Origin of the sequence: Neobacillus piezotolerans (assembly GCF_003362805.1) — a bacterium.
Taxonomy (GTDB): Bacteria; Bacillota; Bacilli; order Bacillales; family Cytobacillaceae; genus Bacillus_D; species Bacillus_D piezotolerans.
The window spans coordinates 1-50,960 of sequence record NZ_QNQT01000019.1; the positions used below are offsets into that span (position 1 = coordinate 1).

A 50,960-nucleotide genomic window follows, 5' to 3' on the forward strand; every position below is an offset into this window, starting at 1 on the left:
TGTGAGAGTAGGACGCTGCCGGGCTATACCATATACTTTTATGGTAGTGGAAAACAAAACAATTTTTTATCGTCGCGGGGTGGAGCAGTTCGGTAGCTCGTCGGGCTCCTAACCCGAAGGTCGCAGGTTCAAATCCTGCCCCCGCAATATGGTCCGGTAGTTCAGTTGGTTAGAATGCCTGCCTGTCACGCAGGAGGTCGCGGGTTCGAGTCCCGTCCGGACCGCCATTTAGTTTCATAGTTTACAATGAAAAAACGAAACCAAGTTTCGTCTTTTTTTGTTTTTGGGATGCCACGGTCAGAGAAACTGTGGTATTTTTCGTGTATGGAAAAGAATGTCACTCAAACCCCATTTGTGTGACATTTAAAGGTAAAAACCCGGCGTGAATGTCACTCAAACTTCATTTGCGTGACATTTAAGGGTAAAAACCCGGCGTGGATGTCACCCAAATCCCATTTGCGTGACATATGAGGGGAAAAATCCGGCGTGGATGTCACTCAAACTTCATTTGTGTGCCATTTAAAGGTAAAAACCCTGCGTGAATGTCACTCAAACCCCATTTGCGTGACATATGAGGGTAAAAACCCGGCGTGAATGTCACTCATACTTCATTTGCGTGACATTTAAGGGTAAAAACCCGGTGTGGATGTCACTCAAATCCCATTTGCGTGACATATGAGGGTAAAAATCCGGCGTGGATGTCACTCAAACTTCATTTGTGTGACATTTAAAGGTAAAAACCCTGCGTGAATGTCACTCAACCCCATTTTGCTTAACATAAGTACTCCTCTCTCAGCTGCAAGGCGCCTTTCACTATTTATTCAGCGCAGTATTTTCATTAAAAACAATAAAGTTTTCTCCTGATTATTAGTACTTTTATGATGTATCCCCAAGCTTAAAAACCATCCTCACTGTAAAGCCCATTCCAGATTCCTAAAAACACCCCAAGGCACTTTTGCCCATTCCTCAAAAATCATGTAAACTACATAATGTAGACAAATCCTTAGGAGGCATCCTAAGGGTTTTCTAAGGTATGGGACAGGGCTCCGCTTTCAAGCGTAATCTAGTCCAAAGCAGACACGATAAACGGGACCCGATCCCTGGTTTACAGGCAACCACTGGCTCGAACTTTCAAAACACAGTATATCAAAATCAATCCTTTTAAAAGGTGATCAAATGAAACCACTTGAATATAAATCTTCGTCGGCGGAAGATACACTTAATTTTGCCGAAAGGCTAGGGGCCATGCTAAAGCCAGGAGATGTTTTGACACTGGAAGGCGATCTTGGTGCGGGAAAAACTACATTTACCAAGGGCCTGGCTTTAGGGCTTGGAATAAAGAGGATGGTCAACAGCCCGACATTTACTATTATTAAGGAATACCATGGCAGGCTGCCATTGTATCATATGGATGTTTACAGGCTCGGGGATGAGGGCGAGGACTTGGGTTTTGACGAATATTTCGAAGGCGACGGGGTCACGGTAGTTGAATGGGCGCATTTGATCGCCGAGCAGCTGCCCGTGGCCCGGCTTGAGATTCAGTTGTACCATGAACCGGACGGCGGCAGGAAGATCGTTTTCCAGCCTAAGGGAATAAGGTACGAGCGATTATGTGAGGAGTTTTTAAATGAGAATCTTGGCAATTGATACGTCAAATTATCCGCTTGGTGTAGCTGTTATCGATGGGGATAAAGTGGTCGCGGAATACATTACGAATGTGAAACGGAACCACTCGGTCAGAATTATGCCAGCCATTGAAGCGGCTATGAAAGAGGCTGAGTTAAGCCCTTCCGATTTGAATAAAATAGTTGTAGCTGAAGGCCCAGGTTCCTATACAGGGGTCAGGATTGGCGTGACAGTCGCCAAAACATTGGCGTGGACATTGGGTATTCCTCTATCAGGTGTATCCAGCCTTAAGGTGCTTGCGATGGCTGGCAGGTATTTTCAAGGGTACATCGCTCCCATTTTTGATGCCAGGAGAGGCCAAGTGTATACGGGGCTTTATAAATTTGAAAATGGCCGGCTGGCGGTTGTCGAATCTGACCGGCTTGCCATGATGGATGACTGGGCGGAAAAGCTCGCCGACTTACAAGAGAAAACCTTGTTTGTCGGTAACGATGTTTCCTTGCATTTAGAAACAATCAGTGGAAAAATGGGCGAAAAGGCGGTTATCTCCGCTACAGCCGAAAGAAATCCGCGTCCAGCAGAACTCGCGTTTCTTGGGAAAAACAAACCGGATGCTGATGTCCATTCGTTTGTCCCGAATTATATACGCCTGGCGGAAGCGGAAGCAAAATGGCTTGAAGCAAGGAGTCGGTCACATGAATAACCACGCGGCTGAAAGCAATGGAGTATTTACTTTCAGGTTTATGCGGGAAGAGGATATTGACCAAATCCTGATTGTTGAGCATGAATCGTTTACACTGCCATGGAGCAGGGAAGCATTTTACAATGAATTGAATCATAATCAATACGCTGTTTATATTGTGCTCGAAGATGACGGGAAAATCATTGGCTATGGCGGGGTATGGATTGTGCTGGATGAGGCGCATATCACCAATATAGCTATCTTGCCTCAGTACCGGGGCAGGAAGCTTGGCGAAGCGCTCTTGAAAAAAGTGCTGGAAGTGGCCATGGAGAAGGGCGCGGAGACTGCAACCCTTGAAGTTCGGGTATCCAACACGCCAGCCCGGTCACTGTACAGAAAGATGGGATTCCAGGAAGGCGGTATAAGAAAAAAGTATTATACCGACAACCAGGAAGACGGAATTGTTATGTGGGTGAAATTATGAGTAAAGACCAATTGATCTTGGGAATTGAGACAAGCTGTGATGAGACAGCGGTAGCAATTGTAAGGAATGGCCGGGAAATCGCTGCAAATGTCGTGGCTTCCCAAATCGAAAGCCATAAGCGTTTCGGGGGGGTTGTACCTGAAATTGCATCCCGGCACCATGTGGAAGAAATAACAATCGTTCTTGAAGAAGCTTTAAAGCAGGCGGATGCCGCTTTGGAAGACATTGATGCAATCGCCGTTACGGAAGGACCAGGGCTTGTAGGGGCGCTGCTCATCGGAGTGAATGCGGCAAAGGCTATCGCGTTTGCCCACCAAAAGCCGCTTGTACCTGTCCATCATATTGCCGGGCATATCTATGCGAACAGACTGCTGACAGAGATGAAGTTCCCGCTTTTGGCCTTGGTTGTATCCGGCGGACATACCGAACTGGTTTATATGAAGGAACATGGCCATTTTGAAGTCATCGGGGAAACGCGGGATGACGCGGCGGGTGAGGCTTACGATAAAGTAGCGAGAGTCCTGGATATGCCGTACCCGGGCGGCCCCCATATTGACCGGTTGGCGCATGAAGGCACGGCAGTTATACCACTGCCGCGTGCATGGCTTGAAGAGGGTTCCTATGATTTCAGTTTTAGCGGCTTAAAATCGGCGGTGATCAATACTGTCCATAATGCGGAACAACGCGGTGAAACTATTGCCCCGGAAGACCTGGCGGCAAGCTTTCAGGAGAGTGTCATAGAAGTATTGGTTGAAAAAACTGTCCGCGCGGCGGCTGAGTATCGTGTCGGGCAAGTGCTCCTAGCGGGAGGAGTGGCAGCGAACAAGGGGCTGAGGAAAGCGCTTGAAGATGCGTTTGGGACAAGAGGAGATATCGAGCTTGTCATTCCGCCTTTGTCCCTTTGCACGGACAACGCGGCCATGATTGCCGCCGCTGGAAGTGTAATGTTTGAAAAAGGTGTTCGTGGAAGTCTGGCTTTAAATGCAAACCCAGGGTTGGATATTGAAAAATACAATTAAGAAATGAGGGCCGCGAGGAAATATCGCGGCCCTTTTTGAATTGTGGATAAAAAAATCCCGGATCAATCCTCTTTGTGGATAAGCACGTGTGTTCTTGTTGATGATGTGGATAAAATAAGGTGGTTTTGTGGATAAAGTGGATAAGTCCGTTGATAACTGCTATACCAGCGGTTTTATTGTGAATAAAAATGTGGAAAAGCGCAGGGAAGCCCTGCGCTTTTATTCAGCGAGTTCCGCCCATTGTTCCAAGAGCTGGTCCAATTCCTGGCGGGCACTATCATTTTGGTTGTTAATAACCAATACCCTTTCGTGGTCCTGGTAAACATCGGGATCACAAAGAAGGCTTTCATTTTCTTCAATGAGTGCTTCAAGTTCTTCAATGCGCGATTCAATCTCTTCCAGCCTCCGCTTTCTTTGCCGCTCCAGCTTTTTTGATTCTTTGTCCTGCTGAAAAGTATTTTTGGAAGAGGTTGTTTCAACGGAGGATGCAGATGCGGCTTTTTGTATGGCTTCGAGCTCCGCGATTTCCTGTTTCTTTTCAAGAAAATAGTCATAATCGCCGAGGTATTCCACGCAGCCATCCGTTCCGAGTTCCAAAACCTTTGTGGCTATCCTGTTGATAAAATAACGGTCATGGGAGACGAACAGGATTGTGCCTGGATAATCGATAAGCGCGTTTTCAAGTACTTCCTTGCTGTCAAGGTCAAGGTGGTTTGTCGGTTCGTCAAGGATAAGGAAATTTGCCTTTTGGAGCATTAACTTGGCGAGGGCAAGACGCGCTTTTTCACCGCCGCTCAACGTGGAAACAGGTTTGAGGACATCATCTCCAGAGAAAAGGAAGTTGCCAAGAACTGTCCGAATCTCTTTTTCGCTTTTCAACGGGTAGTCATCCCAAAGTTCATTCAAAACTCGTTTGCTAGACCTGAGATTGGCCTGCTCCTGGTCGTAATAGCCTATCATTACGTTTGTTCCATAGCGGATAGAGCCTGAATGAGCCGGAAGGTTTTTAATAATCGTCTTGAGCAAGGTGGATTTCCCAATCCCGTTTGGGCCAACAAGTGCGATGCTGTCCCCTTTTGTAATTGAAAAAGAGATGTTGGCGGCAACCGAGGTTTCGTATCCGATCGCCAGGGAATCAGCTTGCAAAACATCATTTCCGCTTTGCCGTTCGATATCAAACGAGAAGGTGGCTGATTTTTCATCTCCGGATGGGCGATCCATCAGATCCATTTTCTCAAGTTTTTTCCTCCGGCTTTGTGCTCGCTTCGTCGTTGAGGCCCTTGCAAGGTTTCGCTGGATGAAATCCTGTAGTTTTGCGACTTCTTCCTGCTGTTTTTCGTATTGCTTCAGGTCACGTTCATAGTTTTCAGCCTTCTGCACAAGGTAGGAACTGTAATTGCCGACAAAACGCTGAATTTGGCGGCGCGAAAGTTCATATACCTGGTTGACGACCTTGTCGAGGAAATATCGGTCATGGGAAACGATTAAAATCGCGCCATGGTAACTTTGCAAGTAACCCTCAAGCCAGGAAAGAGTTTCAATATCCAGGTGGTTCGTAGGCTCGTCCAAAATAAGGATATCGGGTTTCCCAAGCAGCAGCTTTCCTAGCGCCAAACGCGTTTTCTGGCCGCCGCTCAAGCTTGATATGCTCGTTGAATAATCAAAGGTATGGAAATTGAGTCCATGAAGCACGGAACGGATGTCCGCTTCGTACTGATAGCCACCCATCTCCTTGTATTGGACCTGGAGTGTATCGTATTCCTTTAGCACTCTGTCATATTTCCCGGAATCGCTTATTACGGCCGGGTCGGCCATTTGCTGTTCAAGCTCCCTGAGTGAATCCTCCAGCTTTCGGACTGGTTCGAAAACCTTCAGCATTTCATCCCAAATTGACAAAGCGGATTCAAGGCCTGTATTTTGCGCTAGGTATCCGATTGTGACATCCTTCGGTTTAATGATATCCCCGCCATCATGGCCGATATGGCCGGCGATAATTTTAAGAAGTGTCGATTTACCCGCTCCATTCCTGCCCACGAGAGCGACCCGGTCCCTGTTTTGAAGTTCAAGCTTTATATTCGATAAAATTAATTCGGCGCCGTAGTATTTTTCAAGTTGGTTTACTTGAAGCAAAATCATTCTTTTCACCCCATTACTATCTTCAGTTTAACGTATATGGGTTTGCTCGGCAATGAAGTAAAGTGCCCGGAGTTTTAATCTTCCAAGGGAGGGGAAAAAAGGACCGAAGCATGCATTTTTCTTGAAAAATTACCGGGTTACTATTGTGAAAAGCTTAAAAATGCAGCAACATATGTGAAACATGGAACAAAGGTCATACACAATTGCCGGAAAATAGTGTATGATTTTTATAAATCAAAGTACTGAGTTTATGAATGATTAGTAAAACGGCCAGATCCCATTCGGGAAAGCGGGATCTACCCTCCAGGGGGTTCCGTTTTTGTGAAAGGAGTATTTAGGATGGCTGAATTCACGCATTTCAATGATGAAGGCAGGGCGAAAATGGTTGATGTCAGCGATAAGCCAGAAACCGCCAGGACAGCGATTGCCCACTCAAGCATAACAGTGAATCACGATATTTTCGAAAAAATATCAAACAATGAGATGAAAAAGGGTGATGTGCTGGCCGTCGCCCAGGTAGCCGCTGTCATGGCAGCAAAGAAAACGTGGGAAATCATCCCGATGTGCCACCCAATCCCGCTGACAGGTGTGGACATCGCTTTCCGGTGGGAAGAGGAAGAAGCAGGCCATAAGCTGATGATTTCTGCATCCGTGAAGACGAAAGGAAATACAGGCGTGGAAATGGAAGCGCTCACTGCAGCCTCCGTTTGTGCGTTAACCATATACGATATGTGCAAAGCCGTCGATAAAGGGATGGTTATCGGCCCTACCTATCTTGTTGAAAAAACAGGCGGCAAGAACGGAGATTTTAAAAGGGAAAAAGAGGTTCAATAAAAGGGTTGGTCGCGAGTGGCCAGAGGGCCCGCGAGACAAAATTAAACCAGGGCAGGGGATCAATGGATGAATGAAACAATAAAAATACCGCAGGCAACAGCCAAAAGACTGCCGCTATATTACCGATTTTTAAAAAATTTGCATTCCTCCGGGAAGCAAAGGGTTTCATCCGCCGAACTTAGCGATGCTGTAAAGGTGGACTCGGCAACAATCCGCAGGGATTTTTCCTACTTCGGAGCCCTTGGGAAAAAAGGCTATGGCTACAACGTGAACTACCTGCTCGGATTCTTCAGGAAGACGCTTGACCAGGATGAGCTTACGAAAGTCGCCCTAATCGGGGTCGGAAATCTGGGGACAGCCTTTTTGAACTACAATTTCCTGAAGAACAACAATACAAAAATAGAAGTGGCCTTTGATGTCGATCCCGATAAAGTTGGAACGAAAATCGGGGATGTCCCGATCCACAGCCTGGATGACCTTGAAGCATACCTAAATAATGACAATGTTACGGTCGCCATTTTGACCGTACCTGCATCTGTCGCCCAGCCGATCACCGACCGGCTTGTTAAAACGAATGTGAAAGGGATATTGAACTTCACGCCGGCAAGGCTGAATGTCCCGCGTTCCATTCGTGTCCATCACATTGACCTCGCAGTTGAATTACAGTCTTTGATCTACTTCCTGAAAAATTATCCGGGAACCGATTTTTCCGAAGAAGAAGCGGAAGGAGCAGAAAAGTGAGCCTTTAGGGGGCTCACTTTTTTTGGGTGCGTTTGAGTTTGTAATGGAAATTGATCATCCGTAACCCAGCCCCTAAATCAAAGGTTGCAAGGATGACAAGAAGATAGGAAAAGAATCCCCAGCCTTCGTCCCTAACACTCCCAACCGCAAAATACGTAAACAGGATTCCGAGCAGGAGGTACAAGATGCCGGAAAACAATGGTGATTGCCTCATAAAAACCCTCCGATAAAGTTTTGCAGCTGTTCTGCTTCACGCAGGAATTTCTCGATCTCCTCACGATAAACGCTCTGCATCAAAACAACAAGCGTATTCATTGTGACGTGGGCGATGATCGGAACAATGATTCTCTTTGTCCGGACATAAAGGTAAGCGAATGTGAATCCAATTGCCGAGTAGATCAGGATATGTTCAAATTCCATGTGAGCGGCGGCAAAGATGACCGAACTGATCAATGCCGAAATAAAGAAATTAAAGCGCTTGTGAAGGCTGCCGAAAATGATTTTCCTGAATACGATTTCCTCAAGGATAGGGCCGATGACCGAACTGATGATCATGACCGCAGGGAAATTGTCAATCATCCTCATGATGGATCGCGTATTGTCAGAACCCATTTTAATCCCAAGCAGCTGTTCCACAATGGCAGCGGCCCATTGGGCGAAAAGAGCAAGGAAAATCCCGCCAACAGCCCAGCCAATGGAAACTGGCAAATTGGACGCGTTCCTGTTTTGAAGCGAGCTCGCCATTTCCTTTCTCAGGAGGAACAGCGTAATCAGGAATGCCAAAACAAAGCTGATCATGAGCCAGTAATTCAAGGCGTACATCTGCACTTCCTGGGGACTGTTCCCGGAGCGGGCAAGGACGATTGCCAGAAGAGGCACCCCTACCAGGCTCGAAAGCTGCATGATGATATATACAATAAGAATCCAACCGTATTCACGTTTCAAAATGGCAAGCTCCTTTTTACTTTTTGCATCACTTTTCATTCTACTCACAAAGACAAACTTATTTCAATTCAGAAACCTTCCTGCATAGCATTTGCCAAAGCGGAAATACTCATAAGGTTGATTTTTTTAAAAAAATTCATGGTTCATACTTGCAAAAAAAACGGGTTTTCATTATTATAATAATTGTGTTAGCACTCGTTGAGATAGAGTGCTAATAAGCGACTACATAAACCATTTGAGGAGGTTGTTTAATTTGTTAAGACCACTTGGCGATCGCATTATCATTGAGCTTGTTGAGTCTGAAGAAAAGACTGCAAGCGGCATTGTTTTGCCTGACACTGCAAAGGAAAAGCCGCAGGAGGGCAAAGTTGTTGCGGTAGGTTCCGGCCGTGTACTCGACAGCGGCGAGCGTGTAGCTCCGGAAGTATCTGTCGGCGACCGTATTATCTTCTCAAAATATGCCGGTACGGAAGTAAAGTACCAGGGAACAGAATACCTCATCCTTCGCGAAAGCGATATCCATGCCGTAATTGGCGAATAATGCCTGAACATACTTAGGGCGCATACCCAAATTTAATCGACTTGAGGAGGTTTTTGAACAATGGCAAAAGACATTAAGTTCAGTGAAGACGCGCGCCGCGCAATGCTTCGCGGTGTAGATGCTCTTGCAAATGCTGTAAAAGTTACGCTTGGGCCTAAAGGGCGCAACGTTGTACTAGAGAAAAAATTTGGTTCACCGCTTATCACAAATGACGGTGTTACAATCGCGAAAGAAATCGAGCTTGAAGACGCATTCGAAAACATGGGCGCGAAGCTTGTTGCCGAAGTCGCGAGCAAAACAAACGATGTTGCCGGTGACGGTACAACGACAGCGACTGTCCTAGCACAGGCAATGATTCGTGAAGGCCTGAAGAACGTAACTGCAGGTGCGAACCCTATGGTCCTTCGCAAGGGGATTGAAAAAGCGACAAAGGTTGCCGTTGAAGAACTAAAAGCTATTTCCAAGCCAATCGAAGGAAAAGAATCCATCGCCCAGGTTGCTGCGATTTCCGCTGACAACCCAGAAGTTGGCCAATTGATCGCCGAAGCAATGGAGCGCGTTGGCAACGATGGTGTTATTACGATTGAAGAATCAAAAGGTTTCGCTACAGAACTTGATGTAGTAGAAGGTATGCAATTCGACCGCGGTTATGCTTCTCCATACATGGTTACTGATTCCGAGAAAATGGAAGCGGTCCTTGATAATCCATATATCCTGATCACTGACAAGAAAATTTCCAGCATCCAGGAAATCCTTCCTGTCCTTGAGCAGGTTGTCCAGCAAGGCAAGCCGCTATTGCTGATTGCCGAGGATGTTGAAGGTGAAGCGCTTGCTACATTGGTAGTCAACAAGCTTCGCGGAACATTCAACGCGGTTGCAGTTAAGGCTCCTGGCTTTGGCGACCGCCGCAAAGCAATGCTTGAAGACATCGCTGCCCTTACAGGTGCGGAAGTAATCACTGAAGAGCTTGGCCGCGACCTTAAATCCGCGACAATCCAATCTCTAGGCCGCGCTTCCAAAGTTGTTGTTTCCAAAGAGAACACAACAATCGTCGAAGGCGCTGGAGACTCCGCGGCAATCGCTGCGCGCGTCAACCAAATCCGTGTCCAGCTGGAAGAAACAACTTCCGAATTCGACCGTGAAAAGCTTCAGGAGCGCCTTGCGAAATTGGCTGGCGGCGTAGCTGTCATCAAGGTCGGCGCTGCTACTGAAACTGAATTGAAAGAGCGCAAGCTTCGCATCGAAGACGCCCTGAACTCAACACGTGCTGCTGTTGAAGAAGGTATCGTTTCCGGTGGTGGCGTCGCCCTCTTGAACGTATACAACAAAGTTGCTGAAATTCAGGGTGAAGGCGATGAGCAAACAGGCGTGAACATCGTGCTGCGCGCTATGGAAGAGCCTGTCCGCACAATCGCGCAAAACGCTGGCCTTGAAGGCTCTGTCATCGTTGACCGCCTGAAGCGCGAACAAATCGGCACTGGCTTCAACGCTGCTACTGGCGAGTGGGTGAACATGATTGAAGCCGGTATCGTCGATCCAACAAAGGTTACACGTTCCGCGCTCCAAAACGCTGCATCCGTTGCGGCTATGTTCCTGACAACCGAAGCAGTTGTCGCTGACAAGCCTGAGGAAAACAAAGGCGGCGGCATGCCTGACATGGGCATGGGCGGAATGGGCGGCATGATGTAATTAGTGTGTTAAAACCTTGTTATATGCTTGTCTAGTCCTTGGAATCGTCCTCGTTTTATAAAGAACAGGGCAACCCATGACTAAAAAGCTAACGATAGGAGAAAGGTCTTTCATCAGTTTGCTAAACTGTTGGGAGGCCTTTTCTTCCGTATTGGCAGTCATGTGAGCATAAATAATAAAAAATGAACAAACTCTAATCTATCGGGAGATTAGAGTTTTTACACTTCAAATCTAATTGTGTTAGTTGCTGCTAATGATCATCTTATTTTTTTCATGACCCCTTTCATGCCACGGGGAGATTCCACAACAGTTAATCATTTTGTCGATTAGGGACAATTCTTGCTCACCTTTATCCCATCAGCCACCTTCAACTCATCTCCTTCAATGCCGTCGAAAATGTTTTTCATTATACAGAGGTTTTTCCCGGCATCGATCCTGATGCCATTGGCGGCCTGTCGAATGACGTTGTCCTTGATCTTGATTTCTGCCGGGATTCCTTTGCCCCGTCCGTCAGCACCCTTGTCCTTGACAAGGCGGATTGCCGAGAACTTATCAGTCCCTCCAGTGATGTGGTTACCGTGCAATTTTGTGCCTGGCGCATTACGGAGCTCAATGCCGACCCGCGAATCATCTCCAGCGGTGATCCTGTTGTCCTCAATGAGGGTGTCAGGAGTTCCCAGGATGACAAGGACTCCCTGGCGGTTTCCAATCAAGTCGTTGGAGTGCACCCAGTTTCCAGGACCTGAGGCATCATGCTTGTTCTTTGCCCCGCCGGAATTGCCGAGCGCGATGCCCGCCTTTTTCCCGCCGATTACCTTGTTGTCCCGTATTTCGTTTAGGTATTCACCCTCGCCGTGTAGGTCGATTGCATCGAGGATGCTGCCGGTGATGGTGTTCTTCGCCACCAGATTGTTGTGCGTGGGGAACTGAAGCAGAATGGCATGCCGCAAATGCTTTCCATCGAAGGTATTGCCGATTACGACGTTGTGTCGAGAATCGTTGGCGGCATTTGGGTCGCGCTGATCCGCTGAGCCCTCGATAGCAATTCCATAGCCCTGTCCTCCGGGGCCAACGGCAGTTGCCTCACTTACCGAGTTTTTAGTCAGGGTCACTTCACGGCTGGCTTTAACGGAGATCCCGTGGCGTTTGAACCTGCGAATGCCTACGTTCTCCACGAGGATCCGGGAGCTGGCCTTCCCTTTGTGAGCTCCGAGGTAGATCCCGTACATAGGACCTCCACCCACGTCGCCGTTATCGGGGTCTTCGCCGAGTGGTCCCTTATAACGGGAGGTAATGGTGAAATCAGCGATGATGACGTCGTGGACACCGGAGCCGCGAATCACCCGGCTATCATCCTCACCATCGAAGGAGGTCAGCAGCACAGTGCTCGCCTGACCCTCGCCCCGCAGCTCCACGCCGCTGCGCAACACGATGTTCGCCGACTTGTCGGCCGGGTCAGTGGTGCGCAGGTCATACGTACCGGCCGGCAGTAAAACCTCGTCACCCGGCTTTGCCGCTTCAAGCGCCTTCCTGATGGCTGCCGCGTCGTCTTTTGAATCCGGATCCGGATCTGCCCCAAAGTGCGTGACGTCCAGAGTCCTGCCCTTGGCCGGACGCGGCGTCGGCACCTCGATTGGCTTGCCGGAGCGGTCCACCAAGCCAGGGGCCTGCCAGTCGCCGAAATCGGACGGGGCTTGTTCCACTGCTTCATCGCTCTCGACTCGCTTGTCAGGTTCCTCCACGGTGCATGCGGTCAAGAGGACCACCAGGCCAAGAACCGCCCACCTCGAATCCGCCAAACCCCGCCGGCTGTTCCGAATTGATTTCTTTATCAAACTTCTCACGTCCTTATACTGGAAATTTTTTCATTCCTCACGTCGCCTATGGAGAAAAGGAGAAAAGCGGTGAGCATACTCGCTCACCGCCTTTGGGATGTTTCGACGACCTCTGCTGGTCGACGGCATCATCCCATGACCAGAGGCCTATTACTTAGAGTTTCCCTTTCTCTTGTTGTTGCCTTTTCCATTATTTCTTGCCGAGTTTGAAGTTCAACGGAATGTCCTTTGCCAACGGAGTGTCTGCTGAGGAACCACCGACATGTACGCGGTACTTTCCGTCAGCGGTTGCCCACACGCCGTCAGCCCAGTTCGCCAGGTTGTCCGGTTCTTTCGGAATAAAATAAGAGAACGGGTGGTTGGAGTCTGCCTCGTTAATCCTTAATGTCACCGTCTTTCTCTCACCTGGCTTAAGGTCGACCTTCTCAAAGTTTACAAGCCGCTTGCTTGGCTCCCCCGCCTCGTTCGGCAGGGTTAAGTAGACCTGTGCCGCTTCTTTACCTGCAACCTTACCAGTGTTCGTAACGGTAAAGGACACGTCAATACCGGACAACGAGCCTTTGTTGCCGCGAACTCTCTTCACCTTAAGGCCGTCATATTTGAAGGTCGTGTACGATAGACCGTATCCGAAAGGGAAGACCGGCTTTACATTGTTGGCCTCGTACCAGCGGTAACCCATCTTCAGGCCTTCGGTGTACTGGGCAATCAGCTGTTGGGAACCGTTCCCGTACGGGCCTGGGCCACCAGGCTTGCCGGTGTCTTGACGAGTTCCCGGGTACTGTTTCTCGGTTGCGAAAGCGGCCTCCCGAGCTTTAGCACCAAACGTCATAGGCAACTTTCCGGAAGGATTGACCTTCCCGTAGAGTAGATTGGCGACAGCATTGCCGTCTTCCATGCCCGGGTACCACGCCTCGAGTACGGCTGGAACCTGATTCAACCAAGGCATGAGCACTGTACCGGAGGTCTTCAGGATCACGGCAGTGTTCTTCGCGTTTGCCTTCAGGACCGCATCGATCAGCGGCTCCTGCTTCACCTGATTGATAGCCGGGAAGCCGAGTGTCTGGCGGTCGATGGTCTCACCCGGGGTGTCGCCGACCATAAGCAGCACGATGTCGGACTGTGAGGCCAGTTTGGCTGCGGCCTGCGGGTCACGGCCATCGTTGTACGTCACCTTGGTGTTGTAGCCCAGCTCCTTAATAACGTTTTCCAAGCCCTGCTTTGGGGTGACCGTGTAAGGGGTCACGACGTTCTCGTTGTTTACTCTAATGGAGCGCGGGGACATCTTGGCTATACCGGCGAACCAATCGACGCCGATCAGCGCAATCGACTTCGGCTTGCCATCAAGTGGCAGGAAGCCGTTTTCGTTCTTCAACAGCACGGCCCCTTCCTCGGCCATCTTCCGAGCGCTCGCACCATTTACCTTCGCATCGACGATTTCCGGTAGGAACTTGCTGAAAGGCTTATCCATATGGCCGAATTCGATCATTTTGATGTACCGTGGACGAAGCAGATTGTCAATGTCGTTCTCCGTGATCTGACCCGAATCAAGGGCCTTCTTGATTTTCGCCTGGGTGTAGTATTGCGGTGCCCAGTCGAGCTCGACGTTCGTACCCGCCTTAATAGCAGAGACCGTGTTATGAATTGCGCGACGGTCACTCATGACATAACCTTTGAAGCCCCACTTTTTGCGCAAAGCATCCTGAAGCAGTTCAGAGCTGTCACAGGCAAAGGTTCCATTGACATCCGGGAACGAGCACATCACAGAGGCTGGATTAGCATCCTTTGCGGCCATCTCGAAGGGCAGCATATACAGCTCGTTCATAGCACGTGAGGGAACCTGTACACCCATCGTCCATCTCTCAGTTTCCTGCTCGTTGCCTGCTAGATGCTTAAGCTGGACCTGGACCCCCTGGCCCTGGATTCCCTTGACCTGCTGGGTTGCTAGTGTACCTGTAAGGTATGGGTCCTCACTAAAGTACTCATAGTTCCGGCCATTGTACGGGTGACGCACGAGATTCATGCCCGGTCCGAGCATCACGTGATGTGCAAAGGCCCGGGTCTCCTGGCCAAGGATCCGACCGGCCTCATTGTTTAGCTTACGGTTGAAAGTCGCGGCCATGGCCAGGGTGGACGGCAGGCCCGTCGCCAATGGATCATTGTGACACGATCCGCCCTTCACCCCCGTACCACCGTTGGTCATGCGGATTGTGGGGATACCTAGTTCATCGATGCCACGGATTTGCCGGCCGGTGTCCTGCCACTCACATCCGGGCAAAGTGCCCTGGGGCTCGAATACTCCGTTCATATACTTGCTGGAACCTCTCCTGTTGATGACGACGGTCTCACCGGTGTTGTTCTCATTGAAGCGCGAGATGACGATTTGCTGCATCTTCTGTTCGATCGTCATCGCATCAAGAAGCAGCTCGGTACGCTTCTCGGCGGAGAGCTTGGTATTCATCCAGGGCCTGTTCCCTTGTGTTCCACCTTTCTCCGCAAAAGTAGGCATTACGACCGTAGCCATGAAGATTATTGCTGTCAAAAAAATTGTAACCGTTCGTTTTATCATCTTACTATCTCCCTTACTATTCTATGTAGTGCGTTAGTTTTGAAATTTTTCCCTTGCTATCTATAATGTCTTTTAGTTTTGAAATAATTCGTTAAACATCTCCATTTCTAAAATTAAAAAATGATGGATCGCTTATTCCAAATCGCAAAATTTCTGAAGCTGAATTGTTGAATTATATTGTCTTTCCAAATAAAAAAGCAGGAACTCATTCACAGAATTCCCACTGTCTTTTTTTACTATTTTCTTCTCTTTGTATAGGAAATCACATGCATATTGACAAAAAAATGATGGCAAAATAAAAAAAGTGGAAAACAAAGGAGGGTTATTATGAAACGAATAGCTTTAGTTTCGGTTGCATTATCAGCTTTGGTCCTTTCAGCCTGCGGTGTTAATAATGATGGCTCAAATGATAACAATAGACATAAGGCTAATATAAATAATGTTAACAATGATACAAAAGGGACGAAGGTTGAAGACCAAATTGAGAATAAAATTGTTTCAATGAATGAAGTTGATAAGTCGAATGTTACTATAAAAAATAATAATGCTTATGTAGCTGTACAACTCAAAAATAACAATAATGATCTTTCCAAGGACGTTGCACAAAGAATAGCGGATCAAGCAAAAGCGATTGACCCTGATATTGAAAATGTATATATCTCAGTTAACCCAGATGCCTCAGTTAACCCCAATGATCGAATGAATGATTTTTCAAATGACAGCCAATGGACATCCAATTGAAGGGTTTTCAACAAAACAGGCGGCATGGTTAACCCTTGATATGAATGGCTTTTTGAGTAATGTAAGAGTGTTTTGCTAACATTTTGTTAACAAAGAGGATTATAATAGAGGCTTCTCATTAGTTGAGCGAACTTATGGGAAGCTTCTTTTTTTCATTTCTTAAACGGAGGAAGTCATATGCAATTCGTTAATAATCTACTTTTGAATATGGAACTAGATCCAAAATTAGTAAAACCTCTTGCGATTATTATCAAGATTTTGCTAATAGGGATAATCTGTATTGCAGCCAATTTTTTTTCAAAGAAAATAGTGATGAAGGTCATTGCTCGGATTGTTACAAACTCCAAAGTCAGGTGGGGTAAAATCATTTTGGATAGAAAAGTTTTCCGAAAGTTATCCCATATTGTTCCGGCGATCATCATTTATTCGTTTGCTCCAACCTTTCCAACCTTTGAATCGACGATCGAAAAACTGGCCATTACCTATATCATTATTGTAGGGTTAGTGTTTATTCAAAGCTTAATTAATGCACTGAATGATATTTATCAAACATTTGAAATATCCAAGGTTAAGCCGATTAAGGGCTATCTTCAGGTTGTTAACATTATTATCATGACTGTAGGGTTCATCCTAGTGATCTCGAACCTGATAGGGGAAAGCCCTCTTATTCTATTAAGTGGGATTGGTGCTCTTTCGGCAGTGTTGATGTTAGTATTTAAAGATTCGTTATTAGGGCTGGTGGCAGGAATTCAATTGACGGCCAATGATATGGTTCGGGTTGGTGACTGGATTGAAATGCCAAAGTATGGTGCGGATGGTGATGTTATTGATATCTCCCTAAATACCGTAAAGGTCCAGAATTTCGACAAAACGATTACGATGTTACCAAGTTATGCTCTTATTTCCGACTCTTTTATAAACTGGAGAGGGATGCAAAGCTCAGGCGGCCGGCGAATCAAGCGCTCCTTGTATATCGATACGAGCAGTATCACGTTTTGCACCGAGGAAATGATTAAGAGATTTATAAAAGTTCATTACCTTTCAGACTACATAATTCAAAAGGAAAGGGAAATTACTGAGTACAATGAAAAAAATGAAATCGACCGAAACAATCCTGTGAATGGAAGGGCCCTAACGAATATCGGTGTTTTTCGGGCGTATATCAGTAATTACCTTAAGAATCACAATGGAATCAATCAGAATATGACTTTAATGGTTAGACAGCTGGCACATAGTGAACACGGGTTGCCTTTAGAAATTTATGCATTTACCAATTCCGTACAGTGGGCAGTGTATGAAACTGTGCAATCTGATATTTTTGACCATCTCTTTGCCGTTGCGCCAGAGTTTGGAATTAGAGTATTCCAGAATCCATCTGGGGCTGATTTGAGAAACATGGCAGGGCAATCGAACAAGACAGAATTAATTGAAAAGAGAAACTATTGAGATATATTAAATCCGAACCAATTCTGACTGTAAAAAAAACACAATAGTATATTGACAGTTGAAATTTCCGATGATACTATGAGTGAGTAAAAATTAAATATTATTCTCGTATAATATTGGGGATATGGCCCGAAAGTTTCTACCAAGCTGCCGTAAATAGCTTGACTACGAGGTTGTGTATATATAATGGGGATAAACGTCTATTTTTATTTCCTTTATCTACCTTCCTGATGTCAAGCACCGGTATTTTACTCGGTGCTTTTTTTAATTTTTACACAAATAACAATTCACCTAGAAAAACAGGGAGGGTCATTTTAATGACAAAAGTTTCAAAGAAACTAGCATTGGTATTATTCATAGCTTTAATGACTGTTGTTATGGCAGCGTGCGGCAATAGCGCGGATAAGGAAAAGGAAGCTAACGCTGGATCAGATAAAGACGGTTTGAAAATTGCCATTGTAACAAGTCCTTCAGGCGTTGATGATGGCAGCTTTAATGAAGATAACTATAACGGTATCCTAAGCTTTATCGAAAAGCATCCAGATGCGACAGTAAAGGCTGTGAAAGAAGAAACTGGCGACCCTGCCGCAGCTGTACAAGCGGTTGCTGATATTGTGGCGGATTATGATGTAATCGTAACACCTGGGTTCCAATTTGCTGGAGTTTCAAGCATTGCTGTGGAAAATCCTGATAAAATGTTTATTTTAAATGACTCTGAGCCCGCACCTGTTGGTGACCAAAAAGAATTCGATAATATTTATGCGATGAATTTCGCTGAACAAGAAAGTGGCTTTTTTGCAGGAATGGCTGCGGCTCTTGAAACAAAAACAAATAAAGTAGCGGTTGTAAACGGCATCGCCTATCCTTCGAATGTCAATTATCAATTTGGCTTTGAATCAGGCGTGAATTATGCTAATAAGGTTTTTGGGAAAAAAGTTGAACTTGTTGAATTATCCGGTTATGCGGGAACTGATGTAACAGGTGCTGATGTTGGCGGCAATTATGCGGGATCCTTTGCGGATGAAGCAACTGGTAAAGTGATCGGAAATGCGTTAATCAAACAAGGTACGGATATCATCTTTGTCGCGGCAGGCGGTACTGGCAACGGTGTATTCACAGCAGTCAAGGAAGCCAAAAACGACGTGAAAGTAATTGGTGTCGATGTGGACCAATTCGATGACGGTAAAAATGGTTCTGAAAATATCGTATTAACATCTGCGGTAAAATTCATGAGCATGAATATCGAAAAGACATTGAATTCTGTTGTGGATGGCAGCTTTAAAGGCGGAAACGTTGTTCTTTACGCTGATACAGATTCAACTGGTTTTATAAAAGAAGAAGGCCGCCATCAATTATCTGAGGATACTCTTAATAAATTGAATGAAGCTTACAAGTTAGTACAAGATGGTGCAATCGTACCTGCATCCAATTTCAATGGCCATACGCCAGAAAAGTTTCCTGGTTTATAACATTAAATAGTAATTATGAAGACTACTAGAAGTTTATCATTCCCTTAACCCTAGGGAATGATGAACTTCTTTTAACTTACTTTTCCAGACGAAGGAGACGCATATGTCTGATTATATTGTAGAAATGAAACATATAACCAAACGATTTCCTGGAATAGTGGCAAATGATGATGTATCCATTGGCATAAAAAAAGGGGAAATCTTTGCCTTGCTAGGGGAGAATGGTGCAGGTAAATCAACTTTAATGAGCATGCTGAGCGGCATGTATGAACCGGATGAAGGAGAAATCTTTATCCGGGGTGAGAAGGTTGAAATTAGCTCACCCAATCATGCCGCAAAGCTTAACATAGGAATGGTCCATCAGCATTTTAAGCTCGTTTCCGATTATACGATAACTGAGAATATCATTTTGGGAGTCGAGCCAATCAAAAAATTGGCAGGTCTTTTTCCATATGTAGATATTCGAAATGCCAATCGTAAAATTGAAGAACTATCGAAAAACTTCGGACTGGAAGTAGATCCTACGAAAAAAATAGACGATCTGACTGTTTCCATGCAGCAACGGGTGGAAATTTTAAAGGTGCTTTATCGTGAAGCGGAAATCCTAATTTTCGATGAACCGACCGCAGTCTTGACGCCACAGGAAATTGAGTTCCTGCTCGGTATTATCGAGGGCCTGCGAAAAGGTGGGAAAACAATCGTCTTAATCACTCATAAGCTTGAGGAAATCAAAAAAGTAGCCGATCGATGTGCTGTGTTGAACAAAGGCAAATTAGTTGATGTGTTGGATGTAAAGGAAACATCTACCCAACAAATGGCCCGGCTCATGGTCGGACGGGAAGTAAATTTTAAATCTGATAAAGCTCCAGCAGTAGTGAAAGAGGAAGTATTGAAGGTAGAACATTTAACCATTAAAAATGAAGATGGGTTCGAGGTAGTAAAGGATGTATCCTTTACCATCCATGGCGGTGAAATTTTTGCCATTGCGGGAGTCGCGGATAATGGCCAAGTTGAGATTGCTGATGCCATTGCTGGATTAACAAAGGTTAGCGGCGGGAAAGTATCCCTCCAAGGTAAGGACATTACGAATGAACGTATAAGAAACAGAACAGAAATTGGAATATCGTATATACCCGAGGATCGACAAAGATTTGGGCTTGTGTTGGATTTTGATTTATCTACGAATTTGGCATTAAAGCAATATTATCAGGAGCCGTTTTGCAGTAAGGGTATCCTGGATAAAGACGAAATTGACCAATTTGGCAGCAAATTGATTGATAAATATGATATCCGAAGTGGGCAAGGGATTAAGACCCAAGTTCGTTCGATGAGCGGCGGCAATCAGCAAAAAGCAATAATTGCTCGCGAAATCGAATTACAATCACCGCTGATGATTTTCGTTCAGCCAACGCGAGGAGTCGATATTGGCGCGATTGAAAATATCCATAACATGATGATTCAAGAACGGGATAAAGGAAAAGCAATCTTGCTCGTTTCATTGGAGTTGGATGAAATCATGAATGTTGCGGATACGATTGGAGTTATCTATAATGGCCAATTTCAAAAAATCGCCAGCAGTGATTCGTTAACGACAAATGAAGTTGGCGAATATATGATGGGGGCAAAACATGAATAAAGATAGTAAAAGAAAAAGCTTACGTCATAGTCTTCTTTGGCCAATAAGCAATGAGAAATGGCAGCCTATCTCAATTCCACTAGTCTCCATCCTTATAAGTTTTTTTGCAGCGGCCCTCGTTATTCTTTTCATTGGCAAAAACCCCCTGCAGGCATATTACAACCTGCTCCAAGGGGCAGGAATCATGCCAAAGCCTTCTTATGCCGGCTATAAAAGCATGGTGACTGACTTTTTGAGTTTGCTAAACGCGATGACGCCGCTCGTGTTCGCAAGTCTTGCCGTTGCTGTTGCATTCAGGGCGGGACTATTTAATATTGGGGTTTCCGGCCAAATGCTCACCTCTGGTTTTTTAGCAACGATTATCGTCGGGTACAGTGGTTTGGATGCGATATTGGCAAAGCCGCTTGTACTTGTAATCGGAATTCTTGCTGGAGGTATGATGGGCGGATTAGTAGGCTGGCTAAAATATAAATTCAACATTAATGAAGTCGTATCTACGATTATGCTGAATTATATTGCTCAATATGTGATAAGCTTTTTTATTCACATGTATTTTATTGATCCAGTTTCAAGGCAATCCAGGTATATTGACGAAGCGGCAAGGCTGACTTTAGTGAATGTCGAGATAGCCAACTTGAAAATGGATATTCCATTGGGCTTTATTTTAGCCATTTTAACTGCTATTATAATTAAATTTGTCATGGACAAAACAGTGGTTGGTTTTGAAATTAAAGCGGTAGGTTCCAACCGGAATGCGGCAAAATATGCAGGGATTAATGTTGGTAGAAATACAGTCCTCGCCATGGTTATGTCAGGCGGTCTGGCTGGCCTTGCCGGAGTCACGTATTATTTGGGTTATTTTTCTTCCATACAGCCAAAGGTTTTATCAAGTATCGGGTTTGACTCGATTGCAGTGTCACTGTTAGGAAACTCTCATCCAATTGGCGTTATATTTTCATCCTTTTTAGTATCGATTATTGACCAGGGAAGCACGTATATGAGTTCACAAGCGGGGATCAGGCAAGAAATTTCATCAGTTATCATCGGGCTAATCCTATTGTTCAGTGCATGTGGTGCTTATATGAAACATAAAGTCAGCCGCTTGAAGGAAAAAGAAGTTGAACGAAAGGAGAATGAATCATAATGGATACAATTATTATTGATGGATTATCCTTCGCTCTGCCTCTTTTTATAATCGCAATAGGCGGCATATACAGTGAAAAGAGCGGCATTACCAATTTGGCGCTTGAAGGCTTTCAAGGATTTGGCGCGTTCATCGGGGCTCTGTCAGCCGTACTGATCGCAAATGCTACTGGAAGGGATATACAAGACCTAGTTTACGTGGCGTTTCTATTTTCGATGATTGGCGGAATGATGTTTTCAATTATACATGCTGTCCTAAGTATTAAGTTTAAGGCAGACCAAGTAATCAGTGGTGTTGTAATTAACATTTTGGCGTTGGCACTGACAACGTTCTTAACGACCCAAATAAATGCATTAGTATTCGGGTCGGCTTCGGACAAGTTTCGATTAGGTGTTTCGGAGCGGTTTACAATTGAAGGTTTAGCCAATATCCCAGTGATTGGCGCGGTATTCACAAAAGTGTACCCATTTGAAGTGATTATCATCGTGATTGCCTTTTTTGCTTGGTATCTTTTATATAAAACGAAATTTGGCATGCGCCTTAGAGCAGCCGGGGAGAATCCCCATGCGGTTGACGCGGCAGGGGTAGATGTATCTAAAATCAGATTTTCCGCCGTTCTGATCTCGGGTCTGTTGGCAGGTCTTGGCGGCATGTGTTTTGCCTACTCCATTTCCGCCAACTTTTCTTCAAATATTTATATGGGATATGGATTCTTGGCGATTGCCGCATTGATTTTCGGGAATTGGAGGATTCTCCCTACCTTGGCGGCCTGCCTTTTATTCGGGTTTGCAAAATCCGGGGGCTCGTTTATCGCCCAGTCAATGGCGTTGCCAAGTAGTTACACAGATTTATTCATGATTTTGCCGTATGTATTAACATTATTGTTATTGGTCTTTTTCTCTAAATCAAATCGCGCCCCAAGGGCACTTGGAGAAATTTATGATAAAGGAAAGAGATAGAAAAAAACATACGAGCGGCAGGATGTAAGCAACATCATAAAAGGAAATTCGGCTTTAAAAACAATACTGGTAAATCCAGAAGGCCTCCCTCCAGTCTTTTTGATTGGCGGAGGCCTTTTTGATTGGTTGTCCTCTATTTTCCTCTACTTTCCTTGAATTTTCCCCGTGCCGATTTATAACTATTTAAGCGGTTAAAGATAAATCCTTGCATCAGGTTAACTCGGTTTACTTCCAAAAGGGTATTTCACTAAGATTTGAGATTCTTTACACAAAGACTATTCTATTCCTGAAGCTAATAAGGATAATAACTTTTTATATCCATTGTAATAAGAACTTGGGTCAGCAATATGGGGGTTGCGTTCTCTAGTTGTGTTTGGACCCACATACAAATTTACCGCTTCTTGTGATAGTGGAAACTGATCTGCTAAGTCCGCATAAACACTTTTAATTCTTTCCGAACCTAAAAATGTCCACCACCCTATGGTAAACGTTCCAGATAATTCATATGGCCCGTAACCATCATTACCGGTAGTGTTATATTTCCATCGGAACATCCCGTTATGGCCATTCATGTAATTCGTAAGTCTATAATAAGGGGTTTCATTAGTTGGCGGTACCAATACCTTATCAAAGAATTGTTTTTCTAAACCACTTAGGACTTTTTCGAAAAATAATTTCTCATTTGTTTGATTCCCAAACGATTGGGCAAAACTATTTATCCATAATGGAAAGCGGTGTGAGTGGGAGGAGTCTTGAACAATATCCATGACTTTTTTCTTTTCCTCACTTACTTTATTTTTATCTTCATAGCCTGCAAAAACATAATCAGGATGATCCGTCCAAACCCCCACCTGGAATAGCCATCTTCCCTCAGCATCAAAATGACTCTCATTTTTAAAAACACGATAAGTGACACTGGAGATTTCCTCCAGGGTTGGTTCGTTTTTAAAGTATTGTTTTAAATCTGCGGCAATAGCCATTGTGAATAATTCCTCATCAATGATTGCCCGATAATAGCTAGGTTTAACTTCTGTATTTTCAATTTTCCACAATAACCGCTCTTCCATTCCATTTTTAAAGGGTTTCCTTCCCCACTGCCATGCAGGGGTTTCCCATATGTTTTTAATTTCTGATAGTAAGAAGTTGGCCAAGTAATCCACATTCGACTCATTAATCACCGGACTATTACTGGATTCCGCTAAAACTATGTATCTGCTCAACAAATAATAGTATTGTAAGGTTGCTAAACGATTACCATCCTCATTAATATCAAGAGTCTCTATTCCACTCTTGGTGAAGTTGCCAAAATGTTTTTCAAAGTCTCTCATGAGTTTAGGATCTTCATTTTGATAAGCATAATGGAGTGGTACCATCAAAAAATGACCTGAGTCATAAATATCCCTCTCTAGCCACAAATCATCCTTCAAATAGTCCTTCACTGTAACCTTCCACAATTCACTTATATAATCGCTATTCTCATATGGTTTTTTTTCAGCATTGGGCCTTTCTTTGCCAATGCCCACATTTGTACAACCGGCTAATAACATAATTATAACAAGTAACCCCCATGCTTTTTTCATAATATACTCCTTCCTATATTTTTCGCTAATCACATTAGGACGTTATTTCATTACATAGCCAATATTTTCCCCTTTTATTCTATAAATCTTAAATTGGTTATTTTATAATGCTCCGTTGGTACCTTTAATAGAAAGATAGTGTTAATCGTAATAGTCTGAATTACTCCTTCGCAAAAGGAGCCCAGTCCATATAGCTATAATTTGCTATTAGTGCCATCCCGTTTATTTAAATTGACTTCTAACCTATGTAATTGTAAAATCTGCGTAATCGGTTACACATTAATGGAAGTGATAAGATGGCGTCTATCAAAGAAGTTGCGAAACACGCGGGTGTGTCAGTGGCGACTGTATCCCGGGTCCTGAATGATAAAGGATATGTGAGTGAGGAAGCACGGAAAAGGGTTCAGAAGGCGATAGCCAATCTGGATTACAGGCCGAATGCGGTGGCGCGGAGCCTTTTTAAAAAGACGTCCAAAACGATTGGGCTCCTGGTCCCGGATATCGTGAACCCCTTCTTCCCGGAACTTGCAAGGGCGGTTGAGGATACACTTTCCCGGCATGGCTACACCGTAATCTTGTGCAACACGGATGAAAGCAAGGAGAAAGAACAGGCTTACCTTGAAATGATGATGCAGAAATATATTGACGGACTGATTGTCGCGACGAATACGCTTACCGCTGCCCAGGTGACAAAGTACAATATCCCGGTGGTCAGCATTGACCGGAAAATCAGCAAAGAGCTCCCGGGCATTATGGTTGAAAATAAGAAAGGCGCCAGCATGGCTGTCAGATTTTTAAAGAAAAAAGGGAGGAAACGGATTGCCCATTTACGCGGCCCAAGCTATATTCCAAATGCCGTCGAGCGCTGTGCGGGGTATCTTGAGGTGGTTGGCGAAGAGCCTTGGTTCAAGGAAAGCTACATTGCAGAGGGCAATTACGATATGACAATGTCCATTGAATCGACGATCCGGCTCCTAAATATGCACCCAGATATCGATGCAATCTTTGCAGGGAATGATGTTAGCGCGATTGGAGCAATAAAAGCAATCCACAAACTCGGGAAACATGTCCCTAGGGATATCGCGGTTGTGGGATTTGACGGAATCATGTTGTCAGAGGCGACGACCCCTGAACTGACAACGATCGCTCAGCCGATTTATGAACTTGGGGAAATAGCGTCTGCCACTCTTATAAAAATAATTGAACAGCAGGCAGATGATCAGACTCTTTATACATTGCCTGTCCAGCTTATAGAAAGGCAATCAACTTAAAACGGGTGAAAAATAAAAAGAAGCCGGCATTCTTTTCCAATTCAGAAAAGAAGTCGGCTTTTCTATGTGCTAAAAGTGAGGGATTGGCGGGTGTACCGGCTGCCTGCATTCTTCGGCCTTAGCTGCGGAGATGATGATGTCGACGGCCACTTAGAACGTCGTTTTCATCGTTGGTTTTAAAGCAACACTTGGAAAATTCCCGATTCTCGATAGGGTTGCCGAATTCTCGCTCATTTTCTGGTTCGGCTTCGGCCAAAATCGGAGCAAACTCATTGCAGAAGAAACGGTGTTCCCTGCGGAAATCTTTACAAGTAAACCTGGACATGTTCTTTCCCCCTTTGCATCAATCTGCTATAGGGTATGCGGAAATTGACCGGTTGGACAAGGCATTCGCATTAGGACAAACACCCTGAATTTTAGTATTAACTCAACTTTTGCATTTTTAAAATCAAATTCCTCATTATTCCGCTGGAGCAACAATCCCCATCGGCATGATTGTAAATTTTGGATTTCGAAAATCAATGCCCAAATTGCATTCCATTTAAGATAAAAAAGTTTGAAGGCATCGTCCTTTGAAAAAATGAATTATTACCCGAAGAACAAAATAATTAAACAAAAACGCGGCGAATTTTCCGATTAACAATTATTAGAAAAATAATTACAAAGTGCTAATTATTTTTACAATTTTTACATTTTATAGGGCTGAAGTAATAGGTTTTGCTAATTGAGCTTGTACTTAACCAGTCGAAAAAACACATTACACTAGGAGTATCATCCCGTTTTTTCGTGTGGGATGTTTTTTTATCTAGTTCAATAATCATAGGCGTTCTTCAGCGTAAAAGGGGTAAAATTGACAGCTTTGTGAACAGATGTTACTAAATTAATAATGGAAATTAAAAAAAACAGTTGAATTTATGTTTGTCCGCGTTGAAATGGCGGTAAATAAGAGAGGTAAATATATCCAATTTTTATAAAATGAGAAAAAAGAACCCTAGGGTAGGAGAGAAGATGCAGAATGTTAGAGTCTAAGAGAAGAGCGATTATATTTTTTGTATTAGCCTTATTATTGGCCTTGATTGCTGGATTCCTTGTATTGAAGAAAGTCCAGGCGCTAAATTCGGATCTTGGAACCATGGCCGAGGTATTCGTGGCGAGGGAAGACATTAGCTCAAGGACGCTCATTACTCCAAACAACGTTAAGAAGGAAGAAATCCCGCGAAAGTACCTTCGAAGCTATCATGTTGTGGATGTTAGGGAATTGCAAAATAAGGTGTCTGTGGTGCCTTTGTCCAAAGGGGACATCATTACGAAAAACGTCCTGAAGCAAGCCTCGGCGGTTGTGGAGGAAAATAATAGATTAATAACTCTCATGAGCTCGGATAGGGTCTTTTTCGATGAACCTCTTGAGGCTTTGGATCGGGTGGACATAATCGTTTCTCATAAGTTTGACAGTGAGGAAAAGACGGAAATTTTCATGAAGGACGTCAAGGTGGCTCGTGTTGCGAAACGGAAGAATGAGTTCCAAGGGGTACAGGTCGAGGTGCCGCTTGAAAAAGCTCCTGAACTGATACATATGCAAAATTACTCGGACAGCGTACGAATCGTCAAAGCGAATGTAGGCAAAGAAGAAATGAATCAAGGCGCAACCCAAGGGGAAAAACCGACGGATGGCAAAGATACGATTCAGGTCCCGGCTAAACCGCCGGCGGTACAGCAGAAGCCTCCTGCCCAGCAGCAAAAGCCTGCAGCCAAACCGGCCCAGCCTGCCGGGAATAACCCTCCTTCAAAGGAAAAACCCGCAACTGGCGAGAAGCCTCCCGGAACTTAAGGGGAATAAGGTGGTTCTATATTCATAGATAAGCATGTGACGGAGGAGACGGTATGAGTAAAGAAACAAAGCTGTTCATTATCGGAGAAGAGAATGGCTTATACAATACAGTGAAAGAAGCGTTGGCGGAATTTGAACTTGTTTTTATCGAAGCTCAAAATTATCTGGCGGAATTGAAAAGGCACGAACCGCAAATCGCGATTGTGTTAAAAAATGGCTTTGAGTCGCCAGTGGACTTAATTCACTCTTTAATAAAGGAGTTTCCGGCGGTGTCCATTTTATTCATACATGACCTGCAGGATTTTCAATTGCTGCGTGATGTCACACGGGCAGGCGCCATGGATTACCTCGTCATTCCAGACGAAATCAATGTCCTGACAGATCGGGTTCAGAGCCTGGCTGCCCAGACAAGGACGAAGTCAGAAGCTGCTGTTTCGGCGGGAAGCTTTAAACGGGGGAGGGGACAGGTGCTTGCCTTTTACAGCGGAAAAGGCGGAAGCGGAAAGACCTTCCTTAGCACCGCGTTTGCCCAGACCTTGAAATTAGAATCAACCGCCCAAGTCATTTATATTGATTTGAACTTGCAATACGGCGGTGCAGAGACCTTTTTGGGAATTGACAGCAATCGCTCACTCATTGATCTGAAGCCGGTCATTCACGAGATCAACGAACACCATATCCGCAATGTCTCGGAGAAAGAAGGCTTCTCTAAGTTGGAAATCTTGATTAGCCCTAAGGATGCCGAACTGGCAGAGTCCGTGGATGAAGAATATATTACCCGCCTGCTCAGGGCCTGCCGCAGAAGTTACGACTTCATTATTGTCGACATCCCGTCGGCTATGGATGAACGAAGTTACGCCGTGTTGACAGAAGCGGATAGAATCTTTTATGTCATGAATTTGAATACCCCTTCCATCAAAGTGCTTAAGCACGTGGAGGAATTGTTCCAGCGGCTCGGCATTGTCACAGAGGATAGGTTGGAAATCATCCTTAATGAAACAGGGAAGGAAAACGAGCTCTCCAAGAAAGACATCGAAAGGTTTGTGAAATATCCTGTCCGCGCAGAGGTTCGCCGCGACCTTAAGGGTGTGCAGGCTGCGGTGAATCAAGGGAAACCTGTCCGGAAGGAACCAAAAGAGAAGAAGTTGATCCCAGCAGCAAAGGATGTACAAAAATGGGTCGTTTCCATGTTGAAATAAAGGAAAATGACTTTTTAATCCAGCTACAGCGCCTAGCCCCTCGAGGTCATAAGCCGGTTCCCTCCGGAGGGCAGGCCCGTCCTCGGAAATGCCCGCATTTCCTTCGTGCGTGGGCGAATTCAGGGATGCCCATTCAGTGTCCTGCGGGCCCCGTCTTATGCTGGTCGGGGCTGCCCAAGGCGCTTCCGCATTTTGTTAAGGAGGTGTGATGATGTCGCTTTTCCAAAGAAAAACTACAGCCAAGCCAAAGCTTGAGGCGGTACCGGAAGTCGTTGAATCCTATGTGAATCCTTATATCGACGAATTGGTAGAGCATTACAAGACGAGGCTTTTGACTGAAACCAACTTAGAACATTTAACAAGCCTGACGGAAGGGGAAAAACGCCTTCAGATTGAACGGCTGATTAACCAATTCATGGCTGAGGAAAAGGTCGTCATCCCCCGCCACGAAAAGGAGACATTGCTGTCGCGCCTGATTGATGAAAGCGTCGGCTTTGGCCCGCTTGAAGCTCTTTTGAATGACGACAGCATTACCGAGATTTTGGTGAATGGCCCAAAGGAAGTTTTCATTGAGAGGAAAGGGCGGCTCGAGAGGTCGGATATATCCTTTCGCGATGAATCCCATGTACGGCATATCATCGATCGGGTGGTAGCTCCGCTTGGGCGCCGTGTCGATGAAAGCTCTCCGATGGTTGACGCCAGGCTGCCAGACGGAAGCCGTGTCAATGCGGTCATCCCTCCCATCAGCCTGAACGGTACGCTGATTTCGATCCGGAAATTCCGGAAAACGCCTTTTGAAATGAAGGATTTAATGGATTTTGGATCATTTACTGAAGAGATGTCGATTTTCCTGCAGGCCATTGTGGAAGCGAAAATGAGCATTTTGATTTCAGGAGGAACAGGAAGCGGAAAAACCACCCTGCTGAATGCAGTGGCAAAAGCCATTCCCGTTCATGAACGTGTTATCACGATTGAAGATTCCGCAGAGCTTCGGCTCAATCGCGCAAGCGTGGTAGGGATGGAGGCCCGCCCTCCGAACGTGGAGGGCACCGGGGAAGTGACAATACGCCAACTGGTCAAAAACGCCTTGCGGATGAGGCCGGATCGTATCATCGTCGGGGAGGTTCGCGGCCCGGAAGCCTTCGACATGCTTCAGGCAATGAACACTGGACATGAAGGTTCATTGACCACTGTCCATGCCAACTCGCCACAGGATGCCATCAACCGTGTCGAAGGGATGGTCGTCATGGCTGGGATGGACCTGCCAATACATATCATTCGTGAATACATTGTCGGTGCGCTTGATTTCATTATCCAGGCAGAACGTTTGAGCGATGGTTCCCGAAGAATTACGAATATCGCGGAAGTCTTTGTAAATGAGGCGGGAAAAGTCGAGGTCCTCCCAATTTTTGAATTTAGGAGAACAGGAATTGGGGAAGGGGGCAAAGTGCTCGGAATCCATACTGCTACCGGTATTCGCCCTAGATGCCTGGATAAGCTTCGTGTTTACGGAATCAATCTTGATGACAGCATGTTTGATCCGAAAGGAGGTGCAGGCCTTGGCCACAAGCATAGCTATACTTTATAGCGTTGCCGTCCTGCTTGGACTATGGGGGAGTTACTTCTTTCTAGGCTACCGCTCCCAGCAAAGGGAATGGAAACAACGGGTCAATCAGTGGTTTCCTGAAGAGAGAAGGAAAAGCAAAATCAGTGTACTCGGTGACAAGTTCGACCGGTCCCAATCGGCCGAGCCGCTTGCGCAGAAACTGCAGAACGCCAATGTGGCCCTGCTCCCATCGGAATATGTTGGTGTTCACATCCTAGGTTTCCTTGCCCTGTTTGTCTTGCTTTTCAACGTCTTCAACGTGCCGCCGTTTGTCAGTATGCTTGTTTCACTGCTGGTTTTATACATTGCTCATTACTTGCTGTTTTTCATTAGGAAAAATAAATATGAAGAGCGCTTCAACGAGCAACTTGCAGAAATCTGCCGTTTGCTCGGCAATGCAGCGAGGTCAGGCCTGACTATCAACCAGGGGCTTGAAATAGTGGCCAGGGAAGTACCCGCGCCTGCCGGACCGGAATTTAGCAGGATTGTGAACGAGCTTAAACTGGGCGTTCCGATTGAAACAGCATTAAGGAGTGTCCAAAAGCGGAACAAGTCAAGGGAATTCCAGCTTTTCATCGCCACAATCCTGATTCAGAAAAAGACAGGCGGAAACCTGGCAGCGACGCTAGAATCAATGGGACATACGCTTGAAGATCGTAAAGTACTGACACAGACCATCAAAACAATGACCTCGGAGCAGCGCTATATCTCGCTCATCATTCCGGCGATGCCCGTTTTCATCCTGCTCATGATGAACAACATCATTGAAGGTTTCACGGATCCCCTTTGGACTGGGCCGGGATTGATCATCTTAGTCCTCTTTCTGACAGGGCTTTTGATCTCCTTTGTCCTGATCAGAAAAATCACGAACATTAGGGTGTAATTATGGATGCATACATCATATTAGCGGTCATTCTGTTTTGGCTCATGTTTGGACTCTCAATCCGCCACTTCTCCTTGTACATCCGGGAGAAAAGAGTGCTGATTGAACACATTTCAGACGTCACATACACAGATGCCTTCGAAAAGAAGGCGAAGAAGAAAAGCAGGCGGGCGGTCTGGTTCCAGAAGATGACGAAATACGCTGATGAATTTTCTGACCTGGGCCAGCGAATCAACTTTTTCAGCGAGAATGCCGATGTGGCGGAGTGGCTCCGTAAGTCGGGCAATCCGTATCAGCTTACAGTCGAACGTTTTCAAGGATTGAAGTTATTCCTGCTCGTTGTTGGGTTTTTTGCCGGAATGATTTCCTTAATTATTGGACTTCCGTTTTCTCAGTATGCGGTTATTTTCAATCCGCTCCTTGGGTATTTCTTGCCAATCATTATCATTCGCCAGCAGGCGAAAAAAAGGCAAGAAGCACTCCGAAGGGATTTGCCGGATTTCCTGGACACCATTAGTACCAGCCTTCAAGCGGGCGTCAGCCTGGATCAAGCTTTAAGGGAGGTGATCCGTTTCTTCGACGGACCTTTAAGGGAAGAGTTTTCGCGGTTCAATTATGAAATCGATCTTGGCGTTCCAAGGGAAACCGCCTACCGCAATCTGCTTGAAAGAAACGACAATCAAGAATTTCAAGGGCTGATTAAGTCGCTTTTGCAGGGGTTGAAACTCGGAGTGCCGATTGCGACGACCTTTAAGGTTCAAGCGGAGGACATGAGGCAGCTTCGGGAAGAGCAAGTGAAGGAGCTAGCTGCCAAAGCATCCCCGAAGGTAACTTTGGTTACCACATTTCTTGTAGCGCCTGTCTCCATTTTAATGATAGCGGGCCTGATGCTTTTGAACTTGATTTATGGAGAAAACAGTATTTTTAAATTATTTAATTTTTAATTATATGGAGGTAATGAAAATGAAAAAACTTACACAATGGTACGTAGCGGCAACAACGAAGCTTGACAGCATGGTGCGCAATGAGCGCGGTTCCCAGACATTGGAATGGATTGGAATCGCAGCGGTTGTCGTCATCGTGGTCGGGCTTATTTCAACGGCATTTGGAGAAGATAAAGAATTCGGCAAATCTGTTCTGAAGAAATTCACAGGCATGATTGATCAAATTGGCGGTGGAAGATAAGCCACTGTGGAACTAGTGGTTTACTAACAAGTAACTTTGATAAGTTCCAAAAAGGAGTTCTAAATAGTGAAAAAGTTGTTGATGCTGATTCTCATCGGTGCATCTATATCATTAACTGGATGTGTTGAGAAAGAAGATAACGTAACAAAAAAAGAAAAGCCTGCCGGGCAAGAGACCAAAAATTCCAGCAAACAGGATGAGGATGTAGCAGTCGGGAAAGAAACAGACTCATTCTTTGCAGACTTGCCCAAGGTTCCAGAAACGACTGCCGAGCTGATACATCAGCCAGCAGGCAAATTTGCCACGAAGGAAGTCCTGTCGGATGAAGTTGAAGCTGAGGTAATTAAAGAAATTAAGGATCTTCCTCCGCTTAAAGAAGATGCGGCGGAGGAAGATTATCAGAAATATTTTCAGTATGTTTATTCCTTGGTGGCTGAAGACTTTGACAATCCGCAGGACTTGATCAACAAATGGGAATTTTCCGCTTCGGGGAATCCTGATATGCCGAATTCTAAGTTTCAATTTAAAGAAAACTATAATGTAGAAGTAATTCTGGATTCAAGCGGGAGTATGGCCCAAAAAATTGGCGGAAAGACGCGGATGGAACTTGCCAAGGAAGCAATCACAAATTTCCTTTCCAGCCTGCCTGAGGAAGCCAATGTTTCACTAAGGGTATACGGCCATAAAGGTACAGGAAGCGATTCGGATAAAGCGGCTTCTTGCGGAGCAATCGAACATGTCTATGGGTTTTCAAAATACGATGCAGGAAAATTCTCGGCAGCTTTGGATAAATTCAAGCCTAGCGGCTGGACGCCTGTAGCGGATTCTCTTGAATCATCCAAGCAAGCTTTTGGAAAATTCGATGCCAAAACAAACACAAACCTGATTTATTTGGTGTCAGACGGCATTGAAACATGTGATGGCGATCCTGTGGCAGTCGCAAAATCCTTCGCGGATTCGAATATCTCCCCCATTATCAACGTCATCGGATTTGAAGCTGATCAAAAAGCCCAGCAGCAGCTGAAAGAAGTAGCGAAAAGCGCGAATGGCATCTATACAACAGTCAATAGCCAGGAGCAACTCGAACAAGAGTTTGAACGTGCGCAGGAGGTCCTCAAAAGATGGGAGGAATGGAAGCACGATTCATTAAGGGATGCGGATGCTCAAAGGGTTGACAACAATTTCGATATTTTAGGCTTTTCCAACGATTGGGGCTATAAACAGGATAGCCAAAGGCTGAACGTGAACCATGCCCTTTATATTCTTAAGGATGAAAAGAAAATTACTCATAACCAGATGGAAAAATTGAGAGGGATTAGTTTTAAGCAGGACGAACTCGTGCAAAAGGCTCAGGATGAAATCAATGAGACTCTTAAGGCGCTCAATCTTAAGAGTATAGAAGAGCTGAAGAAACAGATTAATGAAAAATATAATTCTAGCACTCAAAATTAGAATACTGACAATCAGGATTTCGATGTGGCGGTATACCAAAGTGACTGGCATGGCCACATCGTTCCTTTCCAATCCTTTTCTGCCTTCCCTCCCCCGCTGGATGATTCAGGCTACGGTTCCACAAAGGAAATGATCGGGAAGGAAGCATGTTGGTTTATTTTTGAGTCTTGCAATTAGAATTCAGACGGATTATTCGTGTTTTAAAAAAACACATGAGTGAGGACTTCCAGGTATTTGCTGCATATGTGGGGAAAGTGGGGAGGACAGTGCAAAAAAAGTTAATTAGTAGAATGGCTGCCATTTTTGCGATTGCTTTCGTGCTCTTTCAATCGTTCTCCATTCCGGTTCTGGCGGCCACCATCAAACCGTGGAGCGGGAATCCTTGGACAGGGGACTCATGGGAAGGGAACCCATGGAGTGGAAACAAACTGAAATGGGAAGGTGACCCGTGGGAAGGGCAAGGTACAAAAGGGAATTCATGGACAGGAGATTTAACGGATCCTGGAAACCCTTGGTCTGGTACAGATTGGTCCAGTATCCCATGGTATCTTGATCCATGGTCTGCAGAGGGCTGGACAGCTAACGGCTGGAACGCAAATGGATGGACTGCTGACAGCTGGGCGGCTAATGGCTGGAATGCGAATGGATGGACTGCTGACAGCTGGGCGGCTAATGGCTGGAATGCAAACGGATGGAATGGTGACAGTTGGGCGGCTAATGGCTGGACTGCAAACGGCTGGACCGCTAACGGGTGGACAGCTAATGGCTGGACCTCGAATGGGTGGCAAGGCAATATCCCTGTGATTGGCGGCGGTTGGTCCGGAAACAGCTGGAATGTGACTCCGAACAATCCCGGCGGAGCCAACAAAGGAAATGTTCCTATTCCTTATGTGATTCCGAATAATGGCGGATTCATGCCATATACATTGCCAAATCCACCAGGTAAGAATGGTGAAGGCCCTTCCAAATACAGTGGGTATGACTGGTTCAAATTTGGCATGAAGGACGTCGGGACTGGCTCTTATTCACTCATGAAGGAACAACAAATCAATTTTTCAAATCTAAAGAAATGGAGTCCCCAATCAAAGGAATTTTATCTGGAACTATTAAAAGCCTCCTATAAATTTTCCGCCAAAGATATAGACCTTCTCGAAGTGGGGCCAGCGGGGCTTGATGTGCCAAAGACTTTCTTGGATTATAAAAATAACTTAAATAATGCAAATACAGCTTATGGAGTCGGACTAAACAAAGTTGCGCTCGGATTAGCGAACCCTCAGGATGCCATCAATAATTTCAAGGGCACCGACCTAGCAACAATAAGGGGACAAATTCTAACGGCGGGACAACAAGCTTTTAATAAAGCAGCTCAATTTAAGAATCTAGCGCCTTTAGGAAGGCTGAATGTTGTCTCTGCGGCTGTAGGGGCGGGATTTTCCGGAATCGATACAGGAAGAAACATTTGGGATTTACACAAAGCGAAAAATTCCGCAGAAAAATTAAAGGCCAATTCCAGTTTAAACCAGAGTTCAGGTGAACTTCTGAGGACTGTAGGGACCGGTATTGCCATGTTTCCTGGCGGACAGGTCGTTGGTGGCGCATTGATTTCTTCCGGGGCTGCCCTGTGGGCGGGAGGGACCTTAGTGAAACACTGGCCTACGATTAAAAATGCCCCTGGAAATCTGGCGAATAGAGTAAAAAGCGGATTGAAGAAATTGAAAGGCTTTTTCTCCTGACCTCCATGGAGAAAACAATGCAAGAATTTATATTGCCTGATTCGGCAGAAAAAATAAAAGGTTCCTAGAAAGGTTACGCATACATGTGTCCCCAAATGTTCAAACAAGAAAAAATGCTTCAGAAGAAGCTGGGCAACAAGAACTTTAAAGACAAGAATGCGGCAATTGAGGAGAAGGATTAAGATGTTTCTTTCATTCAGAGATGCTTTCAGGTTATACACGGGGAGGTTCGAGGGAGTACTGCTGCTCTCCCTCACCATCGTCCTGCCGCTATTGCTGGGCATTTGGTTTTTAAATAATATTGTTTACTTTTTTGTATTTGACGAATTTACGTCTGCGATTGCCGATTTTTATTACATCTTCCTCACTTTTTCAGTCCTGATGATTGCTCAAGTTCCGTTCATCGAGATGGTCAAGAGCTATGCTGAGGAGGGAGATTATAAGTATAGGAATATTTATTATGCATTCTTTACTACCGCCTTTTCCATTTTCTTGTTTGCCATCGCTGTTTCTTTAGCTGCAACGGTAGGGACTATGTTCTTTATCATTCCGGGCCTTATCCTGCTGGTTTTCTTTTTTACGGCCCCCTATGAATCTGTTATGAGCGGCAAGTCAATCTGGAAATCGATAAAGCCTTCTTTCACTTTTGCGAAGAAGAAATTCTTCCCGCTGCTTTCCATTATTTTGTTTATTTCTCTAGTGGAAATCATCATAGGATGGATCGGAATGTATGTCATTTATTCAGTCACTGCCTCGCTGCTCGCCCAGATTACTGTGCAAATGCTGTTGAACCTCGTCTTTTTTCCATTCCTCAGCATTTGGATAGCTTTCTACTATCTGTCCTGGAAGGAGGGGCATCAACTTGCTCCTGAAGTTCGCTAGCGTCATCAGAGAATCGATTTGTTCAAGCCGGGCAGCCAGCATACTTAAAGAAGATAGGGGATCGTCAACCATTGAGTTCCTCGGGATATTGCCGATTGTCATTATCGTCCTATCGGTTATGTGGCAGATGATTGTCGGCGTTCATGGGGTAGTTGTTGCGCAATCGGCAGTCAATGAAGCGGCTAAAGTCTATTCCATTACAGAAGATGCGCTGGAAGCGAGCAAAGCGGCCGAGAACATCGTCTCGACGGCGAGCGGGTATTTGAGCCTTGCGGGAGCGCCAATTGAAGGAACGGGAGATTATGATCCGAAATTCACTGCCAAGGTGAATGTCGATATTAGGCTCGTGTTCCTTCCAGAGAAGTTGTTTGGCGGCACTACTCCTTCTGTCACCTATACAACTGAAGCCACAGGCCGGGTGATCAAATGAGTAGGGTAAAAGAGCTGCTCAGGCAGGAGGACGGCAATACAGCCCTTTTCCTCATGGGGATGATTGGGATCATGATGATCATGTTTGTTTTTGTCCTCAACCTTGCCCAGGTTTTTGCCGTAAAGGAACAGGCTAACACGACTTCACAGCAGGCAAGCCTCGCCGCAACCTCTGTCCTCTACAACAGGATTTGGGAAAAAATCAAGGATCATTCGGATGTGCCAGCGCCAGTGCCTGTGCCAGTGCCTGTTATTTTAGAAACGATCGAAGAAAAAGTCGATAAAAGAATAATGGATTTGAACAGTGACCCGCGCTTTTCAAAATTCAGCGACAATGAAATCCGTCTTGAAGCGATTGACCAGGTCGTAACAGAGGAACTGGATAAGCCGCAAGGGAGAATTTTCCTGAAACCAAAAATTGAAGCAGAACTGCCATATGCCTTAAGGGAAATGGAAGATGCCGCCAGGGAAACTATACTGGCCAATGGGGGAAATACCTCGGAGGCTAAGCTTTTCATCAAGGATAATCAAATCCATGTAAAAGCATCCAATACCGTGGAAGGAACGGCTTATGGGAAGTTTTTTGGTGATTTAAACGAAAAGCTTTTTCAGGAATCAGCTGGCCCTGAAGTGAAATTTCTTGAAAAATTCTCTGGATACGAAGGATATGAAGCCTCAATTGATTAAAAGGTGTGCCAGAGGCCATATAAATCGGAAAAATAACTTGAATCAAATTCAGCCAAGAAGAAATGAGGAAGCTTGATTCTCCAACGTATCAAGCTTTTTCCTGCATATATGGACAGCCAGACATTTTAGCCCAATAAAATATAGAGAAGGATTGGAGGTTGTGGTGTGTACAAACGCCTGAGACGGACTGTTGCTGTATTGTCCATTTGCTTAATTTGGGCTATTGGAATGATGCCGGTGGCTACTTTTGCTGAAGTGAAGCCTTGGAAGGGGAACCCTTGGGAAGGCACCCCCTGGGAAGGAAACCCGTGGGAAGGGGAAACTTGGGAAGGGGAGACATGGGAAGGCGAATCATGGGAAGGTAATTCAGGGGAAAATCCTGGAGGAACCGGACCGGGTAGCCAGAATTCAAACTATCCTGGAGGAACCGGACCAGGTGGCCAGGATCCAAACAATCCTGGAGGAACGGGAACGAATGGCAACGATCCAAACAATCCTAACGGGACTCCGGATGGAAACACAGGCCCGTGGACGCCTGGGCAAAATGGCGACAATCCTGAAGGGAACGGGCCAGGGGCTCCCGGCCAGGAACCAGGAGCCCCAGGAATACCTGAATTTGGTCCCAACAGCCCCTACCAACAGAGCAAACTACTGGGCTGGCAATTTTATGCCGGTAAAATTGCAGGAATCGGTTTCACATCGGCAACCAGTTTATTAGCTTATCAAAATGGCCATCGTTTGCTTAGAGTCATAGACGGTGCGACCGGTCAAACGACAAACTACCTAGCAACCGGAACGAAAAAACTGACGGTGCCAGCCAATGCCCCCTGGTATAAAAAAGCGACCGTGCCTGTTCAGAATTTCCTGATGGAAATAGGACGAAACGGCAAAAAGGTGAAGGATGCCTCTGTCAAAAAGACTTTTAATCTGCTGCCAGGGAAGAAAGAATTGAGGGTGCTTCCGCCAAACAACCATTATGTAAACCCGGGGTCCGCTTTTAAGCACAGGCTTGCTAAAGGGGGCGGATGGGCAATCAACAGTGGTTTTGCCATCTATGGTGCCTATAAGCAGCATGGCTTTGGAAATACCGATTTTGTAGCAACAGCCGTTACGGAAACTGCTTTCAGCGTCGGTGCAGCCGCAGCGGGTTCCGCCATAGGAACCATGATTGCTGGTGCGGCGATTGGTTCTTCGGTGCCCGTTGTGGGAACGATTATTGGTGCCTTTGCAGGAATAGCCATAGGATTTGCGCTTGAAACAAATGTGGGCAGAAAAGTGAAGGATTTTGTCCGAACAAATGTGAAAAAAGGATTGGACAAAGGGGTTTCCTTGGCGAAAAAAGGCTGGTCGGTGGTGAAGGGCTGGTTTGGTGGTTAATTGCAGCCCTGCTCCAACACCCTACGCAGTTCAGGAGGTTTTTTATGGTTTTATCTAGGTTGTTTATCGCGATTTGTACAGGAATATTCCTTTCAGCTGGTTTTGGCTATGTTACGTTTTATCTTCCGTTTTTAAATAATCTTTTTGGGGTAATGGTGTGCCTGGCGGTTACGTATATAGCCGCCGGGCTCCTCAGTGCCTGGGCTTGGGAATCTGGCCCTTATATGGCAGCCACGATTACGGGCGCTGTGGTATGTTTGTTCAATTATTTTTTCATGGTCCTTCTCGTGGCGGGGGATATGATTTTCACCCCAGACATCTTTGGCCTCTCCCTCTTATTGGCCATTATGTTCAGCAACCTGGGTGCCTTGATTTTTAAAAGCAGGAAAAGGAAACGAGAGGGGGCCAGTGCATGGCATTAAATACCCATCCATCGGTGGAAGACGAAGCCCTTTATCAAGGGAGTTTCTTAAGGCCTAGTATCCGCATGGCTCCAGTCTGGCTGACCGTTCTCTTAAGCATATTGACCTTAGGAATTTATTACCCTTACTGGCTGCTTAAAAGGAGGGATGAGGTGAATAGGCTTGCGGGGAAAAAAATCATACATAAATGGGTTCCGTGGCTCGTATTGATTTTGTATTCAGTTTCCGCGCTGGTTTTTACGATTGGACCGTTCTTCCTAAATGAAATTGCCATCATGCTTTATGAGTATATCGATAACTTAATTACTGTCTTTGGGGTTTCGTGCATAATCTGGTATTCTTTTAGAATAAGAGAAGTGCTTTTGGAAAAGATGGAGGATGAATCAATTAATGGCATCTTGACATTTTTTCTAACCATTTGGTACTTGCAGTATAAAATCAACAAGATGGAATAATGAATAAAATATTTTCAAAAAAACCAGTAACTTGAAAGAGCTGGAAGTGACTATTTCTGGAGGTGACGAAATGAATTTAGGACCGTATTGGGAGGACCCGCTTGCGAACAATGTCATCCCATCTGTAATCCTCCCTCTCATAACAATTTTTTCCTTTATGTTCTATCCGGAGAAAAGTGATACTGCTGTAATAGTTGGCCTCATCGCCAGTTTGGTGTTGGTCGCTGCCTCTGTAATCACCAAAGTGAAGAACCTCCAATATTATTTGAACTGGCGTCTTGGAGTCATGATGCTATTCATCGATTCCGCGATGATATTCATGGCGCTGACCATCTCCAGGGCGTACGGCAAATTCCTTCCTTGTATACTATTGCTGTTACTAATGCTGATAGCGATTGTATTAAGCCATAAATTTGCCGAAAGATATTTGGATGAACTTCATTCTCCAAAGACTAAATTAGGCAAAATGATCATCTTGATCGGATTCATCGGAAGCGGTGGAGGAGCAATGATTGGCTATATTTCCACCCAGACAATTGGCGCACATATCGCAGCCCCTATCATATTCATAGTTGCGCTCATTGTCGTGGGCTTCATTCACGCCCGCTTCCAGCTTGTGGCCATCGAAAAAAAATACGAAGCCTTCGACAGGTAGAATCTACCGATCGAAGGTTTATTCGTTTGTTGGGGGAATTTGATGAGCAAACACTACGGTAAATTAGTTGTGTTCATGTTTTGCTTCGCATTGATGGCTGGCTGTCAGCAGGATAAGGAAGCAGCCAAAAAACCCGCCAAGGAAGAACAGGCGGTAAAAGCTGAGGGAAAAGAAACTCCCAAACAGCAGCCAGATGAAAGAAGCAGCACGTTTAGTTCTGATGCTCCAGAACTGCCTGCCAATCTTGAAGGAGCCCTCAAGTATACTGCCGGTAAATTTTCGGCTAAAGAAACGAAAGACCTGGATGATGAGGTAAAAGCTGAATTAAGCACTGTCCCGAAGTTCCCTGAAAACGCGGATGAGGAACAGTATGATACTCTCATCAGGTACCTTTATTCTCTTTATAAACGCGATTATGTGGACCCGAGGGAAGCGTTAAAGGCCCAGCAGGTGGGAGCGGCGCCGGCTTCCCAGGATGCTCCTGCAGAAAAAGGGACATATAATGTTGAAGTTATTCTCGATTCAAGCGGAAGCATGGCCAATAAAATGGGATTAAAAACCAGGATGGAGCTGGCCAAGGAAGCAATCCGTAAATTTGCCGCATCCCTGCCTAAGGAAGCCAATATCAGCCTCCGTGTGTATGGCCATAAAGGAACAGGGGCCGAGAAAGATAAACAGCTTTCCTGTGGGTCCAATGAGCTGGTTTACAGCCCGCAATCCTTCAATGCATCCGGACTTGACACTGCGTTAGGAAAGTTCAAACCAGCTGGGTGGACGCCTCTTGCCGGGGCAATCAAGGCGGCCCAAGATGACCTTGCAGCCTACAAAGGCAAGGAGAATAAAAACATCATTTATATTGTCAGTGACGGAATCGAAACATGCGGTGGGAATCCCGTGGCAGCCGCGGAAAGCTTGAAGGCTTCCGGAATTGACCCGGTAGTGAATATCATCGGGTTTGACGTGAATGCCAAAGATGCCGAGCAGCTGCACAGCATTGCAAAAGCGGCAGGCGGCATATACAAGAATGTTCAAAACCAGGATCAGCTGCAGAATGAATTCCAAAAATCAATTCAAGAATCATTGGATTGGATTAATTGGAAGAATAAAGAATCGTTAAATGCTCTGACCAAATCTAATAATCAAATGCTGGATATTTATGGACTGACGAATGAATGGAGAGCAAAAATTCGCCAAGAACAGTATTTAGTCCAGTTTTCCCTCGTAGAACTGGATAGCCAGGGCAAAATTACAAATAAACAAAACTATGAAATCTTTGAGCGGGCAAAGGGATTTTTCAACAAAGAGATCGAGCTTGTAGATGAATTGGAGAAAACACTCATTCAGTCCACGAAACAGGATTTGGATACGACTTTAAAGCAAATCGACAGTATTTATGAGCAAAATGTCTCCCAGAAATAAAGGGTGGGGACCTAGAATATAAAAATAATAAACCAGGCTGCCGGGCAGCCTGGTTTATTTTAAAAATGCTGATGGTAGGTTTTCGTACTGGCCCTGTAGGCATCAAGCAAAATGACGACGGCGGAAATCATATGCATGACCATGCCGACAAAAGGAATCCAGCCAATTACCGAAGTAATCAAACCAATAATATTCCCTGCCTTGGTTTCATCTTCCCTGACCGCAAACACAATCGTGACAATATGCAGGATGGCCATCAAAAATAAAGGCGTCCAGGCTGTCGAAAGAATGATTATGCCGCCGAGGACAGGAATTCCCAGCAGTGCCTCAAGGCCGCCGGTAATCCATTTTAAGATGGTTGAAGTTCTCATTTTTATTTCCCCTCTTTTCTTTGTTAACTATTCTTTACGATCGAGCCTTTAAAAAAGATTCATACTAGCCGGATTTTCTTAAGCCTTTTCCATGACAATGAATTCGATTTCCCCCCTGTAAAAGCGCATAGCTTCCTGGAAGCCAGCTTTCCGGTAAAGGCGGACTGCCCTATCATTAAATGCCGCAACTGTAAGCCTGAAGGGTACCCCAGGAAGTTCCCCTTGTAAATGGTCCAGGATACTTAAAAAGAAGGCAAAGCCAAACCCTTTTCCAGTCAATTCGGGTTTCATTCCAAGGCCCAAATCGATAAAGCCATCGGAATAAGCTCCAAATTTTTCTCCAGCCGGCACCTGTGCCGACACTCCTATACAGAAAAATCCGGTCAGCGAGCCATCCGGACCTATAACAGCATAATAAGGGTGTTCCATTAACTCCTTTATCCCTTCAGGAGAGTCGGAACTGTTGTAAAAGTCATAGGGGGGTTCGTACTTCCAGCTTACTATCTTGGTGGCGTATTGCTCATTCATTTTGTCTATTATCAGTTCCATATTAATCTCCTTAAAAATCCCTCATTCTTTTTTCAAATAATTTGAAACTTTTTACCAGTCGATTCCGTCATATAATGACGGGGTTTCTAACATATTTGTAAAGAATACAGGTATTTGACAGAATTTATAGAATTATCCTATATATGTTAAACTTACTATATGGCCTGTAAAACATCAATCTATGAATTCAGGAGGAAGGATATGTCGCATGATATTATGAATCTTAATATTGAGAGAATACTGGCAAATATTGAAAAAGTCATGACTGGTAAAAGGAATGTTGCGGAATTAAGCCTTGTTGCTTTGCTTGCCGAAGGGCATGTCTTGCTTGAAGACGTCCCAGGTGTAGGGAAAACGATGATGGTACGCGCGCTTGCGAAGTCGGTTGGCGCCTCTTTCAGGAGGATTCAATTCACTCCTGACCTGCTGCCGTCGGATGTGACTGGCGTTTCGATTTACAACCCGAAAGAAATGGAGTTCCAATTTCGCCCCGGTCCGATTATGGGCAATATTATCCTTGCCGATGAAATAAACCGGACATCGCCGAAAACACAGTCGGCCCTTCTTGAAGGGATGGAGGAGAGCAGTGTCACCATTGACGGGGTAACCCACCGCCTGGAGAAACCATTTTTCGTCATGGCAACCCAGAACCCAATTGAATATGAAGGAACGTATCCACTTCCGGAAGCCCAGCTCGACCGCTTCCTGCTTAAAATGAAGATGGGGTATCCGGAAGTCCATGAAGAAGTGGAAGTCCTGAATAGGGCCCAGAAAACCCCTCCAATTGAAGAACTGGAACCTGTTGTCAGCCTTGAAGAGCTAAGGGCCCTTCAATCCGAAATAAAAAATGTTTTTGTAGAGGATACCATCAAAAGGTATATTGTTGATATTTCCAACCGGACACGAGTCCATGAAAATGTGTACCTTGGCGCAAGCCCGCGTGGATCAATCGGATTGATGAAGGCCGCGCAGGCATATGCCTTTATATGCGGCCGCGACTTTGTCCTCCCGGATGATATACAATATCTGGCTCCGTTTGTCCTATCCCACAGGATTATCCTAAAGTCGGAGGCTAAATTTGAAGGGATCACCGCCGAGGAAATTATCAGCCGGATTGTCGCCAGGGTGCCGGTGCCGGTTCAAAGGCTTGTGAAGTAAATGAAAGAAAAATTTCGAGCGATTAACCAAATATGGAAGCTGGTTATCCTTATTCTTCTTATTGCCATTGCGTTCAGCTACGCGATGTTCCAAGGGGGATTTGTCAGCTGGTTTTTGTTCTACAGCTTTCTTCCCTTTGCGGCCTATTCACTCGCGGTTTCTTTTTATCCGGTGCAGGAAGGGATTATAGCGGAAAGGCAATTGCCCAAGCATGAATTTGTTGCGGGCGAACCTTTAAAAGTACGAACCATTTTAAAAAGGGGCAAGGCATTCCCGCTTTTCTATCTGCTTGCGGAGGAGAAGCTAAGCGGCTCGTTGAATCACGCCGTTTCTCATGGACAAACCAAATCCCTGCTTTTTCCGGGCTTCTCCAAGGAACTAATATTTGATTATATGATTGAGGAACTTCCCCGCGGCGAGCATACGTTTCAATCAATAAAGCTCAAGACCGGAGACCTTCTAGGTTTGATTGAAAGGGAGACGAACTCCAATTCGGAAGACAGGATTCTTGTTTATCCGGCTTACACGGAATTATTATACCGCCCTTTTGAAAATCATTATGACCAGGGAGCCGCCGCTTCCAGGGAAAGGGTCCAGCGGGATACAACGATGGCAATCGGGGTCCGTGACTACCAGCCGGGTGACCGCTTTTCCTGGATTAATTGGAAAGCTTCAGCTAAGCGCAATGAAATTATGACAAAGGAATTCGAACAAAGGCAATCACACGACGTCCTGATTGTCATGGACTGCGCGCCGGATCGCCATTTTGAAGCGATCGTTTCCTTTACCGCTTCAATTGCGAGGGCAATCCTGAAAAAAGGAGCCCAGGCCGGGCTTCTATCGGTCAGCAAAGAAAGGGCTTCTTTTCCGGTAAGGGGAGGAGAAGGCCAGCTGCAGCAAATCTTTTACCATCTGGCCAAAGTGCAGCCAGCCTGTGCAGTGCCGATTGAGGCTGTGTTGGAAGCGGAAACCTTTTATTCGGGCCAAAATATGACGATGATGATTGTCACATCAAGCCTTACGAGGTCCCTTATTGAAAAAGCCGGTTTGCTTGGCCATAAAAAGGGGATGGTCACGGTATTCTTGATTAAAGATGAAGGGGAATCCCCGACAAACGAGGAATTGGCATTGAAAGCAATGGGAATCACCCGTGGCGTCAGGGTGATGCTTGTGCATGAAAACCAATTTGATTCGGCATTCTCGGAGGTGAGCTTGCGATGAGCGGGAAGATGGACAAACTTGATTTAAGCGCTGTGCTCCTCTACGGATTCGGATTCCTGCTCATTTGGGAATGGCTCAGGCCACTGGATGAACTGACAGATACAGATAATATTGAAGTCTTTATCATATTCCTAGTCATCGCGTTTGCATCATCCATTTTCCAGCTTGGCAGGGCCCTGCAATTCTTCATTAAAAGCTTTTATATCCTATATGCCATTCACCGATTTTACTTTGAAGGAAGTTTTTTCAGCCTCAGCTGGGTGGGCAGCCTGCTTGCTGATATTAAAGTAAACATTGGCCTTTTATTTAGCCAGGATTACCAGCAGCTTACAAATGTCTTCAGGACCATTCTTTTCTTTGTTCTTTTGTGGTTAATGGTTTATCTTATTCACTATTGGCTGTTGAACAGGCGCCGAATATTTTTATTTTTCCTAATGACCATCATCTATATTACAGTCCTGGATACGTTCACGGCTTATGAAGGGAATGGGGCAATTGTCAGGACAGTGGTCGCTGGGTTCGCGGTCATGGGGATGCTTACGTTTTTCCGGCTTTCCGGAAGAGAATCCGCTGGTGAGGGAAAATGGTACATACGGAAATGGGCGGCCGCCCTGGCGGGAATGATCGCTTTCAGTACAGCGGTCGGCTTTGCCGCTCCAAAAGCCGAACCAATTTGGCCAGATCCGGTCCCATTTTTAAAATCGTTGAATGAAAATGCCGGAAGCGGGACAGGAGGAGTTTCCCGGATTGGTTACGGGGCGAATGATTCCAGGCTTGGCGGCCCGTTTTTACCTGATAATACAATCGTGTTCCGGGCGGATGCCGAAACCCGCCATTATTGGCGAGTAGAAACGAAGGACGTCTATACCGGGAAAGGGTGGATTTTGTCTGAAATCGTAAATGGCGGTGTTGGTTTTACCTACGATGACCCTGTTCCGCTTGAAGGATATCCCGATGAGGTGAAGAAAAAGGAATACGGTTCCAAAGTTATTATGTATTTAGAGTACCCTCACCTTGTCTATCCGCAAGGCGTCAAACAAATCCTGGCGCAGGGGCAAGTCTCCTTCCGCCTAAATACGGCGACTGAAAAAATCCAGGCGATGGAACCGTGGAACGAGCCGGCCGTGCTCGATAAATATGGTTTCGTATATGATCAGCCGGCATTTAAATTGGAAGAATTGAGATGGGCCAATGGCTCCGATTACGGCGGAACTGATGAGGAATTTATTAAGCGTTATACCCAGCTGCCTGAAAGCCTTCCGTCAAGGGTAAAGGATCTTGCAAATGAAATCGCTGGGGAAAAAGAGAACTGGTATGACAAAGCCAGGGCCATCGAGAATTACTTCGACCGAAGCGAATTCACTTACGACCAAAAAGATGTCGCGGTACCGCGCAATAATGAGGATTATGTGGATCAGTTCCTGTTCGATACAAAAACGGGATACTGCGATAATTTTTCAACATCGATGGTCGTCATGCTCAGGAGCCTCGGAATACCTGCCCGGTGGGTAAAGGGCTATACGCATGGCGAATTGAAGTCATTTGGTGATGGCGATTCGAAGAAAAAGCTTTATGAAATAACCAACAATAATGCCCATTCATGGGTAGAAGCATACTTTCCGAACCTCGGTTGGATCCCGTTTGAGCCGACAAAAGGGTTTACGAATAATATACAAATCGATTATGAAACGACAAGCAACCCTTCCAACAATCCTGCTTCACCTGGCTCTTCCCAAAACGACCCGAATAATCCGGATCGCCAAAACAAACTGGAAGATATCGATTCAATCCCGAAGCAGGTAAAAGCGGAAACAAGCGTTTTGAAGAAATTCACGCTCTTTTTCAAAAAGGAATGGAAAAAGCTTGCAGTAGGAGTGGCAGCCTTAATCGGTGCGGTATGGTTCGCATACAGCAAACGGGGAAGGTGGCTTCCGTACTATCTAATTTACAGATATAAGCTTACCCAAAAGGATGAGCAATTCGGAAAAGCGTATCTAACCCTCCTAAAGCAGCTGCAGCGGTACGGCCTCCCAAGGCAGGATGGCCAGACACTCCGTAATTACGCGGGTTATGTGGACAGTTTCTTCTCGACGCGGGAAATGGGAAAGCTGACATCAAGGTACGAGCATTTCCTATACAGGAGGGAAATGCCTGAAGGAACGTGGAAGGAAACAAAAGAATTGTGGGAAAATTTAATTAAAAAAACAATCTCTTGACCGGAAATTTGCGTACGGATAAAATGATTAAATAACTGAATCTGTACTTACCCTTCATATATCCTCGATGATATGGATCGAAAGTCTCTACCGGGCCGCCGTAAATGGCCTGACTATGAAGGCAGCAATTTCGTGGGATATTTTTGCCATAAAAAATCGGAATTCTGCCTTCTTTTTATATTAAAAGGGGGCAAGTCCGGTTTTTTTTATTGGGGAAATGCTTTATGAGTATACTAATTAAGAGAAAGAGGTGGAGAACTTGTCTGGTAAAACAGAACTTCATAACCAGGAAATGATCGTGGTTCTCGATTTCGGGAGCCAGTACAACCAATTGATTACAAGAAGGATCCGGGAATTTGGCGTGTATAGTGAATTGCATCCGCACACCATTACCGCCGAAGAAATCAAGGCGATGAATCCAAAGGGGATTATTTTCTCCGGTGGACCGAACAGTGTGTACGATGAAAATTCGTTCCGCTGTGATGAAAGAATTTTTGATCTTGGCATTCCTGTCCTTGGAATTTGCTATGGCATGCAATTAATGGCTGTCCACTTTGGTGGCTCAGTCGAAAAGGCAAAGAACAGGGAGTATGGCAAGGCTGCCATCGCGGTCGGCAATGAAACAGCTTTGTTCAAGGGGCTGCCGGAAAGCCAGGTAGTCTGGATGAGCCACGGCGACCTCGTAACGGCTGTTCCTCCTGGATTTACGGCGGATGCAGATAGCCCGTCATGCCCAATTTCCTCCATGAGCGATGAAGGCAGAAAACTGTATGGAGTTCAATTCCATCCGGAAGTACGCCATTCCGTCCATGGAAATGAATTGCTGAAAAACTTTGTCCTCGGTGTTTGTGGGTGCAGCGGCAACTGGTCGATGGAAAACTTTATTGAAATTGAAATGGAAAAGATCCGCGCGGCAGTAGGCGATAAAAAGGTTCTCTGCGCACTGAGCGGCGGCGTTGATTCCTCCGTAGTGGCGGTCCTTATCCATAAAGCGATCGGCGACCAGCTGACCTGTATCTTCGTGGATCACGGCTTGCTACGAAAAGGCGAAGCCGAGCAGGTTATGAAAACTTTCGCGGATGGTTTCCATATGAATGTCATTAAAGTGGACGCCCGGGAACGTTTCATGGAAAAGCTGCGCGGCGTTTCAGATCCTGAGAAAAAGCGGAAAATCATCGGCAATGAATTTATTTATGTCTTTGACGATGAATCACATAAACTGGAAGGCATTGAATTCCTCGCGCAGGGAACGCTTTATACGGATATTATCGAAAGTGGGACAGCAACAGCGCAAACAATCAAATCACACCATAATGTCGGCGGCCTTCCGGAGGATATGCAGTTCAAGCTCATCGAGCCGCTTAATACCCTCTTTAAGGATGAGGTCCGGGCATTGGGGACCGAGCTTGGCATTCCTGATGAAATTGTCTGGAGGCAGCCATTCCCGGGACCTGGCCTTGGTATCCGTGTTCTTGGTGAAATCACTGAGGACAAGCTGGAGATTGTCCGTGAATCTGATGCGATTTTGCGTGAGGAAGTACGAAATGCGGGACTTGAGCGTGAAATCTGGCAATACTTCACTGTCCTCCCTGATATCCGCAGTGTCGGCGTCATGGGAGATACCCGGACATACGACCATACGATCGGCATCCGGGCAGTTACTTCAATTGACGGGATGACCTCGGATTGGGCCCGTATTCCATGGGACGTACTTGAAACCATTTCAACAAGGATCGTAAATGAGGTTCCGCATGTGAACCGAGTCGTGTATGACATTACATCCAAGCCGCCTGCTACAATCGAGTGGGAATAAAATGCTTTGTTGTCGAACGATTGTAAGAAAAAAACGTCGAATGTTCGTATTTTTTGTTGACGTTGAGACGTACGGCTGTTAAAATGAGAACGTACTAATTGTGGATTTTTAATTTTGCTTCGTATAATACTGGGGATATGGCCCAGAAGTTTCTACCGAGCTGCCGTAAATAGCTTGACTACGAAGTATGTAAGAATAAAGGGCGTTTTTTCGTCCGTTTATTCATGCATGCTTCATGTCAGCGCCCCGGCAACTCGTGCCGGGGCGCTTTTGTGTTCCTGGATTTAGAGAGAGAGCTTTCGAAAAGCCAACCAACTTTCTAGGGGGATTTATATGAAGAAGTACTTTATGTTTGAGGAACTTGGTACTAATTATCGCCGTGAAATTATCGGCGGGCTAACCACATTCCTGGCGATGGCTTACATTCTTGTGGTCAATCCGCTCACATTAACACTCGCCAATGTGGATGGGCTTCCTGATGAAGTAAGAATGAACCATGGAGCTGTATTTGTTGCAACTGCGCTTGCAGCTGCTGTAGGTTCGATTATCATGGGTCTGATCGGAAAATATCCGATAGCTTTGGCCCCTGGCATGGGCTTGAATGCGTTTTTTGCATATTCCGTTGTCCTTGGCCACGGAGCTTCATGGCAGCATGCGCTGGCCGCAGTATTTATCTCAAGTGTATTTTTCCTATTGCTGACCATTTCGGGACTGCGTGAAAAACTGATTAATGCCATCCCGGTTGAACTTAAATACGCAGTTGGCGCCGGAATCGGATTGTTCATCACATTTGTCGGTTTAATCAATGCAAAAATCATTGTTAAAAATGAAGCAACACTCGTTGGCCTTGGCCACTTGGGAAATCCTGAAACACTTTTGGCAATCTTCGGTCTGTTGATTACTGTTATTATGATGACCAGGGGCGTCAAGGGAGCGGTCTTCTACGGAATGATCGTTACTGTTATCGCGGGCATTGCCTTTAATCTTATCGATCCGCCTGCGAAAATTGTCGATCAGGTTCCTAGCATGGAACCGACATTCGGAGCTTTGTTTTCTTCCTTTAATGACAGTTCGTTTTACACAGCCGCAATGCTCGGTATAATCCTTACTTTCCTGTTCGTTGATTTCTTTGATAACGCTGGTACGCTCGTGGCTGTCGCGAACCAGGCCGGCCTTATGAAAGACAACAAGCTTCCCCGCGCTGGTCGCGCGCTGTTTGCCGATTCGATTGCTTCGATGGTTGGATCCATTTTTGGTACATCCACGACAACGTCCTACATCGAATCGAGTGCCGGGGTAGCGTCTGGTGCCCGGTCGGGATTTGCCGCGCTGGTTACCGCATTGTGCTTTATCCTTGCGCTCTTCTTTTATCCGCTTCTATCCATCGTAACAGCGCCGGTGACAGCTCCAGCCTTGATCATTGTCGGTGTCCTGATGGTTTCATCTATTGGGAATATCGATTGGAAACGATTTGAAATCGCTGTTCCTTCATTCCTGACAATCATTGCAATGCCGCTATCCTATAGCATTGCAACGGGAATCGCGGCAGGTTTTATCTTCTATCCGATTACCATGCTTGTAGCTGGCCGCCGGAAGGATATCCATCCGATTATGTACTTGTTCTTTGTCATCTTCCTTCTATATTTTATATTCCTTACAGAATAGAGGGGAAAAAGGATTGGCTGCTGCAGCCAATCCTTTTTTTATGGCCTGATTAACCATACAATACGGTTCTGTACTTATTATAGAAGGAAGTAGTGAAAAACGGAGAAGTTTGGGTATTTGTAGGAATAAATTGGAAATATAAATCTGGTTGACGAAAGAAAGGGCGCGGTGGTATTATAGATGAACAACGAAGCTTCCATTCCTTTTTTCAAATTGTTTTAAATAAATGATTGACATTCGAATGGTTGCAAGGTATAATAAGAAAGTTGCTCAATCAACAAGCTTTTTAGCAGTTAAGGATTTTGAAAAAAGTTGTTGACAAAGCGCTTTTGAAAATGTTATACTAGAATAGTTGTTTAAATGAATATTGTTCCTTGAAAACTAAACAAACAAGCGTCAACAAACAATAAT

45 protein-coding genes, 2 tRNA genes and 3 riboswitches are annotated in these 50,960 nt (G+C 45.4%); of the genes, 38 read left to right on the forward strand and 9 right to left on the reverse strand.

The window, feature by feature from the left end; all coding sequences use genetic code 11:
* Window positions 1-73 precede the first annotated feature (73 nt).
* From DRW41_RS21735 to tsaD, 6 genes are all read left to right on the forward strand, one after another.
* Window positions 74-147: transfer RNA gene (locus DRW41_RS21735), tRNA-Arg, on the forward strand.
* 3 nt (window positions 148-150) lie between these two features.
* Window positions 151-227: transfer RNA gene (locus DRW41_RS21740), tRNA-Asp, on the forward strand.
* Between the two features lie 949 nt (window positions 228-1,176).
* Window positions 1,177-1,647 (forward strand): tRNA (adenosine(37)-N6)-threonylcarbamoyltransferase complex ATPase subunit type 1 TsaE, encoded by a 471-nt coding sequence (tsaE, locus tag DRW41_RS21745; RefSeq protein WP_115454106.1) that lies wholly within the window; start codon window positions 1,177-1,179, stop codon window positions 1,645-1,647.
* Window positions 1,628-2,329: a tRNA (adenosine(37)-N6)-threonylcarbamoyltransferase complex dimerization subunit type 1 TsaB gene (gene tsaB, locus DRW41_RS21750; RefSeq protein ID WP_115454107.1), complete on the forward strand. Its 702-nt coding sequence runs from the start codon at window positions 1,628-1,630 to the stop codon at window positions 2,327-2,329. Before tsaE ends, tsaB begins: the two co-directional genes overlap by 20 nt.
* Window positions 2,322-2,792, forward strand: coding sequence for a ribosomal protein S18-alanine N-acetyltransferase (gene rimI / locus DRW41_RS21755; RefSeq protein ID WP_245959525.1), 471 nt, complete (start codon window positions 2,322-2,324; stop codon window positions 2,790-2,792). The genes tsaB and rimI overlap by 8 nt, the downstream gene beginning before the upstream one ends.
* A complete protein-coding gene (gene tsaD, locus DRW41_RS21760; protein WP_115454108.1) occupies window positions 2,789-3,811 on the forward strand; it encodes a tRNA (adenosine(37)-N6)-threonylcarbamoyltransferase complex transferase subunit TsaD in 1,023 nt (340 codons plus the stop codon). The genes rimI and tsaD overlap by 4 nt, the downstream gene beginning before the upstream one ends.
* 219 nt (window positions 3,812-4,030) lie before the next feature.
* Here tsaD and DRW41_RS21765 read toward each other — a convergent pair whose 3' ends face one another.
* Complete coding sequence (locus DRW41_RS21765; RefSeq protein WP_115454109.1) at window positions 4,031-5,947, reverse strand: ABC-F family ATP-binding cassette domain-containing protein; 1,917 nt, start codon at window positions 5,945-5,947, stop codon at window positions 4,031-4,033.
* Window positions 5,948-6,286: 339 nt separating this feature from the next.
* Here DRW41_RS21765 and moaC point away from each other — a divergent pair, with 339 nt between their 5' ends.
* Both moaC and DRW41_RS21775 read left to right on the forward strand, forming a co-directional pair.
* Complete coding sequence (moaC, locus tag DRW41_RS21770) at window positions 6,287-6,781, forward strand: cyclic pyranopterin monophosphate synthase MoaC (RefSeq protein WP_115454110.1); 495 nt, start codon at window positions 6,287-6,289, stop codon at window positions 6,779-6,781.
* A gap of 66 nt (window positions 6,782-6,847) precedes the next feature.
* Window positions 6,848-7,522: a redox-sensing transcriptional repressor Rex gene (locus tag DRW41_RS21775; protein ID WP_115454111.1), complete on the forward strand. Its 675-nt coding sequence runs from the start codon at window positions 6,848-6,850 to the stop codon at window positions 7,520-7,522.
* Window positions 7,523-7,535: 13 nt separating this feature from the next.
* Here the strand turns inward: DRW41_RS21775 and DRW41_RS21780 are convergent, their stop codons facing one another.
* Both DRW41_RS21780 and DRW41_RS21785 read right to left on the reverse strand, forming a co-directional pair.
* Window positions 7,536-7,736 (reverse strand): YdiK family protein, encoded by a 201-nt coding sequence (locus tag DRW41_RS21780; protein WP_115454112.1) that lies wholly within the window; start codon window positions 7,734-7,736, stop codon window positions 7,536-7,538.
* Window positions 7,733-8,467, reverse strand: coding sequence for a CPBP family intramembrane glutamic endopeptidase (locus DRW41_RS21785; RefSeq protein ID WP_115454149.1), 735 nt, complete (start codon window positions 8,465-8,467; stop codon window positions 7,733-7,735). The genes DRW41_RS21780 and DRW41_RS21785 overlap by 4 nt, the downstream gene beginning before the upstream one ends.
* Before the next feature lie 253 nt (window positions 8,468-8,720).
* Here DRW41_RS21785 and groES point away from each other — a divergent pair, with 253 nt between their 5' ends.
* Together groES and groL are read left to right on the forward strand one after the other, a co-directional pair.
* On the forward strand, window positions 8,721-9,008 hold the full coding sequence (groES, locus tag DRW41_RS21790; RefSeq protein WP_115454113.1) for a co-chaperone GroES: 288 nt from the start codon (window positions 8,721-8,723) through the stop codon (window positions 9,006-9,008).
* Between the two features lie 60 nt (window positions 9,009-9,068).
* Window positions 9,069-10,697: a chaperonin GroEL gene (gene groL, locus DRW41_RS21795; RefSeq protein WP_115454114.1), complete on the forward strand. Its 1,629-nt coding sequence runs from the start codon at window positions 9,069-9,071 to the stop codon at window positions 10,695-10,697.
* A gap of 326 nt (window positions 10,698-11,023) precedes the next feature.
* On the opposite strand, the gene DRW41_RS21800 is transcribed toward groL, so the two are convergent.
* Window positions 11,024-12,532 (reverse strand): right-handed parallel beta-helix repeat-containing protein, encoded by a 1,509-nt coding sequence (locus DRW41_RS21800; protein ID WP_115454115.1) that lies wholly within the window; start codon window positions 12,530-12,532, stop codon window positions 11,024-11,026.
* A 190-nt stretch (window positions 12,533-12,722) separates the two neighbouring features.
* On the reverse strand, window positions 12,723-14,990 hold the full coding sequence (locus DRW41_RS21805) for a beta-glucosidase (protein ID WP_181884667.1): 2,268 nt from the start codon (window positions 14,988-14,990) through the stop codon (window positions 12,723-12,725).
* Window positions 14,991-15,425: 435 nt separating this feature from the next.
* Between DRW41_RS21805 and DRW41_RS21810 the strand changes: the two genes are divergently transcribed.
* The 6 genes from DRW41_RS21810 (at window position 15,426) to DRW41_RS21835 (ending at window position 22,493) form a co-directional block, all read left to right on the forward strand.
* Complete coding sequence (locus DRW41_RS21810) at window positions 15,426-15,839, forward strand: YhcN/YlaJ family sporulation lipoprotein (protein ID WP_115454117.1); 414 nt, start codon at window positions 15,426-15,428, stop codon at window positions 15,837-15,839.
* A 177-nt stretch (window positions 15,840-16,016) separates the two neighbouring features.
* Complete coding sequence (locus tag DRW41_RS21815) at window positions 16,017-17,285, forward strand: mechanosensitive ion channel family protein (RefSeq protein WP_115454118.1); 1,269 nt, start codon at window positions 16,017-16,019, stop codon at window positions 17,283-17,285.
* Between the two features lie 86 nt (window positions 17,286-17,371).
* A riboswitch (purine riboswitch) is annotated at window positions 17,372-17,473 on the forward strand.
* 129 nt (window positions 17,474-17,602) lie between these two features.
* Entirely contained in the window at window positions 17,603-18,754 is a 1,152-nt protein-coding gene (locus DRW41_RS21820; RefSeq protein WP_115454119.1) for a BMP family lipoprotein, read from the forward strand.
* 103 nt (window positions 18,755-18,857) lie between these two features.
* Window positions 18,858-20,390, forward strand: a complete 1,533-nt coding sequence (locus tag DRW41_RS21825; protein WP_115454120.1) for an ABC transporter ATP-binding protein — start codon at window positions 18,858-18,860, stop codon at window positions 20,388-20,390.
* Between the two features lie 184 nt (window positions 20,391-20,574).
* Window positions 20,575-21,534, forward strand: coding sequence for an ABC transporter permease (locus tag DRW41_RS21830; protein ID WP_222928863.1), 960 nt, complete (start codon window positions 20,575-20,577; stop codon window positions 21,532-21,534).
* Entirely contained in the window at window positions 21,534-22,493 is a 960-nt protein-coding gene (locus tag DRW41_RS21835; RefSeq protein WP_115454122.1) for an ABC transporter permease, read from the forward strand. The genes DRW41_RS21830 and DRW41_RS21835 overlap by 1 nt, the downstream gene beginning before the upstream one ends.
* Window positions 22,494-22,768: 275 nt before the next feature.
* Here the strand turns inward: DRW41_RS21835 and DRW41_RS21840 are convergent, their stop codons facing one another.
* Window positions 22,769-24,073 carry a hypothetical protein gene (locus DRW41_RS21840; protein ID WP_115454123.1) on the reverse strand — a complete coding sequence of 435 codons (1,305 nt, stop codon included), beginning with the start codon at window positions 24,071-24,073 and terminating at the stop codon, window positions 22,769-22,771.
* A 296-nt stretch (window positions 24,074-24,369) separates the two neighbouring features.
* Here DRW41_RS21840 and DRW41_RS21845 point away from each other — a divergent pair, with 296 nt between their 5' ends.
* Window positions 24,370-25,344: a LacI family DNA-binding transcriptional regulator gene (locus DRW41_RS21845; protein WP_115454124.1), complete on the forward strand. Its 975-nt coding sequence runs from the start codon at window positions 24,370-24,372 to the stop codon at window positions 25,342-25,344.
* 118 nt (window positions 25,345-25,462) lie between these two features.
* Here DRW41_RS21845 and DRW41_RS21850 read toward each other — a convergent pair whose 3' ends face one another.
* Complete coding sequence (locus tag DRW41_RS21850) at window positions 25,463-25,669, reverse strand: hypothetical protein (protein WP_115454125.1); 207 nt, start codon at window positions 25,667-25,669, stop codon at window positions 25,463-25,465.
* 690 nt (window positions 25,670-26,359) lie between these two features.
* Between DRW41_RS21850 and DRW41_RS21855 the strand changes: the two genes are divergently transcribed.
* The 16 genes from DRW41_RS21855 to DRW41_RS21930 all read left to right on the forward strand — a co-directional run bounded on the left by DRW41_RS21855 (window position 26,360) and on the right by DRW41_RS21930 (window position 41,556).
* Window positions 26,360-27,172: an SAF domain-containing protein gene (locus DRW41_RS21855; RefSeq protein ID WP_115454126.1), complete on the forward strand. Its 813-nt coding sequence runs from the start codon at window positions 26,360-26,362 to the stop codon at window positions 27,170-27,172.
* A gap of 53 nt (window positions 27,173-27,225) precedes the next feature.
* Complete coding sequence (locus DRW41_RS21860; RefSeq protein WP_115454127.1) at window positions 27,226-28,371, forward strand: CpaE/TadZ family protein; 1,146 nt, start codon at window positions 27,226-27,228, stop codon at window positions 28,369-28,371.
* Window positions 28,372-28,582: 211 nt separating this feature from the next.
* Window positions 28,583-29,959: a TadA family conjugal transfer-associated ATPase gene (locus DRW41_RS21870; RefSeq protein WP_115454129.1), complete on the forward strand. Its 1,377-nt coding sequence runs from the start codon at window positions 28,583-28,585 to the stop codon at window positions 29,957-29,959.
* On the forward strand, window positions 29,931-30,860 hold the full coding sequence (locus tag DRW41_RS21875) for a type II secretion system F family protein (RefSeq protein ID WP_245959526.1): 930 nt from the start codon (window positions 29,931-29,933) through the stop codon (window positions 30,858-30,860). The genes DRW41_RS21870 and DRW41_RS21875 overlap by 29 nt, the downstream gene beginning before the upstream one ends.
* Window positions 30,861-30,862: 2 nt before the next feature.
* Window positions 30,863-31,804: a type II secretion system F family protein gene (locus tag DRW41_RS21880; protein WP_115454131.1), complete on the forward strand. Its 942-nt coding sequence runs from the start codon at window positions 30,863-30,865 to the stop codon at window positions 31,802-31,804.
* Window positions 31,805-31,823: 19 nt separating this feature from the next.
* A complete protein-coding gene (locus DRW41_RS21885) occupies window positions 31,824-32,045 on the forward strand; it encodes a hypothetical protein (protein WP_115454132.1) in 222 nt (73 codons plus the stop codon).
* Between the two features lie 66 nt (window positions 32,046-32,111).
* Window positions 32,112-33,497 carry a VWA domain-containing protein gene (locus DRW41_RS21890; RefSeq protein WP_115454133.1) on the forward strand — a complete coding sequence of 462 codons (1,386 nt, stop codon included), beginning with the start codon at window positions 32,112-32,114 and terminating at the stop codon, window positions 33,495-33,497.
* A gap of 290 nt (window positions 33,498-33,787) precedes the next feature.
* Window positions 33,788-35,230 (forward strand): hypothetical protein, encoded by a 1,443-nt coding sequence (locus tag DRW41_RS21895; RefSeq protein WP_115454134.1) that lies wholly within the window; start codon window positions 33,788-33,790, stop codon window positions 35,228-35,230.
* Window positions 35,231-35,413: 183 nt separating this feature from the next.
* Window positions 35,414-36,112 carry a hypothetical protein gene (locus DRW41_RS22725; RefSeq protein ID WP_142752261.1) on the forward strand — a complete coding sequence of 233 codons (699 nt, stop codon included), beginning with the start codon at window positions 35,414-35,416 and terminating at the stop codon, window positions 36,110-36,112.
* A complete protein-coding gene (locus tag DRW41_RS21900; protein WP_245959527.1) occupies window positions 36,093-36,542 on the forward strand; it encodes a TadE/TadG family type IV pilus assembly protein in 450 nt (149 codons plus the stop codon). Before DRW41_RS22725 ends, DRW41_RS21900 begins: the two co-directional genes overlap by 20 nt.
* Entirely contained in the window at window positions 36,539-37,228 is a 690-nt protein-coding gene (locus DRW41_RS21905) for a pilus assembly protein TadG-related protein (RefSeq protein WP_115454135.1), read from the forward strand. The genes DRW41_RS21900 and DRW41_RS21905 overlap by 4 nt, the downstream gene beginning before the upstream one ends.
* 165 nt (window positions 37,229-37,393) lie before the next feature.
* Window positions 37,394-38,605, forward strand: coding sequence for an ICP22 family protein (locus tag DRW41_RS21910; protein WP_115454136.1), 1,212 nt, complete (start codon window positions 37,394-37,396; stop codon window positions 38,603-38,605).
* 44 nt (window positions 38,606-38,649) lie between these two features.
* Window positions 38,650-39,027 carry a hypothetical protein gene (locus tag DRW41_RS21915; RefSeq protein ID WP_115454137.1) on the forward strand — a complete coding sequence of 126 codons (378 nt, stop codon included), beginning with the start codon at window positions 38,650-38,652 and terminating at the stop codon, window positions 39,025-39,027.
* Window positions 39,018-39,482, forward strand: a complete 465-nt coding sequence (locus tag DRW41_RS21920) for a DUF4234 domain-containing protein (protein ID WP_115454138.1) — start codon at window positions 39,018-39,020, stop codon at window positions 39,480-39,482. The genes DRW41_RS21915 and DRW41_RS21920 overlap by 10 nt, the downstream gene beginning before the upstream one ends.
* A 70-nt stretch (window positions 39,483-39,552) precedes the next feature.
* Window positions 39,553-40,137, forward strand: a complete 585-nt coding sequence (locus tag DRW41_RS21925) for a hypothetical protein (RefSeq protein ID WP_115454139.1) — start codon at window positions 39,553-39,555, stop codon at window positions 40,135-40,137.
* Between the two features lie 42 nt (window positions 40,138-40,179).
* On the forward strand, window positions 40,180-41,556 hold the full coding sequence (locus tag DRW41_RS21930; protein ID WP_115454140.1) for a vWA domain-containing protein: 1,377 nt from the start codon (window positions 40,180-40,182) through the stop codon (window positions 41,554-41,556).
* A gap of 59 nt (window positions 41,557-41,615) precedes the next feature.
* Here the strand turns inward: DRW41_RS21930 and DRW41_RS21935 are convergent, their stop codons facing one another.
* Window positions 41,616-41,927, reverse strand: a complete 312-nt coding sequence (locus tag DRW41_RS21935; protein ID WP_115454141.1) for a hypothetical protein — start codon at window positions 41,925-41,927, stop codon at window positions 41,616-41,618.
* A gap of 78 nt (window positions 41,928-42,005) precedes the next feature.
* On the reverse strand, window positions 42,006-42,476 hold the full coding sequence (locus DRW41_RS21940; RefSeq protein WP_115454142.1) for a GNAT family N-acetyltransferase: 471 nt from the start codon (window positions 42,474-42,476) through the stop codon (window positions 42,006-42,008).
* A gap of 201 nt (window positions 42,477-42,677) precedes the next feature.
* On the opposite strand from DRW41_RS21940, the gene DRW41_RS21945 reads away from it, so the two are divergent.
* From DRW41_RS21945 to DRW41_RS21965, 5 genes are all read left to right on the forward strand, one after another.
* Window positions 42,678-43,634, forward strand: a complete 957-nt coding sequence (locus DRW41_RS21945) for an AAA family ATPase (protein ID WP_115454143.1) — start codon at window positions 42,678-42,680, stop codon at window positions 43,632-43,634.
* The gene (locus DRW41_RS21950; RefSeq protein ID WP_115454144.1) at window positions 43,635-44,855 is read left to right on the forward strand and encodes a DUF58 domain-containing protein; all 1,221 of its coding nucleotides are present in this window, start codon (window positions 43,635-43,637) and stop codon (window positions 44,853-44,855) included.
* On the forward strand, window positions 44,852-47,071 hold the full coding sequence (locus DRW41_RS21955) for a transglutaminase TgpA family protein (protein ID WP_115454145.1): 2,220 nt from the start codon (window positions 44,852-44,854) through the stop codon (window positions 47,069-47,071). The genes DRW41_RS21950 and DRW41_RS21955 overlap by 4 nt, the downstream gene beginning before the upstream one ends.
* 34 nt (window positions 47,072-47,105) lie before the next feature.
* Window positions 47,106-47,207: riboswitch (purine riboswitch) on the forward strand.
* Between the two features lie 123 nt (window positions 47,208-47,330).
* Window positions 47,331-48,884, forward strand: coding sequence for a glutamine-hydrolyzing GMP synthase (guaA, locus tag DRW41_RS21960; protein WP_115454146.1), 1,554 nt, complete (start codon window positions 47,331-47,333; stop codon window positions 48,882-48,884).
* Between the two features lie 99 nt (window positions 48,885-48,983).
* Window positions 48,984-49,085: riboswitch (purine riboswitch) on the forward strand.
* Between the two features lie 132 nt (window positions 49,086-49,217).
* Window positions 49,218-50,549 carry an NCS2 family permease gene (locus DRW41_RS21965; protein WP_115454147.1) on the forward strand — a complete coding sequence of 444 codons (1,332 nt, stop codon included), beginning with the start codon at window positions 49,218-49,220 and terminating at the stop codon, window positions 50,547-50,549.
* Window positions 50,550-50,960 lie beyond the last annotated feature (411 nt).

What these genes read in the sequence shown, in the direction of transcription:
- tsaE (WP_115454106.1), top strand. Translation starts at nt 1,177, where the DNA reads ATGAAACCACTTGAATATAAATCTTCGTCGGCGGAAGATACACTTAAT.
- tsaB (WP_115454107.1), top strand. Translation starts at nt 1,628, where the DNA reads ATGAGAATCTTGGCAATTGATACGTCAAATTATCCGCTTGGTGTAGCT.
- rimI (WP_245959525.1), top strand. Translation starts at nt 2,322, where the DNA reads ATGAATAACCACGCGGCTGAAAGCAATGGAGTATTTACTTTCAGGTTT.
- tsaD (WP_115454108.1), top strand. Translation starts at nt 2,789, where the DNA reads ATGAGTAAAGACCAATTGATCTTGGGAATTGAGACAAGCTGTGATGAG.
- DRW41_RS21765 (WP_115454109.1), bottom strand. Translation starts at nt 5,947, where the DNA reads ATGATTTTGCTTCAAGTAAACCAACTTGAAAAATACTACGGCGCCGAA.
- moaC (WP_115454110.1), top strand. Translation starts at nt 6,287, where the DNA reads ATGGCTGAATTCACGCATTTCAATGATGAAGGCAGGGCGAAAATGGTT.
- DRW41_RS21775 (WP_115454111.1), top strand. Translation starts at nt 6,848, where the DNA reads ATGAATGAAACAATAAAAATACCGCAGGCAACAGCCAAAAGACTGCCG.
- DRW41_RS21780 (WP_115454112.1), bottom strand. Translation starts at nt 7,736, where the DNA reads ATGAGGCAATCACCATTGTTTTCCGGCATCTTGTACCTCCTGCTCGGA.
- groL (WP_115454114.1), top strand. Translation starts at nt 9,069, where the DNA reads ATGGCAAAAGACATTAAGTTCAGTGAAGACGCGCGCCGCGCAATGCTT.
- DRW41_RS21805 (WP_181884667.1), bottom strand. Translation starts at nt 14,990, where the DNA reads ATGAATACCAAGCTCTCCGCCGAGAAGCGTACCGAGCTGCTTCTTGAT.
- DRW41_RS21810 (WP_115454117.1), top strand. Translation starts at nt 15,426, where the DNA reads ATGAAACGAATAGCTTTAGTTTCGGTTGCATTATCAGCTTTGGTCCTT.
- DRW41_RS21815 (WP_115454118.1), top strand. Translation starts at nt 16,017, where the DNA reads ATGCAATTCGTTAATAATCTACTTTTGAATATGGAACTAGATCCAAAA.
- DRW41_RS21820 (WP_115454119.1), top strand. Translation starts at nt 17,603, where the DNA reads ATGACAAAAGTTTCAAAGAAACTAGCATTGGTATTATTCATAGCTTTA.
- DRW41_RS21825 (WP_115454120.1), top strand. Translation starts at nt 18,858, where the DNA reads ATGTCTGATTATATTGTAGAAATGAAACATATAACCAAACGATTTCCT.
- DRW41_RS21830 (WP_222928863.1), top strand. Translation starts at nt 20,575, where the DNA reads ATGCCAAAGCCTTCTTATGCCGGCTATAAAAGCATGGTGACTGACTTT.
- DRW41_RS21835 (WP_115454122.1), top strand. Translation starts at nt 21,534, where the DNA reads ATGGATACAATTATTATTGATGGATTATCCTTCGCTCTGCCTCTTTTT.
- DRW41_RS21840 (WP_115454123.1), bottom strand. Translation starts at nt 24,073, where the DNA reads ATGAAAAAAGCATGGGGGTTACTTGTTATAATTATGTTATTAGCCGGT.
- DRW41_RS21845 (WP_115454124.1), top strand. Translation starts at nt 24,370, where the DNA reads ATGGCGTCTATCAAAGAAGTTGCGAAACACGCGGGTGTGTCAGTGGCG.
- DRW41_RS21850 (WP_115454125.1), bottom strand. Translation starts at nt 25,669, where the DNA reads ATGTCCAGGTTTACTTGTAAAGATTTCCGCAGGGAACACCGTTTCTTC.
- DRW41_RS21855 (WP_115454126.1), top strand. Translation starts at nt 26,360, where the DNA reads ATGTTAGAGTCTAAGAGAAGAGCGATTATATTTTTTGTATTAGCCTTA.
- DRW41_RS21860 (WP_115454127.1), top strand. Translation starts at nt 27,226, where the DNA reads ATGAGTAAAGAAACAAAGCTGTTCATTATCGGAGAAGAGAATGGCTTA.
- DRW41_RS21870 (WP_115454129.1), top strand. Translation starts at nt 28,583, where the DNA reads ATGTCGCTTTTCCAAAGAAAAACTACAGCCAAGCCAAAGCTTGAGGCG.
- DRW41_RS21880 (WP_115454131.1), top strand. Translation starts at nt 30,863, where the DNA reads ATGGATGCATACATCATATTAGCGGTCATTCTGTTTTGGCTCATGTTT.
- DRW41_RS21885 (WP_115454132.1), top strand. Translation starts at nt 31,824, where the DNA reads ATGAAAAAACTTACACAATGGTACGTAGCGGCAACAACGAAGCTTGAC.
- DRW41_RS21895 (WP_115454134.1), top strand. Translation starts at nt 33,788, where the DNA reads ATGGCTGCCATTTTTGCGATTGCTTTCGTGCTCTTTCAATCGTTCTCC.
- DRW41_RS22725 (WP_142752261.1), top strand. Translation starts at nt 35,414, where the DNA reads ATGTTTCTTTCATTCAGAGATGCTTTCAGGTTATACACGGGGAGGTTC.
- DRW41_RS21905 (WP_115454135.1), top strand. Translation starts at nt 36,539, where the DNA reads ATGAGTAGGGTAAAAGAGCTGCTCAGGCAGGAGGACGGCAATACAGCC.
- DRW41_RS21915 (WP_115454137.1), top strand. Translation starts at nt 38,650, where the DNA reads ATGGTTTTATCTAGGTTGTTTATCGCGATTTGTACAGGAATATTCCTT.
- DRW41_RS21920 (WP_115454138.1), top strand. Translation starts at nt 39,018, where the DNA reads ATGGCATTAAATACCCATCCATCGGTGGAAGACGAAGCCCTTTATCAA.
- DRW41_RS21925 (WP_115454139.1), top strand. Translation starts at nt 39,553, where the DNA reads ATGAATTTAGGACCGTATTGGGAGGACCCGCTTGCGAACAATGTCATC.
- DRW41_RS21930 (WP_115454140.1), top strand. Translation starts at nt 40,180, where the DNA reads ATGAGCAAACACTACGGTAAATTAGTTGTGTTCATGTTTTGCTTCGCA.
- DRW41_RS21935 (WP_115454141.1), bottom strand. Translation starts at nt 41,927, where the DNA reads ATGAGAACTTCAACCATCTTAAAATGGATTACCGGCGGCCTTGAGGCA.
- DRW41_RS21940 (WP_115454142.1), bottom strand. Translation starts at nt 42,476, where the DNA reads ATGGAACTGATAATAGACAAAATGAATGAGCAATACGCCACCAAGATA.
- DRW41_RS21945 (WP_115454143.1), top strand. Translation starts at nt 42,678, where the DNA reads ATGTCGCATGATATTATGAATCTTAATATTGAGAGAATACTGGCAAAT.
- DRW41_RS21950 (WP_115454144.1), top strand. Translation starts at nt 43,635, where the DNA reads ATGAAAGAAAAATTTCGAGCGATTAACCAAATATGGAAGCTGGTTATC.
- DRW41_RS21955 (WP_115454145.1), top strand. Translation starts at nt 44,852, where the DNA reads ATGAGCGGGAAGATGGACAAACTTGATTTAAGCGCTGTGCTCCTCTAC.
- DRW41_RS21965 (WP_115454147.1), top strand. Translation starts at nt 49,218, where the DNA reads ATGAAGAAGTACTTTATGTTTGAGGAACTTGGTACTAATTATCGCCGT.